The organism is Ectobacillus polymachus (assembly GCF_048159605.1).
Classification (GTDB): Bacteria; Bacillota; Bacilli; order Bacillales; family Bacillaceae_G; genus Ectobacillus; species Ectobacillus polymachus.
Window position 1 is genome coordinate 230,686 of sequence record NZ_JBLREB010000002.1, and the last position, 57,671, is coordinate 288,356.

A 57,671-nucleotide genomic window follows, 5' to 3' on the forward strand; every position below is an offset into this window, starting at 1 on the left:
TCAACCTATGCGTATCATCATATGAAAGATCCGGTCGTTGTAGAATTTATCAAGGCGGATGGCGGCATTGACATTGGTGATACATTCATCGGTATGCATTTGAAACACGTAGCTGTTCCTGTTCGAACGAGCATTAAGGAAATTGGGAAAGCCCATGTGACAATGGCGAAAACGAGAGCAAAGCTAATCGGCGGCGTTCGTGCCGTCTATGCGGTGGAAAACGTATCAGTTACTTGTCTATAAAGTTGGGAGGATAACAAGGGGAGATATTCCGATTGTTATCCTCTTTTTTTACCCCTCTCTGGAATAGTGTGAAAATAAAGAGTTTTTCAAGTTGTATTTGATTTTTTCCTTTTACCTTATCGTAAGTCATGATAGAATGAAGATGACCAAAACGTGAATATTAGATCGAATTACTGTAATAACATTCGTATTTTTTGTATAAATGCCAATGTTTCAAAGCTGTGCACGTAGTTCGTTAAGAAAAAAGGGGGATTTCACATGAATCATGTAAAGCTGCAAGATGAAAAGGTGTATGAAGCAATTCAGTTAGAGTTAGGGAGACAACGTTCTAAAATTGAATTGATTGCGTCTGAAAACTTTGTTAGTGAAGCAGTTATGGAAGCACAAGGCTCTGTATTAACGAACAAATATGCAGAAGGCTATCCTGGCAAGCGTTATTATGGCGGCTGCGAATATGTTGATATTGTCGAAGATATTGCAAGAGACAGAGCGAAAGAAATATTTGGAGCTGACCATGTGAATGTTCAACCGCACTCTGGCGCCCAAGCAAATATGGCAGTATACTTTACGGTTCTTCAAGCTGGTGATACCGTTCTTGGTATGAACCTATCTCATGGTGGTCACTTAACACATGGTAGTCCTGTTAACTTTAGTGGTGTTCAATATAACTTTGTAGAATACGGAGTAGATAAGGATACTCATCTTATAGACTATGATGATGTTTTGGCAAAGGCAAAGGAACATAAGCCAAAATTAATCGTAGCAGGAGCAAGCGCATATCCACGTGTGATCGATTTCAAGAGATTTCGTGAAATCGCGGATAGCGTAGGCGCATACTTAATGGTAGACATGGCCCACATTGCAGGCTTAGTAGCAGCAGGATTACACCCAAGTCCAGTCCCTTACGCACACTTTGTAACAACAACAACTCATAAAACATTACGCGGCCCTCGCGGCGGTATGATTTTATGTAAAGAAGAATTTGCAAAGCAAATTGATAAATCAATCTTCCCTGGTATTCAAGGTGGTCCGCTTATGCATGTGATTGCTGGTAAAGCAGTTGCATTTGGCGAAGCACTTCAAGATGAATTTAAAGACTATGCAAGTCGTATCATTGCAAATGCCGCACGTCTTGCAGAAGGATTACAAAAAGAAGGCTTAACACTTGTGTCTGGCGGTACAGACAATCATCTTCTTCTTATTGATGTTCGTAATCTTGACATTACAGGTAAAGTAGCCGAACATGTCCTTGATGAGGTCGGCATTACCGTTAATAAAAATACAATCCCGTATGATCCAGCTAGTCCATTCGTTACGAGCGGTATCCGTGTCGGAACAGCAGCTGTGACAACTCGCGGCTTTGGCTTAGAAGAAATGGATGAAATTGCATCCATTATTGCATTCACACTTAAAAATCATGAAAATGAAGCAGCATTGGCTGAAGCAAGCGAACGTGTTCGCAAGCTGACAGATCGTTTCCCAATGTACAAAGAATTGTAAGAAAATAAATACCGAAAGACCGTTACAATATATGTAACGGTCTTTTTTCTATGTCTAGAACTTGAATTAACGTATTGTTTTCTATACAATCGTAAATGGTGCAATTTTAACCGGCAAAAGGAGAGATTTCCATGGGAAAACTATATGTATTTGATCACCCTTTAATTCAGCATAAGCTAACATATATCCGCGATAAAAGAACGGGTACAAAAGAATTTCGTGAATTAGTAGATGAAGTAGCAAGCTTAATGGCTTTTGAAATTACACGCGATCTGCCAGTGGAAGAAATTGAAATTGAAACCCCAGTAAGTGTAGCAAAAACAAAGGTCCTTTCTGGTAAAAAATTAGGAATTATTCCGATTCTTCGTGCTGGTCTTGGTATGGTTGAAGGTATGTTAAAATTGATTCCAGCTGCCAAGGTAGGTCATATCGGCCTATATCGTGATCCAGAAACGTTAAAACCAATTGAATACTATGTAAAGCTTCCATCTGATGTAAACGAACGTGACTTCATTGTAGTGGATCCAATGCTAGCAACAGGCGGATCAGCAGCAGAAGCGATTACCTCTTTGAAAAAACGCGGAGCAAAACATATTAAACTTATGTGCATTTGTGCAGCTCCTCAAGGCGTTGAAGCAGTACAAGCAGAGCATCCTGACGTCGATATTTATGTAGCAGCGCTTGATGAAAAGCTAAATGACCATGGCTACATCGTTCCGGGCTTAGGAGACGCTGGAGACCGTTTATTTGGAACAAAATAAAATAAAGTGAACCCCCATTTGACCAAAATGAATCCTACCGTTCATTTTGGTCTTTCTTTTTGGATAACCCTATTTTGAAAAAATGGATTATCTCCCCCTTTTGAATATCTTCTTTGTTTTTGTATAAGCTATAAGTTGCATGGAATATATTAGGAAATAGTGCTTCTAAACACCTTGCGAGTGTGAATACAATGGAATACAAGAGGAGATTTCTTAGCTTAGGAGTAGAACTTCGTTGATAGAAGGTTCATTTTTATCGACAAATTCAAAACATCTGAAAAGTTTCGACAAAATACTACGATGAATCACTCCCTCATGTTATAGTAGTATAGAATGGTATTTTGTTTCTGTGCTTTGTCTAAAGGTCTTTGGAACGTAACAGAAAACAACCTAGGCAACGTGTGGATACAAGTTTTTTCGTTTTTTTGCGTTTAGTCGTTGACACTATTAAACACACTATTGTATGCTAACAATGGGATAAATGATAGGGCTTTCAGTGTCAGCTTTATGACTGTTTTTTGACAAAAACCAAAATGTTTCGTTTTTTTTCAACTATTCTCTCGATAATGAGTTAGGATTATCTCATCGTACAGCTTCCACATGATTTCCTCATATCCGTCTAGGAGGGATGAGCGTTTGCAAGGAAAAAATAAAAATCCGATGAAAGCTTATGCTCTTATGACCGGTGTTCTTTCTTCACTTGTAGGACCTATTCTAGTGGGAATTTTTGGCGGTAAGTGGATGGATAGTTACTTTGGTACACTACCTCTTTTCCTTATTATTGGACTGTTATTAGGTATGACAGCAGGTGTGTATGCAATGACGAGACTCATTCAACAATTTTACGCAGGAGACGAATAATGGTTGATATGCATGTGCTTGTTCGTAGACAAACAAAATATTTCTTTTACACCCTAGCGCTTTTTGTTTTAGGCTATGGGGTTATGCCTTATCACAAAGTTTTTTTAGGGCTAATTATGGGCGCAATTGTGGGCTTTTTCAGCTTGCGCATTGTTGCGTTCAAAACAGACAAGCTGCTCGATCGCGTAGTAAAAGGCGACACGAAGGTTCGCTTTAAAGCAACGGCAGTTAGTACATACTCACGCTTAGCGACGATGGGATTATTGATTATCTTTGCCATTCGTTATAAAGATTTGGTAGAAGCGTGGGCAATTGGACTCGGATTATTGACAGGGTACCTTGTCATGATCATAGATTTTCTATACTTACAGTATACCGGCAGGGAAGAGAGGTGAATTACTAGTGGAACACGGTAAATTAGTTGAGTTTTTAGGCTTAACGTTTGACTTGTCTAGTGTATTAATGACAACTGTTGCAGCACTCATTGTGTTCCTAATCGCTGTATTGGCTACACGTACATTGGCTCTCCGCCCAACAGGTATTCAGAACTTTATGGAGTGGATTTTCGACTTTGTAAAGAATATCATTAATAGCGCGATGGATTGGCAAACAGGAGGCCGCTTCTTAACGTTAGGGGTCACTTTAATCATGTACATTTTCGTTGCGAACATGCTTGGATTGCCATTTCTTATTACGGAGCATGGAGCAGAACCAACGTCATGGTGGAAATCCCCAACATCTGACCCAGCTGTTACGTTAACATTAGCCGTGATGGTAGTTGTCCTCACCCATTTTTATGGAATAAAGTTAAAGGGAGCTCGCAATTATTTTAAAGATACTTTCCTACAGCCTATATGGTGGTTGTTGCCTTTAAAAATCATTGAAGAGTTCGCAAATACTCTTACTCTTGGTCTTCGACTATTCGGTAACATCTATGCAGGTGAAATTCTATTAACGTTACTAGCGGGATTAGGAACAAGCAGCGCACTCGGAGCTGTTGGTGGCGGTGTAGCAATGCTTGCATGGCAAGGGTTCAGTATTTTTGTAGGATCCATCCAAGCCTTTATTTTCACAATGTTAACTATGGTGTATATGGCTCATAAAATCAGTCATGAACATTAATAAATTGCATTACATTATATAGTTATAATTTAAAAGGAGGATATTTTAAAATGAATTTAATCGCAGCTGCAATTGCAATTGGTTTAGCAGCACTTGGTGCTGGTATCGGTAACGGTTTAATCGTATCTCGTACAGTTGAGGGTACTGCTCGTCAACCAGAATTACGTGGAACACTTCAAACAATCATGTTCATCGGGGTTGCATTAGTTGAAGCCCTTCCAATTATCGCGGTAGTTATCGCATTCATGGTTCTTAACAAATAAGGGATGATCCCCTACCAATAAATGGCGAAGATCGTTTTGTGAACTTCTTCGCCATTGCTTTATGATGAAAAATTCAGTCTTTTTTTGTAGGCGAAACTATTGAAGGGAGTGAATCCTAATGCTTTTAGGGGCTGCCATTCCGTATGGAACGATGATTTATCAATTGGTAATTTTCCTAATTCTATTAGCATTGCTGCGTAAATATGCATTTGGTCCGTTGATGAACATTATGAAACAACGTGAAGAACATATTGCGAGCGAACTTGAAGCTGCTGAACAAAACAATTCTGAATCCAAGAAATTGGTGGCAGAACAACGTGAGTTCATGAAGCAAGCAAAAGTAGAAGCACAGGACTTAATTGAAAGAGCGAAAAAGCAAGCGGAAGAACAAAGAGAAGGTATCGTTGTTGCTGCTAAGGCAGAAGCAGAAACAATCAAAAATGCTGCTCTTAGTGAAATTCAGCGCGAAAAAGAACAAGCCATTGCTGCATTGCAAGAACAAGTGGCAACTCTATCTGTTCAAATTGCTTCTAAAGTAATTGAAAAAGAACTGAAAGAGGAAGACCAAGCCAAGCTTATTCGTGACTACATGAACAAAGTAGGAGAAGTACGATGAGTATGGAGCTAGTTGCTAAACGTTATGCAGTCGCTCTTTTTCAAATTGCTAAAGAACAACAAGTATTAGAAACATTTGAAGAACAATTACGTGATGTAAAGCAAGTGTTTCAAACAAGTGATTTAGCAGCTTTTTTAGAACAACCTAACATTTCTAACGAAAAGAAGAAAGACTTGTTAAGCCGAGCTTTTTCTTCTCTATCACAATATATTTTAAACACATTATATATTTTGATTGACAACCATCGTGAAGAGATCATTCCTGCTATTGCAGATGCGTACATTGCATTAGCCAATGAAGAACGGAACGTGGCCGATGCCCTTGTATACTCCGTTCGTGAACTTACAGAAGGTGAAAAGGTTGGCATTGCAGAAGCCTTTGCAAAAATGAGCGGGAAAGATGCCATTCGTATTCAAAATATTGTAGATGATAACTTACTTGGCGGTATTAAAGTCCGCATCGGCAACCGTATTTACGACGGAAGCTTAAGAGGAAAATTAACGCGTATTGAACGCACACTTTTGAACAATAGATAGGGGTGAAACGCATGAGCATCAAAGCTGAAGAAATCAGTGCACTGATAAAACAGCAAATTGAAAACTATCAGTCAGAAATCGAAGTTAGTGATGTTGGTACAGTCATCCAAGTAGGTGATGGTATCGCACGTGCTCATGGTCTTGATAACGTAATGGCGGGAGAACTAGTTGAGTTCTCTAACGGAGTTATGGGACTAGCGCAAAACTTAGAGGAAAATAACGTAGGTATCGTTATCTTAGGGCCATACTTAGGCATTAAAGAAGGTGACGAAGTTCGCCGTACGGGTCGCATCATGCAAGTACCAGTTGGGGAAGAACTAATTGGTCGCGTAGTGAATCCACTAGGACAACCTGTAGATGGATTAGGTCCAATTGCTACGACTAAGACTCGTCCAATTGAAAGCAATGCACCAGGCGTTATGGATCGTAAATCTGTTAATGAACCACTTCAAACAGGTATTAAAGCAATCGATGCTCTTGTACCAATCGGCCGCGGACAACGTGAGTTAATCATCGGGGACCGTCAAACTGGTAAAACAGCAATTGCGCTTGATACGATTATTAACCAAAAAGACCAAGATATGATTTGTATTTACGTTGCTATTGGTCAAAAAGAATCTACTGTTCGTAACGTAGTAGAAACTCTTCGTAAATATGGTGCATTAGACTACACAATCGTTGTAACTGCTTCTGCATCTTCACCAGCTCCAATGTTATACTTAGCTCCTTATGCTGGTGTATCAATGGGTGAAGAGTTTATGTATAACGGTAAGCATGTATTGATCATCTATGATGATTTAACGAAGCAAGCAGCTGCATATCGTGAACTTTCCTTGCTACTTCGTCGTCCTCCAGGTCGTGAAGCTTATCCAGGGGATGTTTTCTACTTGCACTCTCGTTTACTAGAACGTGCTGCAAAATTAAGCGATGCAAAAGGCGGCGGCTCAATTACAGCTCTTCCTTTCATTGAAACACAAGCAGGGGACGTTTCAGCATACATCCCAACAAACGTAATTTCCATTACAGATGGACAAATTTTCTTACAATCTGATTTATTCTTCGCAGGTATTCGTCCAGCAATTGATGCTGGTACATCTGTATCCCGTGTAGGGGGCGCTGCCCAAATTAAGGCAATGAGTAAAGTTGCTGGTACACTTCGTCTTGACTTAGCGTCATACCGTGAACTTGAAGCGTTTGCTCAATTCGGTTCTGACCTTGATAAAGCTACACAAAACAAGTTGAACCGTGGTGCTCGTACAGTTGAAGTGCTAAAACAAGACTTGCACAAGCCACTTAAGGTTGAAAAGCAAGTTATGATTCTTTATGCACTAACTCGCGGATTCCTAGATGATATTCCTGTATCTGACATCCAACGTTTCGAAAGCGAAATGAATAGCTGGTTAGAGTCTAACCGTCCAGAAGTTCTTGCAGAACTTGTTAAGACGAAGAAGCTACTAGCTGATGATACAATGGCTTCTGCTATTAACGACTTTAAGAAAACATTCGTTGTTTCTGAATAATAGAAAGAAAGCCGGCTTTGCCCGGCTTTAAGTAATAAGCAAAGGGAGGATATCGAACAGGCCGATTCTTCCGTCATGCCTATTTTGGACAAAAGGTGGTGAGAACCTGTGGTATCTTTACGCGATATAAAAACGAAAATTACTTCCACGAAGAAAACGAGTCATATTACAAAGGCAATGGAAATGGTTTCCGCCTCTAAATTGAGTCGTGCTGAGCAAAATGCAAAAGCATTCACTCCTTACGTGAACAAAATTCAAGAGGTTATTGCTGATGTATCAAGTGGTAGCGGTGTAAACCATCCTATGCTCGTTACTCGTCCAGTTAAACGTACAGGCTATATCGTTATTACGTCTGACCGTGGATTAGCTGGTGCTTATAACAGTAACGTATTACGTGCAATAAGCAAAGAAATAATGGAACGCCACAATAACGATGCTAGTCAATATGCGATTATTGTACTAGGACGTGTGGGTCGTGATTATTTAAAACGTCGCGGTTTTAATATCATTGATGATGTTACTGGCTTATCCGACCAACCTGTATTTGCAGACATTAAGGATATTGCTGCTAGCTCCGTAGAAAAGTTCTCCGATGGTACATTCGATGAATTGTACATTTATTTCAATCATTTCATCACCAAAATGCAACAAGAAGTACAATCGAAGAAGCTTTTGCCGTTATCAGATGTAGAGGCTAACGCTTCACATACGCTTTATGAATTTGAGCCTTCAGAAGAAGAAATTCTTAAAGTTTTATTGCCACAATACGCAGAAAGCTTAATTTTTGGTGCCTTGCTGGACGGTAAAGCAAGTGAGCACGCTGCGCGTATGACAGCAATGAAGAGTGCAACAGACAATGCGAAAGACATTATTGGAACACTTACACTTTCTTATAACCGCGCTCGTCAAGCAGCGATCACGCAAGAAATTACGGAAATCGTTGGTGGTGCAGCAGCACTCGAATAGGTTGGTCTGCTAAAGGAGCCATCGGCTTCTTTTAGCGGCAAAAACCTGCCATAGACCGTGGATTATATAATTAGGAGGGAAACCCATGAGTAAAGGACGCATTACAGCAATAATGGGTCCGGTTGTAGACGTAAAGTTCGAAAACGGACATCTTCCTGCAATCTACAACGCCCTTAAAGTATCATACAAAGCAAAAAATGAACATGAAGCATCAATCAACCTAACATTAGAAGTGGCTCTTCACTTAGGTGATGATTCCGTTCGTGCCGTTGCCATGTCTTCTACTGACGGACTTGTTCGCGGTATGGATGCAATTGACACAGGAAGACCAATCTCTGTTCCAGTTGGGGAAGCAACTCTTGGCCGCGTATTTAACGTGCTTGGAGATCAAATTGACTTAAACGATAAAATTGATGAATCCGTTCGCCGTGACCCAATTCACCGCACAGCTCCTAAGTTTGAAGAACTTTCAACAAAGGTTGAAATTCTTGAAACAGGAATTAAAGTTGTTGACTTACTTGCTCCTTACATCAAAGGTGGTAAGGTCGGACTATTCGGTGGTGCCGGCGTAGGTAAAACAGTATTAATCCAAGAATTAATCCATAACATTGCACAAGAACACGGCGGTATTTCTGTATTCGCTGGTGTAGGGGAACGTACTCGTGAAGGTAACGACCTATACTTCGAAATGAGCGATTCCGGCGTTATTAAGAAAACTGCCATGGTATTCGGACAAATGAACGAGCCACCAGGTGCTCGTCAACGTGTTGCCTTAACAGGTCTTACAATGGCTGAATTTTTCCGTGATGAACAAGGACAAGACGTTCTTCTATTCATCGATAACATCTTCCGTTTCACACAAGCAGGATCTGAAGTATCTGCGTTGCTTGGCCGTATGCCATCTGCCGTAGGTTACCAACCTACACTAGCTACGGAAATGGGTCAATTACAAGAACGTATTACATCTACAAACAAAGGATCTATCACTTCGATCCAAGCTGTATATGTACCTGCCGATGACTATACTGACCCGGCTCCAGCAACGACATTTGCTCACTTAGATGCAACAACAAACCTTGAGCGTCGTTTAACACAAATGGGTATCTACCCTGCCGTGGACCCATTGGCTTCAACTTCTCGTGCCCTTTCACCTGAAATCGTTGGAGAAGAGCACTACAAAGTTGCACGTAAAGTACAACAAACATTGCAACGCTACAAAGAATTACAAGATATCATCGCAATTCTAGGTATGGATGAATTATCTGAAGACGACAAGCAAATTGTACACCGCGCTCGTCGTGTTCAATTCTTCTTATCTCAAAACTTCCACGTAGCAGAACAATTTACAGGTCAAAAAGGATCTTATGTTCCTGTAAAAGAAACTGTACAAGGATTTAAAGAGATCCTAGAAGGTAAATATGATGATCTTCCAGAAGATGCATTCCGTCTAGTAGGACGCATTGAAGAAGTAGTTGAGAAAGCAAAGACTTTAGTATAATTAGGTCTAGGAGGGACGAATCATGAAGACAATTCAAGTCAGTATTGTAACTCCTGACGGACCGGCATACGAGCAAGACGTAGATATGGTCAGCGTAAAAGCTGTTAGCGGAGAAATGGGTATTTTACATGGTCACGTTTCCACTGTGGCTCCACTCCAAATTAGTCCGATTCGCCTTAAACGAGGAAATGTAACGGATTATGTAGCAGTTTCAGGCGGATTTATCGAAATTCGCCCAGATAAGGTGACAATTCTTGCGCCAACTGCGGAAGAATCGTCTCACATCGATGCTCACCGTGCAAACGAAGCAAAACGCCGTGCAGAACGTCGCATGCAAGACAAGCAATCTGCTATCGACTTCAAACGTGCAGAACTTGCTTTGCAACGTGCAGTCAACCGTCTGAACGTTTCGAATATGAAATAAGTTGTTTTAAGAAAGAGGGTGTCCCGCGGGGGCACCTTTTTTTGTGGGGAAAAATGAGGGAATTCTGTTGGTCAGGACTGGTTTCGCTGGTACCCTGAGCGGTTTCGCCGATAAACTACATTTTTTCCCCGTTAAAGCCTTAGTTCTGCCGATAAACTCCGGGGAGGTTCTCTTTTCCTCTCATTCTGCTCCCCGTTTGCCATAATCTACGCTAGTTTCGCCGATAAACCTTCTTTTTTCACCGTTAAAACCCTCGGTTCCGCCGTTAAACTCTAGTAGAGTTCTATTTTCCTGTGGTTCAGGTCTTCTTTCGCCGTAACCAATGCGATTTTCGCTGATAAAGTACAGAATTTCACCGTTAAATGCCCCGATTCCGCCGATAAATTCTAGTAGACCTCTATTTTCCTGTGGTTCAGGTCCCCTTTCGCTGTAACCAATGTCAGTTTCACCGTTAAACTACAGAATTTCACCGTTAAATACCTCAGATCCGTCGTTAAATTCTAGTAGACCTCTATTTTCCTGTGGTTCAGGTCCCCTTTCGCTGTAACCAATGTCAGTTTCACCGTTAAACTACAGAATTTCACCGTTAAATACCTCAATTCCACCGTTAAATTCTAGTAGAGTTCTATTTTCCTGTGGTTCAGGTCCGCTTTCGCCGTAACCAAAGCGATTTTCGCCGATAAAGTACAGAATTTCACCGTTAAATACCTCAATTTCACCGTTAAATTCTAGTAGAGTTCTATTTTCCTGTGGTTCAGGTCCGCTTTCGCCGTAACCAATGCCAGTTTCGCCGATAAAGTACAGAATTTCACCGTTAAATACCTCAATTTCACCGTTAAATTCTAGTAGAGTTCTATTTTCCTGTGGTTCAGGTCTTCTTTCGCTGTAACCAATGTCAGTTTCACCGTTAAAGTACAGAATTTCACCGTTAAATACCTCAATTTCACCGTTAAATTCTAGTAGAGTTCTATTTTCCTGTGGTTCAGGTCTTCTTTCGCTGTAACCAATGTCAGTTTCACCGTTAAAGTACAGAATTTCACCGTTAAATACCTCAATTTCACCGTTAAATTCTAGTAGAGTTCTATTTTCCTGTGGTTCAGGTCCCCTTTCGCTGTAACCAATGTCAGTTTCACCGTTAAACTACAGAATTCCACCGTTAAATACCTCAGATCCGCCGTTAAATTCTAGTAGACCTCTATTTTCCTGTGGTTCAGGTCTTCTTTCGCTGTAACCAATGTCAGTTTCACCGTTAAACTACAGAATTTCACCGTTAAATACCTCAATTTCACCGTTAAATTCTAGTAGAGTTCTATTTTCCTGTGGTTCAGGTCCGCTTTCGCTGTAACCAATGTCAGTTTCGCCGATAAAGTACAGAATTTCACCGTTAAATACCTCAATTTCACCGTTAAATTCTAGTAGAGTTCTATTTTCCTGTGGTTCAGGTCTTCTTTCGCTGTAACCAATGTCAGTTTCGCCGATAAAGTACAGAATTTCACCGTTAAATACCTCAATTTCACCGTTAAATTCTAGTAGAGTTCTATTTTCCTGTGGTTCAGGTCTTCTTTCGCTGTAACCAATGTCAGTTTCACCGTTAAACTACAGAATTTCACCGTTAAATACCTCAATTTCACCGTTAAATACCTCAATTTCGCCGTTAAATTCTAGTAGAGTTCTATTTTCCTGTGGTTCAGGTCCGCTTTCGCTGTAACCAATGTCAGTTTCACCGATAAAGTACAGAATTTCACCGTTAAATACCTCAATTTCACCGTTAAATTCTAGTAGAGTTCTATTTTCCTGTGGTTCAGGTCCGCTTTCGCCGTAACCAATGCCAGTTTTGTTGTTAAATCTCAGAATTTCGCCGTTAACCTTCACGTTCCCACCGATAAACCTCTTTTTTTTCCACCGTCAATTCCCTCAGTTCCATAACGAGAGGTAATTCAATATTATAAATTTGTGAAAAAGGGAGTGTATTTTGTCATATTATGATAAAATTACCATGCAATTATTCTTGTACCTACATTCAGGAGGGTTTTACTATGATAAGTGAATTGAAGCAGAGAGCGAGATCGTCTTTAAGCGGCAGGTGGTGGTTTTCTGCTGGTATTATGCTTTTATTTGGTATTTTGACAGTTGTAGGTGGCTATATTGTTGCGATAGTCGAATCGATTCCAACTGCTTTTTTAATGAATGCTATTTATGAAGACGGTACAATTGGTCTATATTTCATTATCATTTTACTCTATATTGTGTTAGTCGTTGCGGATCTATTTATAAGTGGTATTTTTTCACTTGGTTTAAATAAAGTGTTTTTGCTTATTGCAAGAGGAAATGGCGGGAAAGTGGATGATTTGTTTGCGTATTTTGCAGGCTGGAAGCGGATGGTACAAGCCTTTAAGGTAACGTTCTTTGTTTCGCTTTATACAGCATTATGGTCTTTGCTTCTTATAATTCCTGGTATTATCAAGGCATTATCTTATTCGATGACGAATTTTATTATCATTGATCATCCAGAGTATACGGTTCATCAAGCGATTGCAGAGAGCAAACGAATGATGTACGGAAATAAGTGGAAATTATTTGTTCTTGGACTTAGCTTTATCGGTTGGTTTCTCCTAAGCGCAATTACGTGTGGAATAGCACAACTTTGGACGATGCCGTATTTTAATGTGACACTTGCACATTTCTATGAGAACTTGTCTAAGGAGCAGGAGGATATATTCGAATAAGAATTCAAAGGGTGTCCCATGCGCGTAGGGGATGCCCTTTTTTATTAGACATATCTCCCCTATTTAGCTCATACAATGCTAGTGATTTATAAGGCCATTACAACTAGATAGGGGGCAGCCAATGACTGGTGAGTTAAAGAAAAAAGCGCTAGCATCGTTGAAAGGAAAATGGGGATTTGCAGTTTTAAGTACCTTCTTGTATATGATTATTTCTGTGGTTGGGACTTATATCGTTTTAGGTATAACTGTTTTTCTTGCTTCATTGTCCCAAAATACGGATGCGGCAGGTTTTGTTGCAGGCTTGTGGAATATTGTATATATTATTGTCGACTTATTTATAACGGGTATATTGGTGTTCGGTATTTATTACATTTATTTGCAGCTTGCACAGGGTAAGGAATCTAAGGTATCGGATTTGTTTCGGTATTTTGCAGGATGGAAGCGAATGTGGCAAGCGTTTTTAACCCTCTTTTTGCTTAGTCTTTATACTTCTTTGTGGTCACTCCTTCTGATTGTTCCTGGTATTATTAAAAGTTTTTCGTATGCTTTAACGTATTTCATTCTCATTGATCATCCGGAATATAGCGTGAATCAAGCAATTACGGAGAGCAGACATATGATGAATGGCCATAAATGGGAGCTATTTGTTCTCTTTCTTAGCTTTATCGGTTGGATTTTGCTTTGCATCATTACATTTGGTCTGGCGGAGCTTTGGATTACGCCGTATTCGTCCATTGCGTTTGCACATTTTTATGAGAAACGAAAGGCAGCATACGCCGGTTGAATAAGAGCGGGACATGGGGATGGCCTCATGTCCTGGGTTTAAGAGAAATCGGACAAGCAGTACAAAAGAGAAGGGGGCGAGATCAAATGAATACACAATCTATTATTGCTGTGACTAATCGTTATGGAGCTAATAACTATTATCCATTACCTGTTGTGATTGCCAAGGCTGAGGGTGTGTGGGTTTACGACCCGGAAGGCCGAAAATATATGGATATGCTAAGTGCTTATTCGGCAGTGAATCAAGGTCATCGTCATCCGAAGATTATTGCGGCACTCAAGGAGCAGGCTGATAAAGTGATGCTTACATCTCGCGCTTTCTATAGCGAGCAGCTTGGATTTTTTTATGAAAAAGTAGCGCATCTGACAAAGAAAGAGATGGTGCTTCCTATGAACACGGGCGCCGAAGCCGTGGAAACGGCAATCAAGGCTGCCCGGCGCTGGGCATATGATGTGAAAGGAGTAGCTGAAAATGAGGCGACGATTATTGCGTGTGAAGGAAACTTTCACGGGCGTACACTTGCTGCAATTTCGCTATCTTCCGAGGAAGAGTATAAGCGAGGCTTTGGGCCATTTGTTCCCGGTATTACGATCATTCCGTATGGCGACATTGCCGCTTTAGAGGCGGCGATTACCCCGAATACGGCAGCGTTTTTGCTAGAACCGATTCAAGGTGAAGCGGGGATTGTCATCCCGCCCGAAGGATTTTTAAAGCAGGCTTACGAGCTATGCCGGCGCCGTAATGTATTGTTTATCGCGGATGAAATTCAAACAGGATTATGCCGTACTGGAAAGACCTTTGCTTGCGATTATGAGGACATTGTGCCGGATGTCTATATTTTAGGAAAGGCGCTTGGCGGCGGTGTCATGCCAATTTCATGCGTGGCGAGTAATCGCGATGTGCTTGGCGTATTTAATCCAGGTTCGCACGGCTCGACGTTTGGCGGGAATCCGCTAGCAGCAGCAGTGGCTATTGCAGCACTAGATGTATTAGCGGATGAAAAATTAGCGGAGCGATCCTTTGCACTGGGCGAGGTATTCCGCAAGGAGCTGCGCGCGATTAACAATCCGATGATTTGCGATGTTCGCGGGAAGGGTTTATTTATCGGAGTAGAGCTAGATCAGTCAGCGCGGCCGTTTTGCGAGAAACTTAAGCAGGAAGGGCTGCTTTGTAAGGAAACACATGAAACAACCATCCGGTTTGCTCCGCCGCTGGTGATCACAGAAGAAGAATTAGAATGGGCGATTACGAAAATTAAAGCTGTGCTGCAAGAACCAATCGTGTAGGCGATTGGTTTTTTTATGGGGGAATGGCGACGGTTGCCTGGGAAATAAAAAGGTAACGGCGAAACCTAGATCTCTAGTATTTCGCCGTTACCGAGTCCTCTATCTGTTAGCGATGTTGCAAGGTTTCTCCTTCGAAAAATACCTTGCAGGCATCTACTCGTAGAGGCGGGCTATAGTAGTAGCCTTGTATATATTTACAGTTAAGTGTTTGCAGGAAGTCGAGCTGAGCTTTCGTTTCTACTCCTTCCGCCACGACGGATAAGTTTAAAGTTTGCGCGAGTGAAAGTATGGTAGCGATAAGTTCCTTTCCTTTGATTTGGTCATCGGCTTGTAAGATAAATTCACGCGGGATTTTGAGTGTATCCACGGGATATAGTGTTAAATAAGAAAGGGATGAGTAGCCGGTTCCAAAATCGTCGATGGAAATACTAACGCCAATGTCTTTTAGTTGTTGTAGCTTGCTTAATGTTTGCTCTTCGTTGTTGATCGATACGCGTTCGGTAAATTCGATATCCAAACAATGTGCAGGCAAGCCTGTTTTTTGCAGGATAGTCGTGACCACTTCGATGAAGTCCACCTGCATAAATTGGCGGTACGATACGTTTACACCAACCTTGATTTTAGTCCAGCCTGCGTCATGCCATTCTTTCATTTGGCGGCATGCTTCATAAAGAATCCATTCGCCAATTTCGACGATAAGCTCGGATTCTTCCGCAACGGGTATGAATTCTGTAGGTGGAATAAGTCCTAATTGCGGATGGTTCCAGCGTACGAGCGCTTCTACTCCGATGCAGCGATTGGTTTTCGTATTGATTTGCGGCTGATACATTAAAAATAGCTCGTTATTTGGTAAGGCTTCGTATAAATCCTTCTCTAGACGCATCTTTCTTTTCATTTGATCGTCCATGGTTTCGTCATAAATGCTGTAGGCGTTTTTCCCTAGTTTCTTACTATTATAGAGTGCTAAATCTGCATGCTTAAGCAGGGTGATTGCGTCATTACACAAATCAGAATAAATGGAAACCCCGATACTTGGTGTAATGTACAGCGTATGATACTGAACTTGTACAGGTTCATGCATCGATTGCATAATAAGTTGGACCATTTGTTTCAAATTGTCTTTGTGAACATAATCTTTGACGAGCAGGATAAATTCATCTCCACTTAGACGGTATAGCGATCCGAATGAAGCAGAGCAGGCTTTGATTCGGTTTGCTGTTTCTACTAGTACAAGATCACCTGTATCATGGCCCAGAGTGTCGTTAATGACTTTAAAACGGTCTAAGTCGATGTACATAAGCGCTAATGTTCCGCCATTCCGCTTGATTGCTGCTATTGCTCGGTCTAAGTCATCTGAAAAGGAGCGGCGGTTGGCTAGCCCTGTTAGTGTGTCATGATAGGCAAGGTAGCTAATTTGCTCGGCCTGCATTTTCGATTCTGTAATATCCTTAATCATTACATACATTCCCTTTACTTTCTTGCCTTCATAAAAAGGAACAATCGTGATAGAAAGAATGTATGTATCCCCATTTTTATGATAGGCTCTAACTTCTAAGGAAATGGAATGTCCGTTTAAAACAGTTTGAATGTTCGATTCGATTAGCTGTATATCCTTTTCATCAATAAACGAACGGAAGGAGGTATGCAAAATATCGGACACTTGATAGCCGAGCAGCGTTCCTCCTGCTTTGTTTACATGCATAATATTTCCATGCTGATCTAATGTAAAGATCGGCTCAGGATGAAGTTCATATAAGGATTTGAACTTCTGTTTACTTTGAATTAACGCTTTTCTCTGTACGACAAGATCGTAGGTGGCTTCCGTTACGCGGTCTTCAAGCTCTGTATTAAATTGCTTCTGCCGATTTAATAATCGTCTATTCTCAGCGTTTACGAGAAATTGGCGAAATAGAAATAAAACAAGGCATAAGGAAAGGCTGATTACTAATGACCGAGAAGGGTCTTTTGATGTAATGGTAAACACCGTTAAGGTAATCGTAGCAATATACGATAAGGATATTCGTATGGTGCTTTCCTTTGTCTCGGTTTGCTCTTTTTGTTTTGCTGCTGTTTTCGTGTCTAACACTCCTGCTGTAGCTGTTAGTAAAAGGGATAGCTGGTAAACCGGGCTTATTATATCTATTAATCTAAAATTATCTTCAATTAAAAGTAAACAATATATAATGTCACCTACTGCAAACAGTAAAATAGATAGAATGAGTAGATGCAGAACCCGTTTGGAAACGAGCTTATTCGGCTGAAAATATAAGCTAACACAGACGAGGAGCAGCAGAATATCACCTGAAGGATAGAAAAGCTCCATTGTCTTTATGAACATACTTAGTGATTGCTTGTTTAAGATTTTCTCGAAAACAAGATGATAAGATAAAGTAACCGTTGCGATAAATGTTGCACCGATATCGCAGAAAATCAATAGTTTTTGTATAATATTGTATTCAGCCGTAATTTTTATCGAGAATGCTAATAAGTAAATGAGATAAAATGGAATAAAAAATATAAATGATGTGTTAATAATCGGTGGATTCCATCTCGGAGAATGTACGGATGCACAAAACCAGGCTACATCTGAAAGAAGAAAGCTAAGGCATGCAATCGTGAGAAGGAGCCAAAAGAGTTGCATATTTGTATTGGAATTTCGAAAGGTATGCCATAGCGAATAGGCGGCAACTCCATCTGCCAACACGCTTAAGGCCATCGTACCAAGATCATTCATTAGTCCGTCAGTAGGAAATATAAAGATCCAAATGTAATATACAAGTAGATAAAGGGCAGAAAAAATAAAAAGAGTTTGAAATCTTTTGTTAGATTGAATAGTCATAAGCCACCTCATACGAAATACAGAATAAAGAATTTGTGAAATACTAAAAAGTATGGAAGCGCTTGTGTAATGACACAAGCGGAAAAGTCATATGTAGCTGTGAAGCTTACTATATTAATGTATGTTAATATATATATTTATATTAGCATAGCGTACCTTTCTTTTATTTACCAGTAGGGAAATAAGGGATTTCTTGAAAAAAGTATGAATATATTACAGTAACATGTGACCTTTGTCTGATTCTGCTTGTCTTCTTATGGAGAATAGGTAATCTATTTGTCTGAACGTGATAATCCTTGGTGTAATTGGTCGACATAGCAAAGAAGAATTTGTTATAATGATATCGGTTACATTATTTAGAAAAATTCAAAAAAAATAAGTAGTGTAATCACGGTGAAAATGCTGTTGTTACTAGCGTTCGAGGCCATATTTTTATTGCAAATAGCTTTCATAATCATTTTTAGGATTTGCCTCACTGATGGTGTAATCTTATCCCGTTCTGATTTCAGTCAGAACCCGGGTTGGCCCAAACAAGCTGTCAGCAGGATTAAATATTTTTTTCACTGATGGGAGTTTTGCTAATTGAACAAATTTTACTGCATAGGGGGAGAGTTTGCTAATGTTCAATGTGTATCAAAATAACTATGCGATCGTAGTTGCGTTTTTGCTCTTAGGCATTCTGTTGCCTATGGTAGCACTAACGGCAGGGAAAATACTTCGTCCGAACAAGCCAACAGAAAAGAAGCAAACTACATATGAAAGTGGTCTTGAACCATTTCATGAAGCAAATATTCGTTTCCATGCCCGCTATTATATTTTTGCGCTCTTGTTTGTTGTTTTCGACGTGGAAACTGTATTTTTGTATCCGTGGGCTGTTGCCTACGATAAATTAGGGCTGTTTGCTCTTGTAGAGATGCTTCTTTTCGTATTATTGCTTCTCGTAGGGCTTGTTTATGCTTGGAAGAAGAAGGTGTTGAAATGGTTATAAATTTTGAGAATTTGAACAGCCAAGAAAGAGCAGAGCTTGAACGTAATCTATTTTTTACAACATTGGAGCAGCTGAAAGGCTGGGCAAGAAGTAACTCTTTGTGGCCCATGACATTCGGCTTAGCTTGTTGTGCCATTGAAATGATGGGTGTTGGTTCCTCCCACTACGATTTGGATCGCTTCGGTTCATTCTTCCGTACATCTCCGCGTCAATCTGACGTCATGATTGTATCCGGTACCGTTACGAAAAAAATGGCACCACTCTTACGCCGATTATATGACCAAATGCCAGAGCCAAAATGGGTTATTGCTATGGGTTCTTGTGCAACAGCAGGCGGACCTTACGTGAAATCATATGCTGTAGTAAAGGGTGTAGACCAAATTGTACCAGTTGATGTGTACATTCCAGGATGCCCGCCAAACCCAGCTGCCTTAATTTATGGAATTAATAAATTGAAAGAAAAAATTCGTTACGAGGCGAAAACCGGAAAGCAGGTGACGAATAAATGAGTGAAGGCAAGGATCTAGATACATTAAAAAAGGAAGCAGCGGCAAAGGCAAAAGCAGCAGCAGCAGCGAAAGCGAAGGCAGCCGTAATGGCGAAGTCCGAAGCAACTGAAGGCGCAAGCGACGATGAAAAGGCGAAGGCAGCGGCAAAGGCAAAAGCTGCGGCAGCAGCGAAAGCGAAAGCAGCCGCAATGGCGAAGTCCGGAGCAACTGAAAGCGCGAGCGACGATGAAAAGGCGAAGGCAGCAGCAAAGGCAGCAGCAAAGGCAAAAGCAGCGGCGGCAGCGAAGGCAAAAGCAGCAGCAGCGGCAAAAGCGAAAGCGGCAGGCGGAGCAAGCGATGATGAAAAGGCGAAAGCCATCGCGGCAGCGAAAGCAAAAGCAGCGGCAGCAGCAAAAGCGAAAGCAGCCGGCGGAGCAAGCGATGATGAAAAGGCGAAAGCTATCGCGGCAGCAAAGGCAAAAGCAGCAGCAGCGGCAAAAGCAAAAGCAGCCGGCGGAGCAAGCGATGATGAAAAGGCGAAAGCTATCGCGGCAGCAAAGGCAAAAGCAGCGGCAGCGGCAAAAGCGAAAGCAGCCGGCGGAGCAAGCGATGATGAAAAAGCGAAAGCTATCGCGGCAGCAAAGGCAAAAGCAGCAGCAGCGGCAGCCGCTAAGGCGAAGTCTGGAGCAAGCGATGCAGAGCCCGTACAGGCCGAGGAAGAGCCATCACGCAATCAGCCATACCTGGATAAGTATGTGAAGGTAATTCAAGCACATCTTGGGGATGTATTAGAAGATTCCTATATTAATGCTATTTCGAAAGAAGTTCCAACACTTGTTGTGAAGCCGGATCGTTACTTTGAAGCGATGGAATTTTTACAGAAGAATGATCAGCTTAGCTTTGATTATGTTTCGGAATTGCATGGAACAGATTTTGTAACGCATATGGAAGTATATGTGCATCTGTACTCTTACAAAAATAAGCAATCCGTAGCCGTGAAGGTGAAATGTGATCGCGATGATCCAAAGGTTGCGTCCGTTACGCCTCTTTGGCCTGGTGCAAACTGGCCAGAACGGGAAGCTTATGATTTAGTAGGGATTACGTTTGTCGGTCATCCGAATTTAACACGTATTCTACTTGCGGACGATTGGGTTGGACATCCGTTACGTAAAGATTACGAGCCGTATGATGTGGAGGTGTAATAAGCATGATTCGTACAGAAGAAATGCTTCTTAACGTAGGTCCACAGCATCCGAGTACGCACGGTGTATTTCGTCTCGTTGTTAAAATTGATGGGGAAATTATTACAGAAGCTACGCCAGTAATAGGGTATCTTCACCGTGGAACAGAGAAGCTGGCAGAAAATCTGCAGTATACGCAAATTATTCCGTATACGGACCGTATGGACTATTTATCAGCGATGACAAATAACTATGTCATTTGTCACGCAGTAGAAACGATGATGGGACTAGAAGTGCCAGAACGTGCTGAGTACATTCGCGTACTTGCCATGGAGCTTGGCCGTGTTGCCAGCCATCTTGTTTGGTGGGGTACGAACTTGCTTGATCTTGGAGCAGTAAGCCCGTTCTTGTACGCATTTCGCGAGCGTGAAATGATTATCAATATGCTAAATGAGCTTTCCGGTGCGCGCCTAACCTTTAATTACATGCGTGTAGGCGGCGTGAAATGGGACGCTCCAGAAGGCTGGATTGAAAAAGTAAAAGAATTCGTTCCTTACATGCGTGAGCAATTGCAAGGATACCATGATCTTGTGTCAGGAAATGAAATCTTCTTAAATCGTGTAAAGGGTATCGGAACCTATTCGGCAGAAGATGCGATTGCGTATTCGCTGAGCGGTGCTAATTTACGCGGTTCAGGCGTGAAATGGGATATTCGTAAGGAAGAGCCATATTCCATTTATGATCGTTTTGATTTTGATGTTCCTGTCGGTAAGGTAGGGGATGCATGGGATCGTTATATGTGCCGTATGTTAGAAATTGAAGAATCTCTTAAAATCATAGAGCAAGCAGCTGAGCAATTCCCAGCAGATGGCCCATTCATGGCGAAGGTGCCGAAAATTATTAAAGCACCGAAGGGAGAAGCCTTTGTTCGTATTGAATCACCACGCGGAGAAATTGGCTGCTATATTGCGAGCGATGGCAAGAAAGAGCCATATCGCATCAAATTCCGTCGTCCGTCCTTTTACAATCTACAAATCTTACCGAAGCTATTAAAAGGCGAGAATATCGCGAACTTAATTACGATTTTAGGCGGCATTGATATTGTACTTGGGGAGGTTGACGGCTAATGGTTAAGAGCCTTTTAGAATCCACACCAAGTTGGACTACGTTTTTCATCTTTTTTGGATTAGGTGTAATATTGTTAATGGTTGTTCTTGGCTTCGTTACATATGGGATTTTAGCGGAGCGGAAAGTAATGGGATTTATGCAAGGCCGTATCGGACCGAACCAGGTCGGCGGACGTTTTGGACTTTTGCAAACCGTAGCAGACGTATTAAAGCTATTGCTGAAGGAAGATACGATTCCAAAGGCTGCGGACAAGCCATTATTCATTTTAGCGCCGGTTATTGCCTTTGCGCCTTCCTTTATCGTGCTTGCAACGATTCCGTTTACAGATAAATTTCAGTTTGCGGATATCGGCGTTGGTCTTCTGTATTATATAGCCATTTCCGGTATTTCAACGGTTGGGGTTATTACAGGTGGCTGGGCTTCTAATAATAAATACTCACTTCTTGGTGGTATGCGTGCTGTTGCCCAAATGATTTCCTATGAAATTCCGCTTGTTATGAGCTTAATTGGTGTCGTTATGTTAGCAGGAAGCTTAAATTTAAATGATATTGTAGCAGCGCAATCGAAGGTTTGGTTCATTTTTGCACAGCCTGTTGCGTTCATCGTATTTATCATTGCGGCGACAGCAGAATTAAACCGGACGCCATTCGACTTACCAGAATCAGAATCTGAGCTTGTTGCAGGGTTCCATACCGAGTACTCTGGGTTCCGCTGGGCCTTCTTCATGCTTTCTGAGTATGTGTACTTTTTCGCGATGGCATCATTAATAACGGTTTTATTCTTAGGTGGATGGCAGCCAGTAGCATTTCTTGGGTTTATTCCAGGTGCTGTTTGGTTCTCATTAAAGTTTTCACTTGTTGTATTCCTATTAATTTGGTTCCGTGTTACGTTCCCGCGTGTTCGTGCGGATCAGCTTATGGAATTTGGCTGGAAGGTACTGCTTCCAATCTCACTTGCAAATATTTTTCTTACGGCGCTTATTAAACAATTATTCTTTTAATGGAATGGTATTGGCTCATGTAGCCAAATCAGCCGCGATTTTCGCGGTGAAAGAGGGGGAGAAAATATGCTTGGGTTATTAAAGGGAATGAAGTACACGTTGCACCAGTTAACGCGGCAAAAGGTAACGTACGATTACCCAAACCAACCACTTCCGCTTCCGGATCGTTTCCGCGGTATTCAGAAATTTTATCCGGAAAAATGCATCGTCTGTAATCAATGTGCGAACATTTGTCCAACGGATTGCATTAACCTAACTGGGAAGAAGCATCCTGACCCTGCGAAAAAGGGAAAGGTAATCGATACGTACGATATTAACTTTGAAATTTGTATTCTGTGCGATCTTTGTACAGAAGTTTGTCCGACTGAAGCGATTGTGATGACGAACAACTTTGAGCTTGCTGAATATACACGTGATGATTTGTTCAAGAATTTGCAATGGCTGGACGAAAACGATAAAAACGTGAGAGAGGGGAATAAGCCATGAGCGGTGATTTAGTAGCCTTTCTCGCACTTGCCTTAATTGCTATTATGGGCGGCGTGCTTATGATCAATGTATCGAAGGTTATGCACATGATGCTATCCCTCGTCTTTACATTCTTAAGTATCGCAGGTTTATACTTTATGCTTTCGGCTGAGTTTGTAGGGGTTGTACAAATTTTAATCTATTCCGGAGCAGTTGCGATCATCATGATTTTTGGGATCATGCTTACAAAACATGACGACGAAGTCGAATCGCATTTTAATGTTCGGTCTTTCTTCGTTCTTTTAGGCGTTTTAGCATTTGGAGCTGTGATGTATTTCGCTGTGAATAATGTTGACTTCTCGCCAAAGGGCGCTGATGCAAACTTGCATGTTCAGAATACGAAGCAAATCGGGGAAATGTTGTATACACAATATCTCGTTCCGTTTGAAATCACTTCGATTCTGCTATTGGTGGCATTAATTGGTGCAATCATTTTAACGAAGACAGACGAGCAGGAAGAAGGTGAATCGCATGACTAACGTTCCAGTATCAGGCTACTTAGCACTAGCTATTATCCTCTTTTGCATTGGGCTTTACGGAGCTTTAACGAAGCGAAATGCGGTCATCGTATTAGTCTGTATTGAGTTGATGACAAACGCTGCAAATATTAATCTTGTAGCTTTTAGTAAAATGGGTATATTCCCTAGCTTGAAGGGACAAGTATTCTCCTTGTTCACGATTGCAGTAGCTGCAGCAGAAGCAGCAGTTGGCTTAGCGATTCTTATCGCATATTTCCGTAATCGTCAAACTGTAAATGTTGACGAAATGGATTCCTTAAAGCATTAGAAGGAAAGGGGAGAACACAGAAATGATGAATTATGCTTGGCTTATACCGCTTTTCCCGCTACTTTCCTTTGTGCTATTGCTTCTATTTGGTAAGAAGCTGAAGGAAAACGGAAGCTATGTCGGGATTGTGCTACATTTCCTTGCTTTTGTAGGTGCGGCACTTGTCTTAATCGAGCGCTTGTCAGCGGGTACGCTAAAAATAGAATGGACTTGGCTTCATATTGGCAATCTATCGATTAATTTCGGTTTTGAAGTGAATGCATTGAACGCGCTTATGCTGTTCATCGTATCACTTGTTAGTTTTCTTGTTCATGTGTATTCAAGAGGGTATATGCACGGAGATGAACGTATTTCCGTTTTCTATTCATACTTAGGATTATTTACATTCGCGATGCTAGGTCTTGTTATTAGTACAAACCTTCTTCAGCTTTATGTGTTCTGGGAACTAGTTGGTCTTGGTTCCTTCTTGCTAATCGGCTTCTACTACTTCAAGGATGAAGCAAGAGCGGCAGCGAAGAAAGCGTTCGTTATGACGCGAATCGGGGATGTAGGATTATTTATCGGAATGATCCTGTTGTTCTGGCAGGTTGGCAGCTTTGAATATGATGCGATTTTCAAAGCAGTAGCCAATCATCAAATTCCTGATGTGATGATTACATTGACAGCTATTCTCATCTTTATTGGTGCAATCGGAAAATCAGGTCAGTTTCCACTTCATACTTGGCTTCCGGATGCGATGGAAGGTCCGACTCCTGTATCGGCTCTCATCCATGCGGCTACAATGGTAGCTGCCGGGGTTTACTTAGTTGCTACGATGTTCCCGCTCTTTGAAGCGAGCTCTGCAGCGTTGATGACGGTTGCCGTAGTCGGCGGATTTACTGCCATTTTCGCAGCATCTATCGGTATCGTACAAACTGATATTAAACGCGTGCTTGCTTACTCTACAATGAGTCAGCTCGGATATATGATGCTTGCACTTGGTTCTGCTGGCTATACAGCAGGAGTATTCCACCTTACGACGCATGCCTTTTTCAAAGCACTTCTCTTCCTAGCAGCAGGTAGCGTCATTCACGCCGTGAATACGCAAGACATCGAAAAGATGGGCGGCCTGTTCTCAAAGATGAAGCTAACTGCATCATTATTCTTAATCGGTACGTTAGCGATTAGTGGATTCCCGTTACTGTCTGGGTTCTTTAGTAAGGATGAAATTCTAGCAGCTACTTGGGAGCATGGAAATTATTTTCTATTCTGGCTTGCAGTCATAGCTGCATTCTTTACAGCATTTTATATGTTCCGTTTGTTCTTCCTTGTATTTACTGGGGAATCCCGCAGTAAGGAAGTACATGTGCATGAATCACCTAAGGTTATGACGGTTCCAATGATTGTACTCGGTATTCTTGCTGTAGTAGCAGGATACTTTAATACACCATGGTTTGGTACATTCCTAGGCGATTGGCTTACGAAGGACGTTCCTTTCCAAGTGTCTGAAACTCATGGTCCTGTATGGATTATGATTGTAGCTACACTTGTTTCACTAGCAGGTATCGGCCTTGCTTACTTGATTTACGGAAAGAAATCGATATCAAGAGATTGGCTTGGCGGAAAAACACCGTTTTATCAATTGTTACTGAACAAATATTATATCGATGAGCTTTACGGCGTTACGATTATTCCGCTTGTAAAGGGGATTGCCTATGTGCTCAAATGGATTGAAAATTACATTGTAGAAGGCGTTGCAGTCTTGTTTGCAAGCATTACAAAGGCAGTGGGATCGCTTCTTTCTAAATTGCAAAGCGGACAGGTTCAAACATACGGTGCTGTTGCATTCGTAGGTCTTGCGATATTACTTGTCATTCTCGTTGCACTAGGGGGGTATATACAATGAGCTATCTTTTAACCATCTTTATTTTCTCCCCACTTCTCGGTATTCTTGCACTCAGTATGATTTCCGATGAAAAACGTGCAAGAGTGATTGGAATTATTACGACTCTCATTCCGCTCGTTTGCTCATTTATCGTATACGGAGCATACCTATCGGGAACAGGATTTGATACGTTCGCACAAAAAGTGGACTGGATTCAATTTGGTAAATTTGATGGACAGGGAGATCTGTTCAAAATTTATTTTGAACTCGGTGTTGACGGTCTTTCTTTCGTGCTTATGATGCTAACAGCAGTACTTGCTGTACTAGCTGCGATCACAGCTATTAAGATTAAGAAAAATGTGAAAAGCTTCTACATCCTATTTCTATTATTAGAAACGGGTATGCTAGGTGTCTTTGCTGCGCAAAATCTCTTGCTTTTCTTCTTCTTCTTCGAGCTTACGCTTCCAGCGATGTTCTTCCTCGTTGGGAAATGGGGAAAATTCGCAAGCGAAAAAGCTGCGTACAGCTACCTATTGTATAACGGAATCGGCTCAGCGATTATGCTGCTCGTTTTCGTCATCATCTTTGCAATAACTGGAACAACGAATTTCCATGAAGCAGCGGCTGCGCTTCAAGCAGGGCAAGGTCCGCTTGGCCCGATTTCCGAATCGCTTAAAATGGGATTGTTTATTGCCTTATTTATTGCGCTTGGTATTAAGCTTCCAATCTTCCCACTTCATCGCTGGATGGTAAATGTCCACGTGCAAGCACCGCCAGCAGTTGTTATGCTGCATGCCGGCGTGCTCCTTAAAATTGGGGCATACGGGATGATTCGTTTTGGAATGGGCTTGTTCCCAGCTGAATTTAATTACTTAGCACCACTTATCGCCATTCTCGGCGTTATCAATTTATTGTACGGGGCATTGATTGCGCTCGTTCAAAAGGATTTGCGAAGCATTCTGGCTTACAGTAGTATTTCGCATATGGGTATTGTGCTTATTGGTCTTGCATCGATGAATGTTGCTGGTGTGAAAGGTGCCCTCTTCCAAGTGGTATCGCACGGTTTAATTGCAGCCTTGCTGTTCTTCCTAGTCGGTATTCTTGAGAATCGTTACAATACATCAGACATTACGCATCTTGGCGGCTTAGCAAAGCAGGTTCCACTCTTTAGCGGCTTCCTACTTGCTGCAGGGATGGCATCGCTTGGGTTACCAGGTATGTCTGGTTTCGTCGGCGAGTTCCTAGCATTTCTTGGTTTGTTCCAAGCAATGCCAATTGTCGCGGCAATCGGAACGCTCGGCATCATCCTCACAGCTGTCTATATGCTGCGTGCAGTTTTAACCATTACATTCGGACAATACGAGCTTACTACTGCAGGGCAAGATGTGAAGGGCTATGAGTTTTTACCTATTCTCGTGCTTATGTTCTTCATCATTGCTATCGGGGTGGCTCCTCAAATACTCGGCGGACCGCTTGATTCCGCACTACAAATGGTTGGGAGGTAGGATAGAGTGGATATGCACACGTTAATGAGCATAAATTGGGGCCTTATGATGCCGGAGATTATTATTGCCACCGCCGCCATCCTTCTATCGCTCCTTGATTTATTCGCCAAGGATACTTTTAAACGAAAGAACTTAGCATATGTCGCTTTAGCTGCTATTATTCTTTCATTTGTTTCTCTAGTCTTTCAGTACGGACAACCAGCTGGCGACATCATAAATGGATCTTTCGTACTAGACGGTTTTTCGAAGTCATTTAAAACCTTGCTTCTCATCGGATCTGCTCTTATTCTTCTTCTTGCGGTAAGCGATACGAAGGAAAGAAGCATTACGGACGAAAGTGAGTATTATTTCTTATTTTTAACAGCCCTTCTCGGAACGATGTTTATGGCGTCAAGTAATGACCTCATTACATTATTCATCGGACTTGAAATGCTTACTCTTTCATCATTTGTTTTGGTTGCGATTCGCAAAAAGCGTCTTGCTTCCAGCGAAGCAGCGATGAAATATGTGATTAATGGCGGTATTTCTACAGCTATTACGCTGTTTGGTTTCAGTTATTTATACGGTCTTACGGGAACGACGAATGTGATAGAAATGCGCACGATCCTTTCCCAAGGCGTAAGCGGTGATCAGCAATTGCTTCTATCAATTGCCTTCATCCTTTCCTTCGTTGGTTTATCCTTTAAGCTTGCGACTGCGCCATTTCATATGTGGGCGCCAGACGTATACGAAGGGGCGGCAACACCTGTTACTGCATTTCTCGGAACGATTTCGAAAATCGCAGGCTTCATTATCGTGATGCGTATTTTCATCTTAGTCTTCACAGGTATTCCAGTGAAGGAAGGAACAGAATCGCTCTTTATGAGCTTGCAAATGTTCATCATTGTGCTTGCATCTGTAACGATGATCGTCGGAAATACGGTAGCTCTCAAGCAACGCAACGTAAAGCGTTTGTTCGCTTATTCAGGAATTGCGCACGCTGGTTACTTGCTCGTACCGTTCCTATCCATATCACCGTTTACACTTGATAGTATGTGGTTTTACATGGCTGCCTACTTACTTATGAATATTGGGGCATTTGCCATAATTCATGCATTCATTCGAAATGATGGGCATGAAGATATTAGCATGTTCGCAGGGCTTTACAAGCGCTCACCAGGCATTGCTTTTGCTATGACGATCTTTATCTTGTCATTAGCAGGAATCCCAGGAACAGCCGGATTTATCGGGAAATTAAACATCTTTGTTGGCGCCTTTACATCGCAGCCTGTACACTACGTACTGCCAGCGATTATGATGCTAACAACGGTCATTTCCTATGTGTATTATTTCCGAATCCTGCAGCTTATGTTCTTCCGCAGTCCTGAAAAGGAAACGAAGCCAGAGATTCCATTTAATATTGGATTTGTCATCGTTCTATGCGTAATCGGAACTGTACTTCTCGGTGTATTTCCATCGATTGGCTACAACTTTTTCCATGATACATTTCCGCTTACGAAAGATTTCTTTTTCACTGGCGCAAAATAAGAAAAAACGTGGTACAATAAAATATGAACTGAAAAAGTGTAGAGCTTTTACTCTACACTTTTTTCATTGCTGATGGAAGGAGGAAAACATGGAAGTGGTACAGTTTGGACAGCAAGCACTCATATCCATCTTCTCACATTTACTCTTTATTACGATTACATGGTGGGCGCTTCAAGGCATTCATTTAGAGAGGATTATGAAGAAGGGAAAAGTCCTGCAAACAAAAGTATTATTATTACTACTTACGATTGCTGTCGGAACGACCGTTAGCAACTTTTTCTTAGATTATTTAGGATACTCCAAGAGTCTGACGTATCTTTTTAAGTAAATTTTGTCTGAGTATATTTCCTCCCCGCCGCGTCAAAAATGGACGTAGAGAGGGGATGAACGAATGCGTACTGTCACGATGGTCATTTTCATGGTAGGGGTAAGTGTCGTATTGATTTTTGCCGGCTTTAGCCGGACACAAGCTGTAACGCCGCAAGAGCAGCTATCCAAAATGCGTGCTGTTTTGGAGGCAAACGATGCGGTTATGCAGGATTGGACGATGACTGAAAAACAAGAAGATCATACAGTTTATGATATACATACATTTCATGCTCTTCTTCAAAAACTGGAACATGACTTACATGTGACAGATTGGACATTCGAAAACTCAGCAGAAGGATATAAAGCAACTGCAGTAAAGAATTTCTCTGATTACAAAGAAAGATTGGTTGTAACTTGGATTAAAGAGAATACTACCAATACAACCTTTATTATTCACGAAATAACAGGAACGAAGTGGGACGATTCCACTGCTGTGATGATTAATAAAATTTTTAGTCAAAAATCCACAATTTATACTTGTATTCGAGCCATTTCGAGTGATAACATGGAAGGTGTTTTGTTAACTAGAGCGAAAAGCATCCTTCAAGGATTAGATGCAAGGCCAGTAGAGGCTACGCAGGAAAGAGCATTTGTATCCATCTCTGCATATACTGGGAAGTGGAATGACGCTCTTACAATCCAAAAAGAGAAAATCAATGTGCAAGTCGCATTGCGAAATGCAGACAACAAGACGACGATTGTGATTGGCACACCAGTGATTACGTCTGAATATTGAATAGATGTTAAATTTTTGACACGGAGGGGAATACCTTGGAAAAGATCATCGTCCGTGGCGGGAAACAGCTAAACGGTTCAGTGCGCGTAGAAGGCGCAAAGAATGCAGTTCTGCCTATACTCGCTGCATCCTTATTAGCGAGTGACGGAAAAAATGTGTTATTCGATGTACCAGCTCTATCCGATGTGTATACCATCAACGAAGTGTTGCGTCATTTGAATGTAGATGTTGTATTTGAAGATGGCCATGTCGTAATTGATGCACAGAAAGAGCTGAATATTGAAGCACCATTTGAGTACGTTCGAAAAATGCGCGCGTCTGTACAAGTTATGGGACCGCTCTTAGCTCGCAAGGGTCATGCCAGAATTGCACTGCCAGGCGGATGTGCAATCGGATCACGTCCGATTGATCAACATTTAAAAGGCTTCGAAGCAATGGGAGCAAAAGTAAGAGTAGGAAACGGATTTGTCGAAGCATACACCGACGGAGCATTACATGGAGCAAAAATCTACTTAGACTTCCCAAGCGTTGGTGCGACAGAAAACATAATGTCAGCTGCCGTCCTCGCACAGGGAACTACTATTATTGAAAACGCAGCAAAAGAACCAGAAATTGTCGACCTTGCAAACTTCTTAAATGCAATGGGAGCAAAAGTCCGCGGTGCCGGCACAGGTGCCATTCGCATCGAAGGAGTTACTACATTATATGGAGCGAAGCATCATGTTATTCCGGATCGCATCGAAGCTGGAACATTTATGGTTGCTGCCGCTATCACAGGTGGTAACGTTCTAATCGAAAATGCAGTACCTGAACATTTACGTCCGCTTACTGCCAAAATGGAAGAAATGGGTGTAACGATTATCGAGGAAGGCGAAGGCCTCCGCATAATCGGACCAAAAACTCTAAAAGCAGTCGACGTAAAAACCATGCCACATCCAGGATTTCCTACAGACATGCAAGCCCAAATGATGGCACTCTTGCTTCGAGCAGAAGGTACTAGCATGATCACGGAAACGGTATTCGAAAACCGCTTCATGCACGTAGAAGAATTCCGCCGGATGAACGCCGACATAAAAATCGAAGGCCGTGCGGTCATTCTAAACGGACCATGTGAACTTCAAGGAGCAGAAGTCACCGCCACGGACCTCCGTGCAGCCGCTGCTCTTATCGTAGCCGGTCTCGTAGCAGATGGACATACGCGAGTAACGGAACTGAAGCACTTAGACCGCGGTTATGTGAATTTCCACAATAAGCTTGCTGCATTAGGTGCGGACATTGAACGGATTACAGAACAAGAAATCAAGCAGGTATCGGACGTACATGCTTAAGATTTTTGAGGGAACCCTCTCGCGCGAACGCGCGGGAGGGTTTTCTTTGTTTTGGGGGGGAGGTGGTAGGAGGTTGATAGGTTGCGAGGGTACGTGGTTAGGTAAGAGGTTGATAGATTACGATGGTATGTGGTTAGGTAGGAGGTTAATAGATTACGATGGTACCATACGAGGTATGGTGTATTGTTTGTGAGAGAGAGGAAAGAGCGAGAATACAGAGGTTTAACGGCGGAAATGAGGTATCTAACGGTGAAAAATAGAGGTTTAACGGCGAAATAGGATGAGGTAACGGCAAAAGGAGAACAGAAGGAGAGGGAAAGAGGAGCACCCCGGAGTTTAACGGCGGAAATGATATATTTAACGGCGAAAAACAGAGGTGTAACGGCGAAACAGGAAGAGGTAACGGCAAAAGGAGAACAGAAGGAGAGGGAAAGAGGAGCACCCCGGAGTTTAACGGCGGAAATGATATATTTAACGGCGAAAAACAGAGGTTTAACGGTGAAAAGGGCATAGGTAACGGCAAAAGGAGAGCAGAAGGAGAGGAAAAGAGGCCCTCCCCGAAGTTTAACGGCGGGAATAAGGAATTTAACGGCGAAAAACAGAGGTGTAACGGCGAAACTAGGACGAGGTAACGGCAAAAGGAGAGCAGAAGGAGAGGAAAAGGTGAGATCTCCGAAGTTTAACGGTGGAAATGAGGAATTTAACGGCGAAAAGTTAAGGTTTAACGGTGAAACAGGCATAGGTAACGGCGAACGGGGAGCAGAAGGAGAGGGAAAGAGGAGTACCCCGGAGTTTAACGGCGGAAATGATATATTTAACGGCGAAAAACAGAGGTTTAACGGTGAAAAGGGCATAGGTAACGGCAAAAGGAGAGCAGAAGGAGAGGAAAAGAGGCCCTCCCCGAAGTTTAATGGCGGAACGGAGGTATTTAACGGCGAAAAAAGCAGGTTTAACGGCGAAACTTGATGCGGTTACGGCGAAAAGGGTCCTGATCAAGAGGAAAAGAAGGTCTCCCCGAAGTTTAACGGCGGAAATGAGGAATTTAACGGCGAAAAACAGAGGTGTAACGGCGAAACTAGGATAGGTAACGGCGAACGGGGAGCAGAAGGAGAGGAATAGAGGATCCCCCCGAAGTTTAACGGCGGAAATGGTGTATTTAACGGCGAAAAACAGAGGTTTAACGGCGAAACGGGCATAGGTAACGGCGAACGGGGAACAGAAGGAGAGGAAAAGAGAAGGTCCCTGAATTTTAACGGCAGAACTGCTGCATTTAACGGCGAAAAACAGAGGTGTAACGGCGAACCCGGATGAGGTAACGGCAAAAGGAGAACAGAACGAGAGAAGGGAGCAGGAAACTAGTGTTTAATGGACAAAAAAAGAGCCGTTCCGTTAAAACGGTAGCTCCTTGTAAATTTACTCTATAGGGGCAGCTGATATACCCTTTGTTTTTTCATGCCGGTATGAGATAGGTTCATAGAACCGAGTAAGTATTTGGCTACGTTTTTTGATTCGATATGCAAGAATTTTCGCATGTTTCGATTTGTGATGGTGGGACCAAATAGTAGTGCATAGTCATGGAGCGCAGTTAAGTGTGCATGTTTAGATGTGTGTCCGCAGGTTGGGCAGAGCCAGGTTCCTCTTACTCTGTTCATGGGGATGGATTGGCATTTGTCGCATTGGACTCCGGTTATTACATCGGATTTGGGGATGCCATAGGTGCTGAGAATGTCAGTTTCTAAAGGCTGATGATTTTGTAATAGCTGGGTAGATAGTCTCGCAATCTGTTTCGCGGTGAGTACCTCTTTTCGGTATGCTTTTTCAAAGTTCCTTACGTGTAAGGGGAGTTTGGCATTGTGAATGACTTTGTTGTAGATACTTCTGTTATTTTCTGAGGTTTCGATTATAGATCGCGGGGAGCTGATGACAATTAAGGACTCCAGTGGGATGGTTGTGTATTTATGGTGATGTAGCCATCTCTTTAAATTTTCGCATTGTAGGTTAATCTGGAGGATGGGGTCTGGGAAGGCTTCTTTTTTTTTCTCTGTTTTTCGGATAAGTTGGTTGAAGTTGGTATCAAAATATAGGGTGCCTGTGATATTTTTTACTTCAATTATAAGAATGAAATATTTAGAGAGTATGAGGGTGTCTAGTTGAAAGTGGCGGGTTTCGCTATAGAGGCGCAAATCGTGGAAAATGTGGTAGTGATCTTGCAGGTAGCTGATGGAGTAGTCCATTTCGCATTCGCCTTTGTAGCCAGCCATTCGTTTTGCTAGATTGTCAGTGATAGATAGTCGGATTGCGTGTTCAAGTGGAAGTCTTCGAAGTAAGGCTTCCAGCTTTTTTACATAGAGGGGAACGCTTCGAGGTTTTTTAATCATACTGATCCTCCTTATTTTGTTAGTAACATATTTCGCCATGAATAGATTTTTTCCTGTTAGAAATTCCGTTCTAAACGCTCGTCCAGTTCCATAAGTATTATCATGAAGTCTTTTTATGGAGGATACTGATGAAGGTAACGAAACCCATTTTCGTATTTCTTTCAAGTGTACTGGTTGTAGTCGTAGTTATTCCTAGCTTATTAGTACTATTCCCCGCAAAGTCGAAGGAGCCGGTGAAGCAAGCCCCGCTTACTGCTTCTGCGCAGCCTACGCCGAGCGCCGTTGAAGTGGCTGTGTTTCGGAGCGGGCAGAATAAGGTGGATCGTATGCCGATTGAGAGTTATGTTGCAGGGGTTGTGGCAGCTGAAATGCCTGCAGATTTTGAAATGGAGGCATTGAAGGCGCAGGCTTTAGCGGCGCGTACATTTGTTGTGAAACGGATGCTAACTGGTCAATTACTAGCGAACAACGCGAACGTAACGGATACGGTTGATAACCAGGTGTATAAAAATGAAGAGGAATGGAAGACGCTATGGGGTAAGGATTACGATTGGAAAATGAAACGTGTGAAAGATGCAGTAAGTGCAACGACTGGACAAGTGCTAACGTATAACGGGGATCCGATTACTGCTTCCTTCTTCTCAATGAGCAATGGGTACACAGAAAACGTAGAGGATTATTGGGGCGGGACCTCGCCGTATCTGCGCAGCGTCGAAAGTCCTTGGGATAAAGATGCCCCTAAATTTACGAGTGAACAGCGAGTGAGTGTATCGGATTTTCAAAAGAAGCTTGGTGTTCAAGTGTTGGCGAATGGAACGGTGGGAACGATTGCCGGGCGCACTGCCGGGCAGCGTGTAAAAAATGTTGATTTTAACGGGAAAACGCTATCTGGGAAAGACATCCGTGAAAAGTTAGGTCTCCGTTCCTCCGATTTTACATGGAAGCAAGAGGGCGGCATGATTACCATTACGACTAAGGGATTCGGGCACGGCGTTGGCATGAGCCAATATGGCGCGAACGGCATGGCCAAATCCGGGAAATCCTACAAGGACATCGTCCAGCATTATTACCAGGGCGTGGCCATTTCCAATCTAAGTGATTTTGAAGGGAAACTCGTTGTGAAAAAATAAAACAGTTGAGCAAGCCGTAAGTATCGTATCAATTGGTGAATCGATAGTTGAGTAATTTTTGTATAGACTCTTTCTTACCCCCCATGCTATAATTAATGAGTTAAAAGGATACATTTAGACGCTACAGTTCTCGTTAGGCGAGGCGTCTGTGTAAACATAGGCCACTGCCCGGAAATGTCGAAAGACGCCAATGGGTAGAACAGGTATTGCCGGATTAAGGCTTTACTTAAGGTGGCTGAGTTGTAAAACTCTACGTTGCACAGTGCTGAAGCTATAGCTAGGGGGATTTAGAGCTGCATGTTATTTAATTTGTCATGCATCCCCCTGTTTAGTAGAACAGGGGGTTTTTTGCGTTTCCCCGGGTCGCCTAGGATAGGCTTGTTATTTTAATAATGAAAAGAGCTTATCTGCCGTTACACAGTGAAGATTGTAGCGCATATACTAAATGGATTCAAACAACATGAAGATTTTTCCCGGTTAGAAGATTGTGGTGGATTCGAATATCAAATAAAGGAGTTGAGGAATGAATGCCAGACAGTGGTCAGTCGGGAGACAGTAGTAAGCGGAGGAGTAATAGTGCTGCGCGCAACAGATATGTCAAATAGAATAGAAGAAAGATAGTATTGGCGTATGTGTTGCGCGTAGTAGCTCCTCCGATAGAAGAGATAAGGAGGAGAGCGAGATGAGTCAAGTTAAGAAAGCGGCGGTTTTAGACCATGCACATGTTGGGGATATTCATGGTGCGTTTGGTTCCATTTCTCAGCACGATTTAGATCCACGGAATGATTTTCGTTCCCGTTTGAAGACGTTGCTTGCGGTTATGGGTCCAGGTTTGATTGTAATGGTTGGGGATAATGATGCAGGTGGTGTGGCAACGTATGCACAAGCAGGGCAAAATTATGGCACGAGCCTATTATGGGTTTTGCTTCTGCTCATTCCTGTGTTAATTGTTTGTCAAGAAATGGTTGTACGGCTCGGCCTTGTTACGGGTGTTGGCCATGCACAGCTTATTTTCAATCGGTTCGGTAAGTTTTGGGGTTGGTTTTCTGTTGGGGACTTATTTCTTGTTAATTTCTTGACGATTGTAACGGAGTTTATTGGAATTAGCTTGGCGATGGCTCATTTTGGTGTGAGTCCCTATATAAGCGTTCCGGTTGCAGGTGTTATGCTTATTATGTTTACGATTTCCGGCAGCTTCCGCAGCTGGGAGCGGTTTATGTATTTGTTTATCATAACGAATTTTATTGCCATTCCGATGGCATTTATGGCGCATCCAACGCTTACTCCGATTATGACGGGCTTTTTCGTTCCTCATATTCAAGGTGGATTGAACGGCAATGTTATGCTTCTCATCATCGGAATTGTTGGTACAACAGTAGCACCTTGGCAGCTATTCTTCCAACAATCCAATGTCATTGATAAACGACTTACTCCACGTTGGATGAAATATGAACGTGCGGATACGATTATTGGAGCATTCGTTGTTGTTATTGGGGCAGCAGCGCTTATTATTACGACGGCGTTTGCGTTCCAAGGAACACATTTTGCGGGTAACTTTAATGATAGCGGTGCGGTTGCATCAGGACTTACCAGCACGCTTGGTCCTGTTGTTGGCAACATCTTTGCCATTGTGCTTTTGAATGCATCTATTATCGGTGCAGCAGCGCTTACGCTTTCTACTTCTTATGCGTTCGGTGACGTATTTATGGTGAAGCATTCCCTTCACCGTTCTTGGAAGGATGCAAAGCTTTTCTATGCTGTGTATGTTTTCATTATTGCTGCAGCAGGAGCGATTGTCCTTATTCCTCATGCTCCGCTTGGTTTGATTACAATTCTTGTGCAAGCATTAGCAGGGGTACTCCTTCCTAGTGCGACTGTGTTTTTAGTTCTTCTTTGCAATGATAAGCATGTACTTGGTCCATGGGTAAATAAACCATGGCAAAACGCAGTTAGCATGGTGATTGTAGGTGCACTGGTTATGCTGTCACTTATTTTAGCAACAACGACTATTTTTCCAGATATCAATGTACCGATGCTTGTTGAAGTGTTAGCAATCATTTTTGGCATTACCTTATTGATCGCAGGGGCATGGTGGTGGAAAAATAATCGTAATCAACCACGAGTGAAAGAAGTGGTTGATGAGGAAGAACGCATAGAATGGCGCATGGATCCGCTTGAAGATTTACCACCTGTTAAAGGATCAAAGGGACGTACGTTTGGAATGGTAACCTTACGATTGTATTTAATTGTTGCGGTCGGTATGTTAGTTGTGAAAGCATTCCAATTAGCACTTGGATGATACGGGAAGAAGCCTGCTAGGAAGGCTTCTTTCTTCTTTTTCGATACAAAAAGTGTTCGTTTATAGAAGATTTTACTATTGCTATTTATCGTAAAAAGCTGTATACCATCATATATAGAGATTTTAACTATAGGGAGAGGAAGAACGATTATGAAAGTGTATAACAGACTATTATCATTCGCTATTGCATTTACGCTTTTGTTTTTACCTGTTGTTGCACAGGCAAAGGGATTTAGCGGCGGATCAAGTTCAAGCTCTTCTAGAAGCAGCAGTTCCGTACACAGCAGCAGTTCTTCAAACTCTGGTACGTATCATTCTGGCTATAAGGCTCCTTCGTCTAGTGTGCAATCGAAGCAGCCATCTTATAATAATAATTCGGCAAATACGACCCAATCAAAGCCTAGATCTGGCTTCTCTAGCTTCTTTTCTCATGCAGCAGCCTTTGGCGCTGGTGCATTTCTAGGAAATATGTTCCATCCGTTTGGTGGGTATGGATATGGAGGCATGGGAGTAGGTCACGGTTTCTCTTTATTTGGATTATTGGCAGATATCTTAGTGATTGCTCTTATCGTATGGGTATTTCGCCGTATATTTGCAAGACGATAGGAAGGGGAAGTAGCCATGAAACTTTATTTTGAAGAACAAGATGTTGTGGATGCGGTTTGTGTGTACGAAGCATCTCTTCATTCATACCGTCCTGAACAAATCGATGTGGATTTGCAATTTAATCAAGAACAGAAATTTCATGCAAGTGCTCGCCTGCCGTATCGTACGGTCGAACTGAATGAACAGGATTTAATTGATGCGATTGCTGTTTACTTGCGTGACTATCACAACTTTATGCCAGACCGGTTACGCATTGATTTGCAATTTGATCCGGCAACAGGTATTACAGCAGATATTATTGCAGAGTAAGGTGTTTAGGCAAAGAAGCTACTCGAATGAGTAGCTTCTTTTGCATTTTATTTTAGAAATTTTTTTATAAACATTACGTACATATACTATAATAGTAGTAGGTAAACGTAAAAAATTATATCCTAATAAACTACTTATGTGTGTTCGATTCATTTATCATATTTTTAAAAAAGGTGGTTGGATATTATGACTATTTTAAGAGAACTTATTATTAGATGTGTATTAGTTGTTGTATTAAATGATGCCATTATATTTTACGTGCTTAGTAAACGTTCTCAGAAAATAACATTGCCTTTAGCAATTGGAATTATAGTAATCACATGTATCGCATTAGTAATTAATATTTGGTATTGTCTTTATCGAAACGGAATAAAATAAACGTATTTTTTTACTATAAATTCACTTGGAATTTTAAACAAAAAAGACCAACAAATCGATATACAAATTTGATGGTCTTTTTATTTTACATTTTTAATTTCTGCGATAGGTTGATTTGTACTGAATCATTTTTCTCCTATGCAGGAAAGAGCCCTAGCGAGAGCGAAAGTTACAATTTCATTCTGACATAACGAAGGAGAGGTTTCATGTGAATTGGTTATTCTATGTACTTGCGTTACTGAGCGGTGTGGTGCTGGCGCTGCAGGCAGCGATTAACGGCGGACTTGGGAAGCGAATTGGTTCGATAGAAGGAGCGTTCGTTTCCTTTTCGGTGGGCACTCTTGCCTTGCTGGTAGCTGTCTTATTCATTGGAAAGGGGACGCTCCCTTCCTTAGCAGGTATTCCGAAATATCAGCTTACCGGCGGTTTGATGGGAGCATTTTATGTAGCGATTTCCGTTATGGTTGTACCGAAGCTTGGCGTAGCCTCGACGCTTACGGCTGTTATCGTAGGGCAGCTTATTATGGGATCGATCATTGATCACTATGCCTTGCTTGGCGGAAAGCAGATTTCCTTTGATATGAAGAGAGCATTAGCGCTTGTTTGTTTAGGAGTAGGTTTATGGTTATTTTACAAGAAATAAAAATTCTATATATTAAAATATTATGTTAAAATGGTGTTTAGTAAGGAGGTGAAGCGATGACAGGACGTGTTCATTTTCAAGAAGAACAGTACTTTCAAAGACAGATAGAATCCTTATTTAGTAAGCAGAAATCGAATTTAAGAAGTTTTCTCCCGTATGCGGATATTCGGCATGTAGGTAGTACGGCAGTTCCAGGTATGATTACGAAGGGCGATCTTGATATACAAGTGCGTGTAGCTGAGAAGGACTTTGAGGCAGCGAAGAAAATATTAGATGCCCTGTATGATCGGAACGAGGGAAGCCCTACAACGGAACATTTTATATCCTTTAAAGATGACAGCATCAAACCACCGCTTGGGATTCAGCTTACCGTAAAAGATAGCGAATTCGATATTTTCTGGAAAATTACAGAAGTGCTGAAAGAAAGTGAATCATGGCGAAGTGCATATAATGAATTAAAGCAAACATTCGAAGGACATGATATGGAAGAGTATCGCAAGGCCAAGTCGGACTTCTTACAACGTTTGATGCAAACATCCTTGTTCCAAGCAAAATAATCGTACATAACAAGAGAGTGTCAGGGGAGCTGATGCTCTTTTTTTGTCGAAAAAATAAATTTTCCATTTTTGTATAGATTATCTGAATATTGTTCACAATGTTGCTGAGGTGATAATCGAATGAGAAATGGAGAAAATAAGCAATCTCGAAAAGTAGTACGCTTGTTTCAAAAACGTTGGGTTTTTCCTGCTGTGTATATTGTGAGTGCAGCTGTTATTTTATCTGCAGCTCTTTGGTACCAAATGAGTAATGATAATCAAAGTGTGCAGCAGGCGCCATCTGCACCATATAGCCAGCATGAAGCGCCATCTGTACCTGTTACGAAGGTAGCGGAGGTGTTGAAGCTTCCTGTAGCTGATACTGCGAGCGTTTCCGTTAAGAAGAAATTCTATGAAGACAAGGCTCCAGCCGCTGAGCAAGAGCAAGCACTCGTATTCTATAACAACACATATACTCCGAACACAGGAATCGATCTTGTGGCAGGTAACGGTGAAAAAATGTTTGATGTAACCGCTGCCGTAAGCGGAACCGTGACAAAAGCGGAAAAAGATGCGCTTCTTGGCTATATCGTAGCAATTGACAACGGTAACGGTATTTCTACCTTCTACCAAAGCCTAAACGACACAAAGGTAGAAGTTGGTCAAAACGTAACACAAGGACAAGTCCTTGGACAAGCTGGACTTAGCGAAATGAACAAGGAGCTTGGCTACCACGTTCACTTCGAGCTTCGCAAAGACGGCGTAGCTGTAAACCCTGAGAAATTTCTAGACAAATCTCTTACGGACGTGAAAGCAGAGCCAACAACTGCACCAGCTAAAGACTCTACAGATGACCAAAAAGATCCAGCGAAGAATGACAATCAACAATCCGATAACCAAACATCTGGTAACTCTGGCAACGATCAACAGCCAGACGATAGTCAAAACCAAGATTCTTCTTCAAATAATTAATGGTTGTATGGGAGGAAGCTGTCTTATCAGTCACGATAAGGCGGCTTTTCTTATGTATATTTGTTACTTCCAGGAAGTTTCTTAATTTCGTTCCGGCTTCAATCGCTTCCGTACGATTTTTCCCTTTATTATTTGCGTCAGAAAAAAAGTCACGAATAAATTGATTGTATTCAAATTGAGGAGCAATTTGTTTCTGATAGGATGGGTCTTTCTTTCGATTAAAACGATATATAATATCCTAAATCCTGATAAATTAAGGAATGTTGAAAAAAGACGGCACTAGGCCGTCTTTTTAAGAGGTTCTGAATGGGCCACAGAGGTTTTATTGACGAAATCGATATATTTATCAACAAAAAAGCATCGTTTATCGACGAAAATTAAAATATATCGACGAAAAGCAGACTTTTATCAACGAATTTCCTCGATTTATCGATTTTTCGCAAAATCCGACACATTTCGCCCCGCACTCCCCCTACTTATTCTGAAATACTCGCTTCATACGCCGCTTGCAGCCGTTTGGTAGATGACAGGGGAGGGGGAGATAGATGTCGACGGGCTGGACGGTTACCGTCGTGGTATTGTCATTCTTCTTTGTCATTGTTTTCTTTGTTATGGGTACGCGGCCGGAGACTTCTGGTGATTCAAGTTTTCGAAATGAAGGAGAGGACACAGATGAAAATAAGAAAGAGAGCGTTTAGTAAACAGCTTTCTTTTATCTATGCTTTATTTTATTATCTACTTCATTCAAAAAATATGGCGCATTCAATGTACGTTTTGCAACGTTAATGGTACAAGCCAATATTTTTTAAATATCTGAGGTTCTTTATGAATGTGAAATATCATAAACAATTTTCTAATGTCAAAAGTACTAATTTTTCTATTGCCTTAGCAACGCCATTATCTGTATTTGAATCCGTTATATATTTTACAGATTTTCGAATTTCTTGAGGGGCATTTCCCATTGCGACTCCCAACCCTACATATCCGAGCATTTCCAAATCATTATAACTATCCCCAATAGCCATCACTTCTTTTGGATCTATATTGTAAAAGTTTTCGATTACGTATTTTACAGCATTAATTTTTGTGGCTTTTTTATTGGTTACTTCCAAATAGATAGTACCTGATTTATGAATGGAGGATGTTAAATCTTTATTTTCTTTTAAAACTTTTTCGGCTTCTAAAATAACGTCTTTTTCACCAATCATCATTATTTTATGGATGGGAGCGCTGCTATCAATGAATTCCTTTACATTTAAAATGACTGGAGACAATCCGGTTAAATCCTTCTCAATTTGAACTCCTCTATCTATCTTTGAAGCATACCATTTTGTTTCAGAATATATGCTTAAACTTATTGTTGGAAATTGAGTAGTAATGATATCATAAATAATTTTTGATTCATTTGGTTCTATGAAAATACTAGAAATACTTTCAAAACTTCCATTTTGATATTTGGAGATAAATCCACCGTTGTAACTTATTATTGGCGTACCCAGTTCTAATTGACTATAATAATCCATCATTTCTTCCTGTGACCTGGCGGATACCAAAATAAAGGGGATGTTTTTTTGTGTTAACTTTTTAATCGTATCAATGTTTACTTTGGTTAATTCGCCCCCCGGTTTAATTAAAGTTCCATCAATATCTGAAAAGATTAGTTTTGGAATCATAGTATTACTCCTCATCTGCGATTATGATTTCGGTGTTGTCGTTAAAATATTTCCTTTGTTCATTGGTTAATGATTTATCGGTAATCAATACATTAATTTTACTAATAGAACAAACTTGGTAAGGAGATTTATTATGGAATTTTTGGTTTTCCGCTACTAAAATGACTTTACGAGAATTTTTAACTACACATTGCATAATTGCGGCATCTTCCTGATTTACTAGATAAATACCTTTTTCATCTATACTAGAGGCTGCAACAAAAGCTATGTCAAAAGATATTTTGCTTATTTTTTGCAGAGTATCCATTCCATAAAAAAAACGATTTTCAATATTTAATACTCCGCCTAGCAAATTGACATGTATTTGTTCCTTTAATGACATAGCCAAAACATTATCCAGGGAGTGGGTAAATACCGTTATTTTTTCATTAACATTTTGACAGAATTTAAGCAAGATAGTTGAAACATCCACAAAGCACACGGAATCTTTTTTAAGAAAATGTAAGGCGGCTTTAGCAATCGCATTCTTTTCTGTCGTGGATTTTAGCAATCGTTCTTCATAGCCTGGAATAGGATTGTCATAGTTCAGGGAAATAATTCCGCCGTGAGTTTTAATGGCTGCTCCTTTTTCCACAAGCAGTAGAACATCTCTTCTTGCTGTATCTTGAGAAACATGAAATTCATTCATAATTTCTTTCGTTGTTATTTCTTTTTGTTCTGCTAAAATTTCTTTAATTCGAGCAATACGTTTATTCTGATGCATGGTTAGTTCTCCTAGAGTATATTTGCACATTAATAAGTAATTATCGTTAAATATCGTTTTTTATCGTTAAAATTGTACGTTTTTAATTTGATAATGTCAAATTTTTCTGCCATAGTAATTCTATAAATATATTTAAGGAAGAGGGAGCGAGATCATGTATAATACGATTATTTATGACGTTGATGGAACGCTGATTGATACGGAAAAAGCGGTGTTACGTTCGCTTCAAAAAGTCTTAAAAACAGATTATGACAGGGTTGTTCCACTAGAAGACTTGAATTTTGTTCTTGGAATTCCAGGAGGTATATCGTTAACCCAGTTAGGCATTCGTGATATTGAAAAGGCCAATGAACGCTGGAATTACTTTATGAAGGATTTTTTTCATTCCATTAAGGTGTTTAGTGGAATTAAGGATTTATTAGAGACTATAAAGAATAGAAAAATCATTCAAGGTATCGTGACTTCAAAAACTAGCGAAGAATTAATAAATGATTTTGTACCATTTGGACTTACAAGTTATTTGAATCATACTGTTTGTGCTGATGATACCGAAAGACATAAGCCGAATCCAGAACCGATATTGAAGTTTCTAGAGATTTCTAGTGCTGACCCGAAAAAATCTATTTATATTGGAGATACAGTTTACGATTATGAATGTGCAAGAGATGCAGGAATAGATTTTGGTTTAGCGTTATGGGGTTGTAAAAATCACGAGAATATACAAGCTAAATACAAATTTGATAGACCACAGGATATAATTGCTTTACTTGATTAAATGAAAGTAAGACAAGTAATCTATTTGGTGCAATAGCGGATTATTATTGAAAATTACCTTGAAGGGATTTGTGAATAATTGCACTTAAAGTAACGGATAGCTTTAGTAAAATAAACTAAGATTGATAATTTGTAATAAAGTTTGAGAAAAAGGGGCCGTCTAAAAACAAAAATAATACGAAGCATACGAAGTAGGCTGTCTCAGAAATCCCTGATTTTACGGGATTCTTCTTGACAGCCTATTTCGTGAGCTGACTCAAAAGGGAATGGATTTCTCCCTTTTGAGTCAGCTCCTTTTTCTTTTTATATTCTTGTCGATGTTGTAAAACTCCAGTATGTTACTTCACAAAAGGGCCATATAATGAAATGGATCTTTCGAAATATTTAGATTTTTATGTTGATATGAGGATTGTTGTTAAGTAATCTTATAGGGGATGAACATCTAAAATGATTAAAAAACTCTACGAAACTCACTTGCAAGTAAAGGATTTAAAAGCTGCCATCAACTTTTATCAAGATAAGTTAGGGTTTGAATTAGGATATGCAACAGAAAAAAACGCCTTTTTTTGGATTGGAGAACCAGGCTACCAAATGCTGGGTTTATGGCTGGTGCCAGTTTCAAGTGAAATCGAAAAAAGGCACTTTGCTTTTGAAGTAGAATTTGAATTCTTGATTCATTCCATTCAATGGTTGCAGGATCAAAGAATTGAGGTTATTGGAAGTCAGGGAAAAGGCAACGAGGAACCGATTGTTCAAGCATGGATGCCGGCTGCCTGTATTTATTTTTTAGATCCGGATGGGAATCAATTAGAATTCATTTCCATGCTGAATGATAAACCAAGAGAATTAGATTTTGTCCCTTATTTAAGTGAGTGGAACAAATTGTCCAATTCTTAAACAGATTTTTCTTTTTATGTTCTTGATGATGTTGTAAAACTCCAGTATGTTACTCCATAAAAGGGCCAGATTGTGGAATAACATTTTTATTTGTTTTGTGAAGATTGAGAAGAGATGTACTTAACGAACAGTCGTTTAGTTTAATAAGTTGGGAAGTAATGAAGTACCGAAAAAATAACTGTACCACGAAATAGTGCGATAATTGGGCTTAGAAACAAGTCGATAAATTAGAATTTGTAATGGAGATTATTTATATTTTGTGCGGAGCGCAACTTTGAATGGCAGAAAGCAAACATTAGGTGATAAAAGTTAAAGCGTTCATCCGTTAAAATTTAATTTATACTTTAAAATGTGAGGGGAAGAAATAGTGACAGACAAAAAAATCACAGTACAATTTACGATGCTGACATTTTGCATAGCCTATCTTGTGTCAGGTACTTTGATTGCTCTTGGGCAATTCGGATATTCGGTTCACAATTGGGTTTACTCGTTACAGCAATTCGGGATGGATATCCCTTTTGCAATCTATATTTTGTCGCCCGCTATTGCTTCATATATCGTTCTAAAGAAAAATAACAGAATAGCAGGTTTCAAGGAATGGTTGAGCACTGTTTTTTATGTCAAAAATAGCATATCTCTCTATTTGTTCGTTATTGCAGGACTTGCACTGTATTTTTTGATACATATTGCAGTTTCAGGCCGCACGGAAATGGTGCTTCCGTTTTATACGTTCTTCCTTTCCCTGCTTGGTAATCTTTTTATCGGTGGCTTGGAGGAAGCTGGCTGGATGTACATATTGCAGCCTGAGCTTGACAAAAAATACGGTTTTGTTTTGTCTTCTGTTTTTGTTGGAATCATTTGGATTTTATGGCATATCCCTCTCTTCTTTATTCCGGGGACGAATCACGGAGAGGGACTCATTAACTTTTGGATGTTTGCAGTTCAACTCATTGCGTTTCGGTTTTTCAACGGGGCAATCTACAAAATATCAGGGAAAGGCCGTGTGTTTATGTGCGTATTATTCCACACCATGTTCAATGCGGCATCCCCCATCTTCGGCACCATGACTATGACTTGGGCGGGAACCATTGCCGCAAATGCTGTGATTGTTCTTGTTTCAATTGTAACCGTTGTGATATACAACAAAAAGAACAGGCAGATAGTATAAGTATACATGAATAGCCCCCATTATCTAACAGGGGCGCAAATTAACCTATAATTCCCCTTTCTGAAAGAAATGTGATTAACATCAATGTATAAGATTGTGAAATATTGTACTTAAACAAACGGGTGCTATAGTTGAAGAAGAAGTGAGAGGTTGATACATATTAGTCATGTATAATATGTATCAATCTCTATTTTATACGACTTTGTATGAATTAGGTCTTGATAATAAAACTAAGATTGATAATTTGTAATAAAGTTTGAGAAAAAGGGGCCGTCTAAAAACAAAAATAATACGAAGCATACGAAGTAGGCTGTCTCAGAAATTCCTGATTTTACGGGATTCTTCTTGACAGCCTATTTCGTGAGCTGACTCAAAAGGGAATGGTTTTCTCCCTTTTGAGTCAGCTCCTTTTTCTTTTTATATTCTTGTAGATGTTGTAAAACTCCAGTATGTTACTTCACAAAAGGGCCAGATTGTTGAATAACTCTTTATAAAGAAATTGTAATTTAAGTATCAGAAGAACAAAAGCTGGCCCATTTTATGGGGATCAATCAAGAAGTCTCAAGTTCAGTAAATTTTATTAATAAAATACTTTTTTTTGAAGAATATCTAAAGCAAGTTCAATATCCTCTAAATCTTCTAAAGAGGCATCTTTTAATCGGTTTACAAAATGTGTTTCGATTACATTGAAAGCCAAACTCATCATTAATTCACCGTCCTTGGAGAGGCGAATTAATTGTTTTCTTCTATCTCCCGAATCCCCGGATTTTTCTATTAATAGCTTTTCACTTAATTTTTTTAGTTCCCTGCTTGTATTCGGCATTGATATATTCTGGCAATCACTAATTTGACTGGGTGTAACAGGCTGATTGACATAAATATATTCAAGAATACTATATTGAACAAGTGTGATGGTATCGGATTTTGCATTTTTTGTCATTTCATGTGTAACGTGATGGACAGAAGCTGTAAAAAACACAAATTTTTGAAAAAGTTTCTTTTTGTCCATAATTTTCACCTCTTAATTAAAAGATAACAAAAATGTTATCGTTTGACAATTATCAATTGACAACAAAATAATGCAAGAGTATTATATTGTTATCATTTGATAACTAAAATAAGGAGGATGTAACTTTTGAAAAGAGCCATACCATTTATCACTTTTAAAATAATTCATTATGGATTTAGAAAAACAAAGAGATATTGATGGTAATATGATGCGATAAAAGGGATGAAGATAACGCAAAAAAGTCTTCGAAAAAAGAAGCGAATAGAAGCATGGGAGTTGTACGAATGAATAATTTCACTGAGAAATGGACTTCGTTTTTGTATCGGTTTAGATGGATCATCATTTTTTGTTTTGTCGGTTTTGTTTTAATTGGCGGATTAGTTGGAGGAAAACTCCCTAATATTCTTAGCGGTGGGGGCTGGGATGTAGAAGGCTCACAAGCATTAAAGGCAAAAGAATTGGTTTCCGAAGGATTTGTAGGGAGGGGAAATGCAAGCCTTACATTAATTGTGAAAGATAGTAAGAATAAAGTTGGCTCTGAAGAATATAGTTCTAAGTTAGAAAAGCTAGTCAACTACATCAAACAACAAGATGAAATTAAGACTGTCTATACTTGGCTGGATGCACCAAAAGAGGTTAGGGAGCGCATGGTGGGAAAAGATCAATACACAAGTATGGGGTTTGTTGGGCTAAATATAGACGAAGGTAAGGCTATTAACATTTTACCAAAAGTTCAAAAGGGAATTGTAAATAAAGCAGAAGAATTAGGGATAAGTGCTCATATAGTGGGAGTTCCGGCTTTTTGGGGAGATGTAGCTGTTTTTAGTCAAAAAGGTTTATTACAAGCTGAATTGTTTGTGCTGCCATTAATTTTTATTGTTTTATTATTTATCTTTAGAAGCCTAGCTTCTACATTAACTGCCTTACTTGTGACGATTATTTCTATAGCCTCAAGTATGGGGGTAATCTATTTTACTGGTCTGCAATTTGAATTATCTATATTTGTTGAAAATACTGTCATGATGCTGGGGCTTGGTGTAGGGATAGACTATTCCTTAATATTAATCCACCGATTTAAGCTAGAGTTAATAAGACAAGACAATAAAAAAGCTGCTGTCGCCAAAACATTAAAAACAGCAGGTCATACAGTTCTTTTTTCAGGTATAACCATAATGGCAGCTATGTCGGCTCTGTTTTTTGTTCAATTATCAGCAATCAGATCTATAGCATTTGGCGCAGTACTTGTCGTATTCATGGCTGTTCTAACAAGTCTGACACTTTTGCCGGTAGTACTCTTATTATTGGGTGAGAGAATTAATCGATTTAAGATACCTTTTGTTTCCCAACCAAAGGAGGAATTGAATACAAAATGGTATAAGTGGTCACATGCAGTGATGAAAAGACCATTGGCTTATTTGGTCCTTGTAGTAGGTATCCTTATTGTATTGGCAATCCCTGCAAAAGATTTACACACATTTACTCCCGATGCGCGAATATTACCAGGTGAATCTCCGGTAATGCAGGGTGTTAATATGGTTGAAAATTCATTTGGTGTAGGTGCGACAAATCCAATATCAATTGTGATTCATGCAGATAATGGCACTATTACAACAAAAGAAAATTTAGCATATATATCAAGATTATCAGGAGAAATTTCAAAATTAGATAATTTGACAAATGTTTTCTCTTTGTCAACAGTTTTTCCAAAGCAAACACCGGAGGAAATGACTAAAATTCTTTCACAGGATTTAAATCAATTACCTAAGATTAATCAACTTGTTATAAATAGATATATAAATAAATCAAAAGACACCGCAGTCATTGATGTTGATGCTAGTGTATATGCAGCGAGCGATCAGAGTATGGCTGTAGTTAATAAAATTAAAGATGAATTAGTTGCAAAGACTAATCCTCCAAAAGGAGTTCATGTATATGTTGGAGGGCAGACAATAGAAGGGCATGAAGCCAATAATGTGATTGAAAAAAGCTTAATTCCAGTTTTAATCATTATGCTGATTATTGTGTACCTCATCTTGTTTATTACGTTTAGAAGTGTTTTTCTTCCATTGAAAGCAATTATCATGAATTTATTGTCTGTGAGCGCTACATATGGAGTACTTGTATTTGTAATTGCCCAGGGGCATGGTGCTGAGTTTCTCAATATAGATTCCAATGGTTATATTCAAAATTTTGTACCAATTTTGTTGTTAGCTTTATTATTTGGATTAAGTACCGATTATGAAGTATTTGTCCTAAATCGAGTGAAAGAAGAATATATGAAAAGTAAAAATAACGTAGAAAGTATTGCTGTTGGCTTGGGAAGTACCGGTCCGCTTATTTCAGGAGCTGCATTGTTAATGATTGCAGTTTTTGGCGGCTTTTCATTATCTGGAATATTACCTATTCAAACTCTCGGTTTTGGGATGGCAGTTGCGATATTAATTGATGCAACAATTGTAAGGTTTATTCTTGTACCTGTGTCTATGAAATTGCTTGGAGATTTAAACTGGTGGTTTCCGATTAAAAGACATTCTAAACAAAAATTCAAACAGGAGAAAGTTATGTAGTAAATAGGTAAATGAATATTATTTTCTACTAATCAAGGGGATGGAGATGTTAATAAATTATGGAGATTAAAAACTAATCACCAAGAGTATGTGAAGAATAATACTTAATCTAAACGGGGGTGTTAGTAGAAGAACAATTAAACGATTTTATGGCTCAGGCCATATCTTAGTTATTCCATTAAAGGCCGCTATTATTGAAAAAGAAGTGAGAGGTTGCTACATATTAGTCATGTATAATATGTATCAATCTCTATTTTATACGACTTTGTATGAATTAGGTCTTGATAATAAAACTAAGATTGATAATTTGTAATAAAGTTTGAGAAAAATCCTGTATTAAGTGAAACAGGATTTTTCTTTTTATATTCTGTCGATGTTGTAAAACTCCAGTATGTTACTCTATTACTCATTTTTTGAACATCAGAAATTTGGATTTTCTCTAAGTCCAGCTTTTATTACATCCCTACTGATTCCTTTTAAAGTATTTTTAAAACAACACTGATACAATGAAGCGAAATCCGGTAATAGGGAGTGATAAATGAGTGAATCAGGAAAAAAATGCTTCAGTTAAATTTTTGCTTTTTGTCGTGGCTTCCATCATTGCATTCACACTTGTAGGTTTGCTGATTGTTGGGCATAATCCGATTGTTCAAAACCAAAGATATTGGATCATCAGCCGGTCGTCCGCCATTGTTTCCTACATCGTCTTGACTTTCGTGATCATACTGGGGAACCTGCTCAGTAACCCAAGGAATAAGGATAGATGGAAACTGTCGAAATATCTATTGCCATGGCACCAGGCATTGATAGCGGCAACTTATACGTTAGTTGCCATGCACCTCATCTTTACGGTGATCGACCCCAAATCCGGGGTAACTTTCAAACAAATGTGGTTCCCAATCCATGCCGCGGTACATCCCTATCCATATTTGGCAGGGGCGTTCGGACTTTATTTCCTTATCCTGATCGGGTTCACCGCATCTATCAGGAAGCACTTTAAACAATGGATTGATATTCATCGGATTTCTATCGTCATTTGGTTTTTGGTCACTTTTCATGGATTCTTTGGTGGATCCGACACACTGACGTTCACGCTAATGTATGGGTTGTCGACGTTACTTACTTTTGGTACGTTCTTTTACCGTCATTGGGCAATAAAGAATCAGCCAAAAAAGAGAATGACGGATCCGTTAAAACAAAAAAATACCGCTGTTTAAGGTTAAACAGCGGTATTTTTTTTGTTTTCAAGATGCCTTTGTCACCGATTGTACGGGAGGCGGTGGTGGCGTCGGCTTTGGAGTTACAGCGGGAGCGGGAGTTGAAGACTTACCTATTGTTGGTCCCTGAGTTGTTGCAGAACTTGAACTACTACTTGAACTACTGCTTGTATTCGCTGAACTTGTCGAAGACGAACGAACCGACATCGCAGCAATCTGGTTTTTTATTTGAGCGATTTCTGAATTAAGCGCATTTATTTGTTGGCTTTTCTGATTCGTATCATTTACCGTTTGCGTGTAAGTGAGCTGTAATTGATATAATTTTTGATTATCGTCATTTAATTTTTGGGTTAAATTGTTTCGCTCTTGAATTTTTTGCAAATATGCATTTTTTTGAATATCGGCAGCGCTTACCTGGTTTTGGATATTATAAAGGACGCCTGCGTATAAACCACCAGCACATAGAATTCCAATGGCAGATTTTTTCCATACCTTATTTATTATTTCCACCTTCTTTTTGTAATAATGCATTTTTTTGAGCAACTAGGTTGGAGTATTGATTATCGATTGCATTCTTCGCTTTTGTTGCTTCATCCAAATTGCTTTGTAGCTTTTGAATTTGTCCTGCTACAGAATCAGCTTGTTTTTGTATTTGATCATTAGAAATAGTTGGATAAGTGGTTGGCTGATTGTTTTTCAAATAGGAAGGGACTGTTACGTAAGTGCTGACAAAGAAAACAAACGTAAACAATAGTAAAATGATACGTTTTTTAGTCATAAACGGCATGAAAAACATTCTCCTTTTCATGAAAATCGGAAAAAGTCCAAATAATATTTGAAGCGATTTCGTTCGAACAGACAATCTCTTTTTGGGCATTGATCGAAATGTGAGGCAAGTATGGCAAGTGTATGTTTTTCTGCTCATCTTGTATGAACAAGGATTTTGTATAAACTTCCGCGTCCACGCAGCTTTCCGCAAATGACGTCACACTCACAATGTTCCCTTGATACGGCAGTTTCGTCCACGGATTGATCAAATGATGGAAGGTTCGGTTTTCGCTTTCCCATCTTCTTTTCCATGTGGAACTTGTGCAAATGGCGGTTTTTTCACCGGATATGCTCAAAACCATCGCCAAATCATTCGAAGCATGAATAGGATCTTCCACTCCAACATTCCAAGCGCTGTCATCTGCTTGCGTTCCGCAAACGATCATATCACCGCCGGCATTTATGATATACCCCGTCAATTCATCTTTGTATTCCAGTTCGATCAAGGTGGATAAGTAATCCGCCGTATAGCCTTTCCCGATGCCGCCAAGGTCGACCGGAGCGGAGAATTTCACTTTTCCATCAGCCGTCCAGTCGAATAGCGCATCCTCGCTCGAAGACGAAGGTGCAACTTCTGCACCCGAGTAACCTAATCGATCCAAATATGCGAGAACCCTTGGATCGAAAGCGCCATTCGTCTCCGCCCATTTCTTTTCCGTTTTCCTTAAAACGTCATACATCGTTTCGGAAACGTGATTCCAATGGTTCGGATTGCGGTTCAAGGATGTCAGCTCGCTTGTTTCCCGGAAACGGGACATGATTTGCTCGAGACGCTCCGTCTCCGAAATGACCTTAGTGAAAAAATCGGTTGAAATTTCATGTTTGGAATCCAACCTGAGTTCAAATGTTGTATTCATGGCGAGATAGGTAAGTGTCTTCGTTGTCATCGTTTCCCCTTTTCCTCTTTTCTCCGGTCTTTTTTGTATATTGATGATAGGATGCCGATTTCCTCATTTATCCCGCTTTAACGGGCAGTAAGCCCCCCACTTCAAGGCTTAGAGAGATCGGAGAAGGCTAAGTGGGGGACAACTGCCCGTAAAAGTCCGATTCGGCGGGCTAACCCTCGGTGGGGGATGAAAGAAAACCCCCACCGAGGGAAGTTTCACTTTATTCTAACAATGGTATTTTAATAAAGTCTTAATTGAATGTTACATATTCTTTACATGACCTTTCTCTTCAAAATCCAGTAGGTTACTCCGCAAAAGGGTCATATCATTCAACATCTTAAAAGGGAATCGGATATGTATGTTGAATTTGAGAGAAGTGTACGAACAAGTAGAATAGTTTAAGATACAATTTGAATTTCTATTAAATATAGGAAGGAGGAATTAAGGATGAAAAAGCTCATTTGGCTTATTAGTTTTTCGCTTATATTTTTAATGCTTTCTACTATTCCATTATTTAATATTATTCGTGAGTATTGGATTGAACATAAAATAAACGAACGTTATGAAGTACATCACGCTTATCAAGGTACTCAAGGATTTGAAAATATTGTAGACGTTCCAGAACTGACAATAAATGATAGGAATATTAAAATAATTGAAGAAAAGACGAGTAAGGAAGCACCATTAACTTCTTGGGATCAAGACGAGAATGTTCCTCCTGAAGGCATAGTGAAAATACATTTTCTGTTGAATGATGAAGAAATCTCTAAGCCCGATGAAATATGGCTTTCTAACCGTAATAGAGGGAGTAGATATTTTTCGTGGTTAGATATAGTCATGGTCACCGACCGATTGACTGGTGAAAAACAAATAAACATAGTTCAAAGATTGACTGATGATAATTATCCAATGGAAGATAGGAAATGGAAAATAATCACTATTCCTCAAGACAATGATGTTAGGGAAAAGGTTTTAAAATACTCTGAGAGAAGCGATAACAAATTAGGAGTTAAGCTAATAAATTTTTCTGATACTTCACTTATGTCTATGGGATATTACTCAGATATTACAAAAGGCTATCCAAGTCTCTTTTTCCCTCTCCTATATCCTATTTTAACAGGTATGGTAGGGGTTGTTCTGTTAATTATTTCCTTATTGTTGTTTTATATAAGAAGGGTCTCTTATTAACTGAAAGGAAGCTGAATGGAGAGGTCCTTTTCATGTTTCTTCATCATTTCTAATCTTCCGCAAAAATGGATAAACTTATATTACGATTAATGAATTTATACAATCCATTTATCGATATTCCTATAGCAGATGAGGCGATTAGAGAGTTTAATTCATTGATTAACAGTTTTGGTCGGGAATTGAATGTTAAAGTAGCTGATATCTATAGTGTATTTAAGGGGAATGAAAAAGTTTTATTATCATCAGGAGGAGTTCATCCTAATAGTAGAGGATACTATCAAATAGCATTAGCTTTTAGTAGTCTCGGATATTCCTTGTTATAGGGTTAAAGGCTGTAAGTATAATCTGATTCTTTTTATCCCGCTTTAACGGGCAGTAAGACCCCCACTGTATAATTTTCCTATGTTGAAATATCTAATTCTATATTCTATTCGTTAAAGTTTCATACAATCGAAAGCCTTCGGAATTAATTTCGAAGGCTTTTGATTGTGGACAAAAGGCATTCTTAGCTTCTCTCTTATGCTAGTTTCTTTTGTTTTTGGTCTAAAAGATGATTAAAGAAAGTTAGCAGACTTGCACAGACCGCAACAATCCCACCGACCCAGGTTACATTCATTAAATTCCCTTGATGGTATACAATTCCGCCTAATGCAGAACCAAATGCGATCCCTACGTTGCTTGCCACCGGCATAAGTGAAGCAGCGAGCCCTGTTGCTTTTGGCTGATAAATTCCGGCAAGGTCTATTAAATAAAGTTGGGTAGATGTAGTTAAGAGGATACCCATTAACGACATCAAGCCAATGTTTACAAGTCCTAAACTAAAATGATTTATAGTCCAAAATAAACTTGTCAGAACAACTGCCTGCACGAGAAAAACAAACCGAAGGCGACCGATTGCATTGTGGCTGGCAATTTTTCCGGCGAGGATGTTGCTGAAAATCGAGATAAATCCGTAACCAAATAAGATTAAACTAATTGAATGATTTGGTGCTCCCATTCCCTTCAAGATTGGAACAAGGTACGTAAAGACGACATAAGTTGCGCCAAATCCGAGAGCCGGAATGAAAAAGGCCATCAAAATTCGTGGATTGGTCAATAAAGAAAACTGATCCCGTATCGAACTGCGTATTTGGCTGAGTTTATCAGGCAACACGAAAAAGGATGCCAAAAACGTCAATCCTCCTAGGCAAGTAGTTAACATGAAAGTGGCATTCCAGCCGTACCATTCGGCGATGACAGTACCAATTGGCACTCCGACTACATTTGCAAGTGTGAAACCACCGAAAACGAATGATATAGCAAGTCCACGTTTATTAATCGGCATAGTTTCACTTGCAACAATCATGGCTAGAGAGATTAATACTCCTGTTACAATCGCCGTCATAATCCGAAGGACAAGGAGCATGATGTAACTCGTCGAAATTACGCACAAAGCATTCAGGACGATGAAAGATCCTATCAAAAACATCATCCATTTACGCTTTGGAAAATGACTTGTTACTGACATCACGAGTGGTGTGGCGATGGCAAACGTAATCGCAAACGCAGAAACGAGTGTGCCTGCTTTTGCATTTGTCATATGAAGGCTTGAGGAAATATCGGTTAAGATTCCGACAATAACAAATTCGCTTGTTCCGAGAACAAATGTTAATAAAGTAAGAGTTAAGATGAGCAACCAATGTCGCTTGGATAATTTTGCAGGGTGCATAAATACCTCTTTTCTTAGATGAATGTAAATGTGTCACATAGTAAATACACAACCTAAACATCATACCATAAAAATATTTTTGCGAGGAAAACCCTATCTTATCACTATGTAAAGGAATTCAGGGGGTTAATAGTATTAGAATGTGTTCATATGATTGGAACAGTGGATTATAGTAGCTATAGTGCAATTTGGATATAATAAAACAACAAGGAAAGAAAGCGATTTTATCGTTTACTTACGTTGGCTGGAAATGCTTCTCCGTTTTTAAATGTAGGATTAAGTATGATTATACGAAGTAAACATTCCGTGTTGAAGTTATATGATAACTATAATTAGGGGGAAATGTGTGTCAAACACAAACATAACCAAAAAGTTGACTTTAGTATCCCTAGTGTTAATGATTTTTACTTCTGTTTATGGATTCAACAACATTCCAAGATCATTTTATAAGATGGGTTATGCCGCTATTCCTTGGTATATATTTTCAGCCATAACCTTCTTTGTTCCTTTTGCATTAATGGTAGCTGAATTTGGTTCCGCCTTTAAAGAGGAAAAGGGTGGTATCTACTCATGGATGGAAAAATCTATCGGTCCAAAATTTGCATTTATAGGAACGTTCATGTGGTATTTTTCTTATATAACTTGGATGGTTAATGTCGCATCCGGTATGTGGATTCCGGTGTCAGATGCTATCTTTGGACAAGATACAACACAAAGCTGGACTTTATTTAATCTTCGAGGACCTCAGGTTCTGGGGGTTTTAGGAATTGTATGGATTCTTATAGTAACCTATACATCAACTAAGGGTCTGGATAAAATTAAAAAAGTAACCTCTTTAGGTGGTACTGCAGTCTTGTTATTGAATGTATTTCTTTGGGTTGGTGCAATAGTAGTACTTATAGGTAATCATGGACATTTGGCGCAGCCGATTACAGGGTTACATTCATTTACTCAAACACCAAATCCTAAATATGCAGGAGATATTATTGCTTCGTTAGCATTTGTAGTATATGCCCTCTTCGCTTATGGTGGACTTGAAGCAGTAGGCGGTTTAGTGGATGTAACAGAAAATCCAGAAAAAACGTTTCCGAAAGGAATTCTTTTATCTGCAGCCATAATCTCTGTAGGGTATTCATTAGGAATACTATTAATTGGAATATTCACGAACTGGGCATCTGTAATGGGTATTGCGAATGTTAACCTTGGAAACGCAAGTTATATAGTTATGGCCAATTTAGGCTATTCATTAGGTACCGCTTTTGGAGCAAGCCATGCTACAGCTACGGCTTTGGGATTTGGGGTTGCAAGATACATTGGACTTTCAATGTTCCTGGCACTGTCCGGTGCGTTCTTTACCTTGATGTTTTCACCGTTAAAGCAGATGATTGAAGGAACACCTAAGAGATTGTGGCCCGGAAAAATCGGTGAAACAAAGAATGGGCTGCCTGTTAATGCTATGTGGCTTCAGGCTGCTATTGTTTGTGTAATGATCGCACTAATCGCTTTCGGTGGAAGCACAATGGCTGCATTCTTTAACATACTCGTTTCGATGACTAACGTGGCTATGACAATACCGTATGTATTTATCGCACTTGCATTCCCATATTTTAAGAAAAAAGTGGAAATCAATAAGCCGTTTATCGTATATAAAACGCAATTGAGCGTAAATCTTTGGACATGGATTATTGTTCTAACAGTTGGACTTGCAAATTTCTTTAGTATCGTACAGCCAGCTTTAGAAGGGGATATGCAAACAACCATTTGGAGTGTGGCTGGACCCGTTATTTTCTCAGTTGTTGCATGGTTAATGTATAGAAAATATGAAAAAATACATGATATAGAAAAGCAGAAACGAAAGAAAATAAGTTAGACTTAAAATTAAAGAGTGAAGTGGAGCACAATATGGCTTCACTTTTTTTCTTGTCTAAAGCACCTCATTTAGATTTGTTACGGTCAACCGTATCATATATGGGTAAAGTTATTCAACAATCGGGCTTGATTGTGGAGTGACGTTTTCGATAAGATTGGATATTTTATGTTGAAAAGGCAAAGTAATCTTGTATTCTTGACTTTAGAAGTGTTAAAATTGCGTTAACTATTAATCGAAAGGGATGATGGGTGGACAATGGATAACTAACCTAATTTTTAACATTTGAAATCGTATATTTCAGATAATAAAACTTAGGATTAGTCTGCCCATTCTGCCCATTTTTCTATATACTAATTAGCTGTGATGCTAACTAGCTTATTTGAGTACGGCAAAAGTGCGATTTGACTAATCCTTCCAAAATTGTTTGGGAGGATTTTTTATTCTCCCTGAAAAAGAAGGGATGATTCTATTTGTTAGAACTCATGCAGTTACAAAATATAA

At 40.1% G+C, this 57,671-nt stretch carries 58 protein-coding genes, 1 pseudogene and 1 riboswitch (2 of these 60 only partly in view); of the genes and pseudogenes, 48 read left to right on the forward strand and 11 right to left on the reverse strand.

Features of this window, described 5'->3' with window-relative positions:
* The 13 genes from ACM5BR_RS11695 to ACM5BR_RS11755 form a co-directional block, all read left to right on the forward strand.
* On the forward strand, positions 1-243 hold the end of the coding sequence (locus ACM5BR_RS11695) for a TIGR01440 family protein (RefSeq protein ID WP_416828093.1). Its footprint begins 330 nt before the window's first position; 243 of the gene's 573 nt are visible here — the last part of the coding sequence; its start codon lies off the left edge, out of view; it ends in the stop codon at positions 241-243.
* Between the two features lie 258 nt (positions 244-501).
* On the forward strand, positions 502-1,743 hold the full coding sequence (gene glyA, locus ACM5BR_RS11700; RefSeq protein ID WP_416828095.1) for a serine hydroxymethyltransferase: 1,242 nt from the start codon (positions 502-504) through the stop codon (positions 1,741-1,743).
* Between the two features lie 131 nt (positions 1,744-1,874).
* Entirely contained in the window at positions 1,875-2,504 is a 630-nt protein-coding gene (gene upp / locus ACM5BR_RS11705) for a uracil phosphoribosyltransferase (protein WP_416828096.1), read from the forward strand.
* Positions 2,505-3,104: 600 nt separating this feature from the next.
* Positions 3,105-3,365, forward strand: a complete 261-nt coding sequence (locus ACM5BR_RS11710) for an AtpZ/AtpI family protein (protein WP_416828097.1) — start codon at positions 3,105-3,107, stop codon at positions 3,363-3,365.
* Positions 3,365-3,760, forward strand: coding sequence for an ATP synthase subunit I (locus tag ACM5BR_RS11715; RefSeq protein WP_416828098.1), 396 nt, complete (start codon positions 3,365-3,367; stop codon positions 3,758-3,760). Before ACM5BR_RS11710 ends, ACM5BR_RS11715 begins: the two co-directional genes overlap by 1 nt.
* Before the next feature lie 7 nt (positions 3,761-3,767).
* A complete protein-coding gene (gene atpB / locus ACM5BR_RS11720) occupies positions 3,768-4,487 on the forward strand; it encodes a F0F1 ATP synthase subunit A (protein ID WP_416828099.1) in 720 nt (239 codons plus the stop codon).
* 50 nt (positions 4,488-4,537) lie between these two features.
* Positions 4,538-4,750, forward strand: coding sequence for a F0F1 ATP synthase subunit C (gene atpE, locus ACM5BR_RS11725; protein WP_416828100.1), 213 nt, complete (start codon positions 4,538-4,540; stop codon positions 4,748-4,750).
* 118 nt (positions 4,751-4,868) lie between these two features.
* Positions 4,869-5,366, forward strand: coding sequence for a F0F1 ATP synthase subunit B (gene atpF, locus ACM5BR_RS11730; RefSeq protein WP_416828101.1), 498 nt, complete (start codon positions 4,869-4,871; stop codon positions 5,364-5,366).
* Positions 5,363-5,902 carry a F0F1 ATP synthase subunit delta gene (locus ACM5BR_RS11735; protein WP_416828103.1) on the forward strand — a complete coding sequence of 180 codons (540 nt, stop codon included), beginning with the start codon at positions 5,363-5,365 and terminating at the stop codon, positions 5,900-5,902. The genes atpF and ACM5BR_RS11735 overlap by 4 nt, the downstream gene beginning before the upstream one ends.
* Before the next feature lie 11 nt (positions 5,903-5,913).
* Positions 5,914-7,422 carry a F0F1 ATP synthase subunit alpha gene (atpA, locus tag ACM5BR_RS11740; protein ID WP_416828105.1) on the forward strand — a complete coding sequence of 503 codons (1,509 nt, stop codon included), beginning with the start codon at positions 5,914-5,916 and terminating at the stop codon, positions 7,420-7,422.
* Positions 7,423-7,530: 108 nt separating this feature from the next.
* Entirely contained in the window at positions 7,531-8,388 is an 858-nt protein-coding gene (atpG, locus tag ACM5BR_RS11745; protein WP_416828106.1) for an ATP synthase F1 subunit gamma, read from the forward strand.
* A gap of 85 nt (positions 8,389-8,473) precedes the next feature.
* Complete coding sequence (atpD, locus tag ACM5BR_RS11750; protein WP_416828107.1) at positions 8,474-9,886, forward strand: F0F1 ATP synthase subunit beta; 1,413 nt, start codon at positions 8,474-8,476, stop codon at positions 9,884-9,886.
* A gap of 22 nt (positions 9,887-9,908) precedes the next feature.
* Positions 9,909-10,310 carry a F0F1 ATP synthase subunit epsilon gene (locus ACM5BR_RS11755; protein ID WP_416828108.1) on the forward strand — a complete coding sequence of 134 codons (402 nt, stop codon included), beginning with the start codon at positions 9,909-9,911 and terminating at the stop codon, positions 10,308-10,310.
* A 1,596-nt stretch (positions 10,311-11,906) separates the two neighbouring features.
* Here the strand turns inward: ACM5BR_RS11755 and ACM5BR_RS11760 are convergent.
* Positions 11,907-12,182: a hypothetical protein gene (locus tag ACM5BR_RS11760; RefSeq protein WP_416828109.1), complete on the reverse strand. Its 276-nt coding sequence runs from the start codon at positions 12,180-12,182 to the stop codon at positions 11,907-11,909.
* Positions 12,183-12,346: 164 nt separating this feature from the next.
* On the opposite strand from ACM5BR_RS11760, the gene ACM5BR_RS11765 reads away from it, so the two are divergent.
* The 3 genes from ACM5BR_RS11765 to ACM5BR_RS11775 all read left to right on the forward strand — a co-directional run bounded on the left by ACM5BR_RS11765 (position 12,347) and on the right by ACM5BR_RS11775 (position 15,106).
* Positions 12,347-13,036: a DUF975 family protein gene (locus tag ACM5BR_RS11765; protein WP_416828110.1), complete on the forward strand. Its 690-nt coding sequence runs from the start codon at positions 12,347-12,349 to the stop codon at positions 13,034-13,036.
* A gap of 121 nt (positions 13,037-13,157) precedes the next feature.
* Positions 13,158-13,820: a DUF975 family protein gene (locus tag ACM5BR_RS11770; RefSeq protein ID WP_416828112.1), complete on the forward strand. Its 663-nt coding sequence runs from the start codon at positions 13,158-13,160 to the stop codon at positions 13,818-13,820.
* 86 nt (positions 13,821-13,906) lie between these two features.
* On the forward strand, positions 13,907-15,106 hold the full coding sequence (locus tag ACM5BR_RS11775; protein ID WP_416828113.1) for an ornithine--oxo-acid transaminase: 1,200 nt from the start codon (positions 13,907-13,909) through the stop codon (positions 15,104-15,106).
* A gap of 106 nt (positions 15,107-15,212) precedes the next feature.
* Here the strand turns inward: ACM5BR_RS11775 and ACM5BR_RS11780 are convergent, their stop codons facing one another.
* Positions 15,213-17,945, reverse strand: a complete 2,733-nt coding sequence (locus tag ACM5BR_RS11780; protein ID WP_416828114.1) for a DUF4084 domain-containing protein — start codon at positions 17,943-17,945, stop codon at positions 15,213-15,215.
* Between the two features lie 619 nt (positions 17,946-18,564).
* Here ACM5BR_RS11780 and ACM5BR_RS11785 point away from each other — a divergent pair.
* The 16 genes from ACM5BR_RS11785 (at position 18,565) to ACM5BR_RS11860 (ending at position 32,336) form a co-directional block, all read left to right on the forward strand.
* Entirely contained in the window at positions 18,565-18,933 is a 369-nt protein-coding gene (locus ACM5BR_RS11785) for an NADH-quinone oxidoreductase subunit A (protein WP_416828115.1), read from the forward strand.
* Positions 18,924-19,442, forward strand: coding sequence for an NADH-quinone oxidoreductase subunit NuoB (gene nuoB, locus ACM5BR_RS11790; RefSeq protein WP_416828116.1), 519 nt, complete (start codon positions 18,924-18,926; stop codon positions 19,440-19,442). Before ACM5BR_RS11785 ends, nuoB begins: the two co-directional genes overlap by 10 nt.
* Positions 19,439-20,623 carry an NADH-quinone oxidoreductase subunit C gene (locus ACM5BR_RS11795; RefSeq protein WP_416828117.1) on the forward strand — a complete coding sequence of 395 codons (1,185 nt, stop codon included), beginning with the start codon at positions 19,439-19,441 and terminating at the stop codon, positions 20,621-20,623. Before nuoB ends, ACM5BR_RS11795 begins: the two co-directional genes overlap by 4 nt.
* Before the next feature lie 5 nt (positions 20,624-20,628).
* Positions 20,629-21,729, forward strand: a complete 1,101-nt coding sequence (locus tag ACM5BR_RS11800) for an NADH-quinone oxidoreductase subunit D (protein WP_416828118.1) — start codon at positions 20,629-20,631, stop codon at positions 21,727-21,729.
* Positions 21,729-22,730, forward strand: a complete 1,002-nt coding sequence (gene nuoH / locus ACM5BR_RS11805; protein ID WP_416828119.1) for an NADH-quinone oxidoreductase subunit NuoH — start codon at positions 21,729-21,731, stop codon at positions 22,728-22,730. The genes ACM5BR_RS11800 and nuoH overlap by 1 nt, the downstream gene beginning before the upstream one ends.
* Positions 22,731-22,796: 66 nt before the next feature.
* A complete protein-coding gene (nuoI, locus tag ACM5BR_RS11810; protein ID WP_416828120.1) occupies positions 22,797-23,216 on the forward strand; it encodes an NADH-quinone oxidoreductase subunit NuoI in 420 nt (139 codons plus the stop codon).
* On the forward strand, positions 23,213-23,734 hold the full coding sequence (locus tag ACM5BR_RS11815; protein WP_416828121.1) for an NADH-quinone oxidoreductase subunit J: 522 nt from the start codon (positions 23,213-23,215) through the stop codon (positions 23,732-23,734). The genes nuoI and ACM5BR_RS11815 overlap by 4 nt, the downstream gene beginning before the upstream one ends.
* Complete coding sequence (gene nuoK / locus ACM5BR_RS11820) at positions 23,727-24,041, forward strand: NADH-quinone oxidoreductase subunit NuoK (protein WP_416828122.1); 315 nt, start codon at positions 23,727-23,729, stop codon at positions 24,039-24,041. Before ACM5BR_RS11815 ends, nuoK begins: the two co-directional genes overlap by 8 nt.
* A gap of 22 nt (positions 24,042-24,063) precedes the next feature.
* The gene (nuoL, locus tag ACM5BR_RS11825) at positions 24,064-25,926 is read left to right on the forward strand and encodes an NADH-quinone oxidoreductase subunit L (RefSeq protein WP_416828123.1); all 1,863 of its coding nucleotides are present in this window, start codon (positions 24,064-24,066) and stop codon (positions 25,924-25,926) included.
* Entirely contained in the window at positions 25,923-27,410 is a 1,488-nt protein-coding gene (locus tag ACM5BR_RS11830) for an NADH-quinone oxidoreductase subunit M (protein WP_416828124.1), read from the forward strand. Before nuoL ends, ACM5BR_RS11830 begins: the two co-directional genes overlap by 4 nt.
* A gap of 12 nt (positions 27,411-27,422) precedes the next feature.
* A complete protein-coding gene (gene nuoN / locus ACM5BR_RS11835; protein ID WP_416828590.1) occupies positions 27,423-28,937 on the forward strand; it encodes an NADH-quinone oxidoreductase subunit NuoN in 1,515 nt (504 codons plus the stop codon).
* Positions 28,938-29,025: 88 nt separating this feature from the next.
* Complete coding sequence (locus ACM5BR_RS11840) at positions 29,026-29,265, forward strand: DUF1146 family protein (RefSeq protein WP_416828125.1); 240 nt, start codon at positions 29,026-29,028, stop codon at positions 29,263-29,265.
* Positions 29,266-29,328: 63 nt separating this feature from the next.
* Positions 29,329-30,042 (forward strand): YwmB family TATA-box binding protein, encoded by a 714-nt coding sequence (locus ACM5BR_RS11845; protein WP_416828126.1) that lies wholly within the window; start codon positions 29,329-29,331, stop codon positions 30,040-30,042.
* 35 nt (positions 30,043-30,077) lie between these two features.
* On the forward strand, positions 30,078-31,370 hold the full coding sequence (gene murA, locus ACM5BR_RS11850) for a UDP-N-acetylglucosamine 1-carboxyvinyltransferase (protein WP_416828127.1): 1,293 nt from the start codon (positions 30,078-30,080) through the stop codon (positions 31,368-31,370).
* A 348-nt stretch (positions 31,371-31,718) separates the two neighbouring features.
* Positions 31,719-31,883 carry a hypothetical protein gene (locus tag ACM5BR_RS11855; RefSeq protein WP_416828128.1) on the forward strand — a complete coding sequence of 55 codons (165 nt, stop codon included), beginning with the start codon at positions 31,719-31,721 and terminating at the stop codon, positions 31,881-31,883.
* 150 nt (positions 31,884-32,033) lie between these two features.
* A complete protein-coding gene (locus ACM5BR_RS11860; RefSeq protein ID WP_416828129.1) occupies positions 32,034-32,336 on the forward strand; it encodes a hypothetical protein in 303 nt (100 codons plus the stop codon).
* A 452-nt stretch (positions 32,337-32,788) separates the two neighbouring features.
* Here the strand turns inward: ACM5BR_RS11860 and ACM5BR_RS11865 are convergent, their stop codons facing one another.
* Entirely contained in the window at positions 32,789-33,748 is a 960-nt protein-coding gene (locus ACM5BR_RS11865) for a nuclease-related domain-containing protein (RefSeq protein WP_416828130.1), read from the reverse strand.
* A 128-nt stretch (positions 33,749-33,876) separates the two neighbouring features.
* Between ACM5BR_RS11865 and spoIID the strand changes: the two genes are divergently transcribed.
* The 7 genes from spoIID to ACM5BR_RS11900 all read left to right on the forward strand — a co-directional run bounded on the left by spoIID (position 33,877) and on the right by ACM5BR_RS11900 (position 40,621).
* A complete protein-coding gene (spoIID, locus tag ACM5BR_RS11870) occupies positions 33,877-34,878 on the forward strand; it encodes a stage II sporulation protein D (protein WP_416828132.1) in 1,002 nt (333 codons plus the stop codon).
* A 122-nt stretch (positions 34,879-35,000) separates the two neighbouring features.
* Positions 35,001-35,170: riboswitch (M-box (ykoK) riboswitch) on the forward strand.
* A 390-nt stretch (positions 35,171-35,560) separates the two neighbouring features.
* Positions 35,561-37,177, forward strand: coding sequence for an Nramp family divalent metal transporter (locus ACM5BR_RS11875; RefSeq protein WP_416828134.1), 1,617 nt, complete (start codon positions 35,561-35,563; stop codon positions 37,175-37,177).
* 150 nt (positions 37,178-37,327) lie between these two features.
* Entirely contained in the window at positions 37,328-37,783 is a 456-nt protein-coding gene (locus ACM5BR_RS11880) for a hypothetical protein (RefSeq protein ID WP_416828135.1), read from the forward strand.
* Between the two features lie 15 nt (positions 37,784-37,798).
* The gene (locus tag ACM5BR_RS11885; protein WP_416828136.1) at positions 37,799-38,092 is read left to right on the forward strand and encodes a DUF2653 family protein; all 294 of its coding nucleotides are present in this window, start codon (positions 37,799-37,801) and stop codon (positions 38,090-38,092) included.
* Between the two features lie 586 nt (positions 38,093-38,678).
* The gene (locus ACM5BR_RS11890) at positions 38,679-39,113 is read left to right on the forward strand and encodes a DMT family transporter (protein ID WP_416828137.1); all 435 of its coding nucleotides are present in this window, start codon (positions 38,679-38,681) and stop codon (positions 39,111-39,113) included.
* A gap of 56 nt (positions 39,114-39,169) precedes the next feature.
* Complete coding sequence (locus ACM5BR_RS11895) at positions 39,170-39,670, forward strand: GrpB family protein (protein WP_416828139.1); 501 nt, start codon at positions 39,170-39,172, stop codon at positions 39,668-39,670.
* Between the two features lie 120 nt (positions 39,671-39,790).
* Positions 39,791-40,621: a peptidoglycan DD-metalloendopeptidase family protein gene (locus ACM5BR_RS11900; protein ID WP_416828141.1), complete on the forward strand. Its 831-nt coding sequence runs from the start codon at positions 39,791-39,793 to the stop codon at positions 40,619-40,621.
* A 50-nt stretch (positions 40,622-40,671) separates the two neighbouring features.
* On the opposite strand, the pseudogene ACM5BR_RS11905 reads toward ACM5BR_RS11900, so the two are convergent.
* A pseudogene (locus tag ACM5BR_RS11905) lies at positions 40,672-40,838 on the reverse strand (DUF6434 domain-containing protein); the annotation flags it as partial.
* Between the two features lie 328 nt (positions 40,839-41,166).
* Between ACM5BR_RS11905 and ACM5BR_RS11910 the strand changes: the two are divergent.
* Complete coding sequence (locus ACM5BR_RS11910; protein WP_416828143.1) at positions 41,167-41,319, forward strand: hypothetical protein; 153 nt, start codon at positions 41,167-41,169, stop codon at positions 41,317-41,319.
* A gap of 141 nt (positions 41,320-41,460) precedes the next feature.
* Here ACM5BR_RS11910 and ACM5BR_RS11915 read toward each other — a convergent pair whose 3' ends face one another.
* Positions 41,461-42,294 (reverse strand): Cof-type HAD-IIB family hydrolase, encoded by an 834-nt coding sequence (locus ACM5BR_RS11915; protein WP_416828144.1) that lies wholly within the window; start codon positions 42,292-42,294, stop codon positions 41,461-41,463.
* A gap of 4 nt (positions 42,295-42,298) precedes the next feature.
* A complete protein-coding gene (locus ACM5BR_RS11920; RefSeq protein ID WP_416828145.1) occupies positions 42,299-43,057 on the reverse strand; it encodes a DeoR/GlpR family DNA-binding transcription regulator in 759 nt (252 codons plus the stop codon).
* Positions 43,058-43,211: 154 nt separating this feature from the next.
* Here ACM5BR_RS11920 and ACM5BR_RS11925 point away from each other — a divergent pair, with 154 nt between their 5' ends.
* The 3 genes from ACM5BR_RS11925 to ACM5BR_RS11935 all read left to right on the forward strand — a co-directional run bounded on the left by ACM5BR_RS11925 (position 43,212) and on the right by ACM5BR_RS11935 (position 45,896).
* Complete coding sequence (locus tag ACM5BR_RS11925) at positions 43,212-43,832, forward strand: HAD family hydrolase (protein ID WP_416828146.1); 621 nt, start codon at positions 43,212-43,214, stop codon at positions 43,830-43,832.
* A 446-nt stretch (positions 43,833-44,278) separates the two neighbouring features.
* A complete protein-coding gene (locus ACM5BR_RS11930) occupies positions 44,279-44,728 on the forward strand; it encodes a VOC family protein (RefSeq protein WP_416828147.1) in 450 nt (149 codons plus the stop codon).
* Positions 44,729-45,095: 367 nt separating this feature from the next.
* Positions 45,096-45,896 carry a CPBP family intramembrane glutamic endopeptidase gene (locus ACM5BR_RS11935; RefSeq protein ID WP_416828148.1) on the forward strand — a complete coding sequence of 267 codons (801 nt, stop codon included), beginning with the start codon at positions 45,096-45,098 and terminating at the stop codon, positions 45,894-45,896.
* A gap of 580 nt (positions 45,897-46,476) precedes the next feature.
* Here ACM5BR_RS11935 and ACM5BR_RS11940 read toward each other — a convergent pair.
* Positions 46,477-46,905 carry a MarR family winged helix-turn-helix transcriptional regulator gene (locus tag ACM5BR_RS11940; RefSeq protein WP_416828149.1) on the reverse strand — a complete coding sequence of 143 codons (429 nt, stop codon included), beginning with the start codon at positions 46,903-46,905 and terminating at the stop codon, positions 46,477-46,479.
* Between the two features lie 284 nt (positions 46,906-47,189).
* On the opposite strand from ACM5BR_RS11940, the gene ACM5BR_RS11945 reads away from it, so the two are divergent.
* Together ACM5BR_RS11945 and ACM5BR_RS11950 are read left to right on the forward strand one after the other, a co-directional pair.
* Complete coding sequence (locus ACM5BR_RS11945; RefSeq protein ID WP_416828150.1) at positions 47,190-49,472, forward strand: MMPL family transporter; 2,283 nt, start codon at positions 47,190-47,192, stop codon at positions 49,470-49,472.
* 542 nt (positions 49,473-50,014) lie between these two features.
* Positions 50,015-50,689, forward strand: coding sequence for a hypothetical protein (locus ACM5BR_RS11950; protein ID WP_416828152.1), 675 nt, complete (start codon positions 50,015-50,017; stop codon positions 50,687-50,689).
* 27 nt (positions 50,690-50,716) lie between these two features.
* Here the strand turns inward: ACM5BR_RS11950 and ACM5BR_RS11955 are convergent, their stop codons facing one another.
* From ACM5BR_RS11955 to ACM5BR_RS11965, 3 genes are read right to left on the reverse strand one after another with little or no spacing between them, the layout of a single operon-like run.
* Positions 50,717-51,220 (reverse strand): hypothetical protein, encoded by a 504-nt coding sequence (locus tag ACM5BR_RS11955; RefSeq protein WP_416828153.1) that lies wholly within the window; start codon positions 51,218-51,220, stop codon positions 50,717-50,719.
* Positions 51,183-51,476, reverse strand: coding sequence for a hypothetical protein (locus tag ACM5BR_RS11960; protein WP_416828154.1), 294 nt, complete (start codon positions 51,474-51,476; stop codon positions 51,183-51,185). The genes ACM5BR_RS11955 and ACM5BR_RS11960 overlap by 38 nt, the downstream gene beginning before the upstream one ends.
* Positions 51,460-52,404, reverse strand: a complete 945-nt coding sequence (locus tag ACM5BR_RS11965) for an FAD:protein FMN transferase (protein WP_416828155.1) — start codon at positions 52,402-52,404, stop codon at positions 51,460-51,462. Before ACM5BR_RS11965 ends, ACM5BR_RS11960 begins: the two co-directional genes overlap by 17 nt.
* A gap of 447 nt (positions 52,405-52,851) precedes the next feature.
* Here ACM5BR_RS11965 and ACM5BR_RS11970 point away from each other — a divergent pair, with 447 nt between their 5' ends.
* Positions 52,852-53,592 carry a hypothetical protein gene (locus ACM5BR_RS11970; RefSeq protein WP_416828157.1) on the forward strand — a complete coding sequence of 247 codons (741 nt, stop codon included), beginning with the start codon at positions 52,852-52,854 and terminating at the stop codon, positions 53,590-53,592.
* A gap of 517 nt (positions 53,593-54,109) precedes the next feature.
* Here the strand turns inward: ACM5BR_RS11970 and ACM5BR_RS11975 are convergent.
* Complete coding sequence (locus tag ACM5BR_RS11975; protein WP_416828158.1) at positions 54,110-55,300, reverse strand: MFS transporter; 1,191 nt, start codon at positions 55,298-55,300, stop codon at positions 54,110-54,112.
* A gap of 346 nt (positions 55,301-55,646) precedes the next feature.
* Between ACM5BR_RS11975 and yjeM the strand changes: the two genes are divergently transcribed.
* Positions 55,647-57,170 (forward strand): glutamate/gamma-aminobutyrate family transporter YjeM, encoded by a 1,524-nt coding sequence (yjeM, locus tag ACM5BR_RS11980; RefSeq protein WP_416828159.1) that lies wholly within the window; start codon positions 55,647-55,649, stop codon positions 57,168-57,170.
* Positions 57,171-57,652: 482 nt separating this feature from the next.
* On the forward strand, positions 57,653-57,671 hold the 5' end (the start) of the coding sequence (gene abc-f, locus ACM5BR_RS11985; RefSeq protein WP_416828591.1) for a ribosomal protection-like ABC-F family protein. 1,610 nt of this gene lie beyond the right edge of the window; 19 of the gene's 1,629 nt are visible here — the first part of the coding sequence; it begins with the start codon at positions 57,653-57,655; its stop codon lies off the right edge, out of view.

Bases quoted from the DNA above. Each gene is read 5' to 3' on its own strand.
- glyA (WP_416828095.1), top strand. From the start codon at position 502: ATGAATCATGTAAAGCTGCAAGATGAAAAGGTGTATGAAGCAATTCAG.
- upp (WP_416828096.1), top strand. From the start codon at position 1,875: ATGGGAAAACTATATGTATTTGATCACCCTTTAATTCAGCATAAGCTA.
- ACM5BR_RS11710 (WP_416828097.1), top strand. From the start codon at position 3,105: ATGATTTCCTCATATCCGTCTAGGAGGGATGAGCGTTTGCAAGGAAAA.
- ACM5BR_RS11715 (WP_416828098.1), top strand. From the start codon at position 3,365: ATGGTTGATATGCATGTGCTTGTTCGTAGACAAACAAAATATTTCTTT.
- atpE (WP_416828100.1), top strand. From the start codon at position 4,538: ATGAATTTAATCGCAGCTGCAATTGCAATTGGTTTAGCAGCACTTGGT.
- atpF (WP_416828101.1), top strand. From the start codon at position 4,869: ATGCTTTTAGGGGCTGCCATTCCGTATGGAACGATGATTTATCAATTG.
- ACM5BR_RS11735 (WP_416828103.1), top strand. From the start codon at position 5,363: ATGAGTATGGAGCTAGTTGCTAAACGTTATGCAGTCGCTCTTTTTCAA.
- atpA (WP_416828105.1), top strand. From the start codon at position 5,914: ATGAGCATCAAAGCTGAAGAAATCAGTGCACTGATAAAACAGCAAATT.
- atpD (WP_416828107.1), top strand. From the start codon at position 8,474: ATGAGTAAAGGACGCATTACAGCAATAATGGGTCCGGTTGTAGACGTA.
- ACM5BR_RS11755 (WP_416828108.1), top strand. From the start codon at position 9,909: ATGAAGACAATTCAAGTCAGTATTGTAACTCCTGACGGACCGGCATAC.
- ACM5BR_RS11765 (WP_416828110.1), top strand. From the start codon at position 12,347: ATGATAAGTGAATTGAAGCAGAGAGCGAGATCGTCTTTAAGCGGCAGG.
- ACM5BR_RS11770 (WP_416828112.1), top strand. From the start codon at position 13,158: ATGACTGGTGAGTTAAAGAAAAAAGCGCTAGCATCGTTGAAAGGAAAA.
- ACM5BR_RS11775 (WP_416828113.1), top strand. From the start codon at position 13,907: ATGAATACACAATCTATTATTGCTGTGACTAATCGTTATGGAGCTAAT.
- ACM5BR_RS11780 (WP_416828114.1), bottom strand. From the start codon at position 17,945: ATGACTATTCAATCTAACAAAAGATTTCAAACTCTTTTTATTTTTTCT.
- ACM5BR_RS11785 (WP_416828115.1), top strand. From the start codon at position 18,565: ATGTTCAATGTGTATCAAAATAACTATGCGATCGTAGTTGCGTTTTTG.
- nuoB (WP_416828116.1), top strand. From the start codon at position 18,924: ATGGTTATAAATTTTGAGAATTTGAACAGCCAAGAAAGAGCAGAGCTT.
- ACM5BR_RS11795 (WP_416828117.1), top strand. From the start codon at position 19,439: ATGAGTGAAGGCAAGGATCTAGATACATTAAAAAAGGAAGCAGCGGCA.
- ACM5BR_RS11800 (WP_416828118.1), top strand. From the start codon at position 20,629: ATGATTCGTACAGAAGAAATGCTTCTTAACGTAGGTCCACAGCATCCG.
- nuoH (WP_416828119.1), top strand. From the start codon at position 21,729: ATGGTTAAGAGCCTTTTAGAATCCACACCAAGTTGGACTACGTTTTTC.
- nuoI (WP_416828120.1), top strand. From the start codon at position 22,797: ATGCTTGGGTTATTAAAGGGAATGAAGTACACGTTGCACCAGTTAACG.
- ACM5BR_RS11815 (WP_416828121.1), top strand. From the start codon at position 23,213: ATGAGCGGTGATTTAGTAGCCTTTCTCGCACTTGCCTTAATTGCTATT.
- nuoK (WP_416828122.1), top strand. From the start codon at position 23,727: ATGACTAACGTTCCAGTATCAGGCTACTTAGCACTAGCTATTATCCTC.
- nuoL (WP_416828123.1), top strand. From the start codon at position 24,064: ATGATGAATTATGCTTGGCTTATACCGCTTTTCCCGCTACTTTCCTTT.
- ACM5BR_RS11830 (WP_416828124.1), top strand. From the start codon at position 25,923: ATGAGCTATCTTTTAACCATCTTTATTTTCTCCCCACTTCTCGGTATT.
- nuoN (WP_416828590.1), top strand. From the start codon at position 27,423: ATGCACACGTTAATGAGCATAAATTGGGGCCTTATGATGCCGGAGATT.
- ACM5BR_RS11840 (WP_416828125.1), top strand. From the start codon at position 29,026: ATGGAAGTGGTACAGTTTGGACAGCAAGCACTCATATCCATCTTCTCA.
- ACM5BR_RS11845 (WP_416828126.1), top strand. From the start codon at position 29,329: ATGCGTACTGTCACGATGGTCATTTTCATGGTAGGGGTAAGTGTCGTA.
- ACM5BR_RS11855 (WP_416828128.1), top strand. From the start codon at position 31,719: ATGATATATTTAACGGCGAAAAACAGAGGTGTAACGGCGAAACAGGAA.
- ACM5BR_RS11865 (WP_416828130.1), bottom strand. From the start codon at position 33,748: ATGATTAAAAAACCTCGAAGCGTTCCCCTCTATGTAAAAAAGCTGGAA.
- spoIID (WP_416828132.1), top strand. From the start codon at position 33,877: ATGAAGGTAACGAAACCCATTTTCGTATTTCTTTCAAGTGTACTGGTT.
- ACM5BR_RS11875 (WP_416828134.1), top strand. From the start codon at position 35,561: ATGAGTCAAGTTAAGAAAGCGGCGGTTTTAGACCATGCACATGTTGGG.
- ACM5BR_RS11880 (WP_416828135.1), top strand. From the start codon at position 37,328: ATGAAAGTGTATAACAGACTATTATCATTCGCTATTGCATTTACGCTT.
- ACM5BR_RS11885 (WP_416828136.1), top strand. From the start codon at position 37,799: ATGAAACTTTATTTTGAAGAACAAGATGTTGTGGATGCGGTTTGTGTG.
- ACM5BR_RS11895 (WP_416828139.1), top strand. From the start codon at position 39,170: ATGACAGGACGTGTTCATTTTCAAGAAGAACAGTACTTTCAAAGACAG.
- ACM5BR_RS11900 (WP_416828141.1), top strand. From the start codon at position 39,791: ATGAGAAATGGAGAAAATAAGCAATCTCGAAAAGTAGTACGCTTGTTT.
- ACM5BR_RS11910 (WP_416828143.1), top strand. From the start codon at position 41,167: ATGTCGACGGGCTGGACGGTTACCGTCGTGGTATTGTCATTCTTCTTT.
- ACM5BR_RS11915 (WP_416828144.1), bottom strand. From the start codon at position 42,294: ATGATTCCAAAACTAATCTTTTCAGATATTGATGGAACTTTAATTAAA.
- ACM5BR_RS11920 (WP_416828145.1), bottom strand. From the start codon at position 43,057: ATGCATCAGAATAAACGTATTGCTCGAATTAAAGAAATTTTAGCAGAA.
- ACM5BR_RS11925 (WP_416828146.1), top strand. From the start codon at position 43,212: ATGTATAATACGATTATTTATGACGTTGATGGAACGCTGATTGATACG.
- ACM5BR_RS11930 (WP_416828147.1), top strand. From the start codon at position 44,279: ATGATTAAAAAACTCTACGAAACTCACTTGCAAGTAAAGGATTTAAAA.
- ACM5BR_RS11940 (WP_416828149.1), bottom strand. From the start codon at position 46,905: ATGGACAAAAAGAAACTTTTTCAAAAATTTGTGTTTTTTACAGCTTCT.
- ACM5BR_RS11945 (WP_416828150.1), top strand. From the start codon at position 47,190: ATGAATAATTTCACTGAGAAATGGACTTCGTTTTTGTATCGGTTTAGA.
- ACM5BR_RS11955 (WP_416828153.1), bottom strand. From the start codon at position 51,220: ATGCATTATTACAAAAAGAAGGTGGAAATAATAAATAAGGTATGGAAA.
- ACM5BR_RS11960 (WP_416828154.1), bottom strand. From the start codon at position 51,476: ATGCCGTTTATGACTAAAAAACGTATCATTTTACTATTGTTTACGTTT.
- ACM5BR_RS11965 (WP_416828155.1), bottom strand. From the start codon at position 52,404: ATGACAACGAAGACACTTACCTATCTCGCCATGAATACAACATTTGAA.
- ACM5BR_RS11970 (WP_416828157.1), top strand. From the start codon at position 52,852: ATGAAAAAGCTCATTTGGCTTATTAGTTTTTCGCTTATATTTTTAATG.
- ACM5BR_RS11975 (WP_416828158.1), bottom strand. From the start codon at position 55,300: ATGCACCCTGCAAAATTATCCAAGCGACATTGGTTGCTCATCTTAACT.